The organism is Frigoribacterium sp. PhB107, assembly GCF_003751515.1.
Taxonomy (GTDB): domain Bacteria; phylum Actinomycetota; class Actinomycetes; order Actinomycetales; family Microbacteriaceae; genus Frigoribacterium.
This window is the reverse complement of the sequence record NZ_RJKU01000001.1, coordinates 917,933-975,280: the sequence shown is the minus strand read 5'-3', so window position 1 is coordinate 975,280 and position 57,348 is coordinate 917,933. Positions and strand designations below refer to the sequence as shown.

Below are 57,348 nucleotides of genomic sequence, written 5' to 3'. Positions count from 1 at the left end.
GATGGTCCCGCCCGCCGTCCACCTCGGCATCGAGATCTCGGTGCTGGCCGAGGCCGAGGGCAGTTCCGCCCGACTCGCCGCGACGCAGGTCGGCGACTACCACGACGCGGAGACGGTGCTGCGGTTCGCGAAGGACGTCCACGCCGTGACCTTCGACCACGAGCACGTCCCCCAGGACGTGCTGCGGGCTCTGGTCGACGCCGGCGTCGAGGTCCACCCGAGCCCCGAGGCGCTCTTCGTGGCCCAGGACAAGATCGTCATGCGCGAGCGCCTCACGGCGCTCGGGCTGCCGGTCCCCGCGTGGGCGACCGTCCGTGGTCGCGACGACCTGGCTGCGTTCCTCGCCGAGCACGGCGGGCGCGCGGTGGTGAAGACGCCGCGCGGCGGCTACGACGGCAAGGGCGTCCGGGTCGTGCGCTCGGCGGACGGGGCGGACGACTGGTTCGCGGCGCTCGGCGCGGCCGGCGCCTCCGACGCCCTGCTCGTGGAGGAGCTCGTCGAGTTCCGGCGGGAGCTCGCGCAGCTGGTCGCTCGTCGGCCCTCCGGCGAGATCGCCGCGTGGCCCCTCGTCGAGACGGTGCAGCGCGACGGAGTGTGTGCCGAGGTCACGGCGCCGGCCCCCGACGCCGACGACGCCCTGTCCGACGAGGCCCGACGGATCGCGACCGTCGTCGCCGAGCAGGTCGGCGTCACGGGCGTGCTGGCGGTCGAGCTCTTCGAGACGACCGACGGCCGGCTCCTGGTCAACGAGCTCGCGATGCGGCCCCACAACACCGGGCACTGGAGCATCGACGGCGCCGTCACGAGCCAGTTCGAGCAGCACCTCCGGGCCGTGCTCGACCTGCCCCTCGGCGACACGAGCCCGCACCGTGCCTGGAGCGTCATGGTCAACGTGCTCGGCGGCCCCGCCCAGGGCACGATGGCCGACCGGCTCCCGGCCCTGATGGCCGACCAGCCGGGGGCGAAGGTGCACGACTACGGCAAGGACCCTCGCCCCGGCCGCAAGGTCGGGCACGTCACGACGACCGGGTCGGACCTCGAGGACGCCCGGGGGAGGGCGCGCGCCGCTGTCCGTTTCTTCGAGGACTGACGGCTATCCTCTCCTTCGTGCCTGACCAGACGACCGACCCCGAGAACGCCCCGACGCCCGAGCGAGCGCCCACGGTGGCCATCGTCATGGGCTCGGACAGCGACTGGCCGACGATGCAGAGCGCCGCCGCGATCCTCACCGAGTTCGGCATCGCCCACGAGGTCGAGGTCGTCTCCGCCCACCGGACGCCGGAGAAGATGATCCGCTTCGGCCAGCAGGCCGCCGGTCGCGGCATCCGCGTGGTGATCGCGGGCGCAGGAGGCGCGGCCCACCTCCCGGGGATGCTCGCGTCGGTCACGACCCTCCCGGTCATCGGCGTGCCCGTGGCCCTCGCGAAGCTCGACGGCCTCGACTCCCTCCTCTCGATCGTCCAGATGCCGGCGGGCATCCCGGTGGCCACCGTGTCGATCGGCGGGGCCGCCAACGCCGGCCTCCTCGCCGCCCGCATCCTCGGCTCCGGCGACCCCGACCTGTCGGCGCGGCTCGCCGACTACGCGACGAGCCTGGGCGAGCTCGTCGAGGAGAAGAACGCCGCCCTGCAGCGATCGCTGTGAGCGCCGCCTCCCTGCCGGTCCGGCACCCCGACGTCTCGTCGTCCTCGTTCATGACGCGGAGGGCGTGGACGCTGGTGCTCCTCAACGTCCTGATCCCCGGCTCGGCCCAGGTGCTCGCGGGCAGCCGGAGGCTCGGTCGCTGGGGCCTGGCTTCCACCCTCGTGTCGTGGGCCGTGGTCTTGGTCACCGTGGCCCTCGCCCTGTTCTGGAGCACCCCTCTCCTCGAGGTCGCGACGAACGTCGTCGCCCTGACCGTCGTCCAGGTGTTCCTCGTGTACTACGCGGTGCTCTGGGTCGTCCTGACGCTCGACACGCTCAGGCTCGTGAGGATCATCCGTACGGCGCCCACGGCGCGCGGGTTCATCGCCGGCGTCATGGCGCTGCTGCTCGTCGCGACGGTGGGGCCGGTCGCCTGGGGCGCCTACCTGACGAGCGTCCAGCACGGCCTGCTGAACTCGCTCTTCACCTCGCAGGCCGCCGCGGCCGATCCCGTGAACGGGCGGTACAACATCCTGCTGCTCGGCGGGGACGCCGGAGCCGACCGCACCGGGCTCCGGCCCGACAGCATCTCCGTGGCGAGCATCGACGCCGAGACGGGGGCGACGACGATCGTGGGCATCCCCCGGAACCTCTACAACGCTCCGTTCTCCGAGGGGTCGCCGCTCTGGGGCGAGTTCCCCGACGGCTACAGCTGCGGGGACGACTGCCTGATCAGCTACCTCTACACCTACGGCGAGGAGCACCCGGAGCTCTACCCCGACGCCGAGTCGAAGGGCAGCAACCCCGGCATCGAGGCCATGCGCGACGCCGTCCAGGGGGTCACGGGCCTGACGCTCCAGTACTACGTGCTGATCGACATGCAGGGCTTCGTCGACCTGATCGACGCCCTCGGCGGGATCTCGGTGGACAACACCGAGGGGCGCCTGCCCATCAACGGCGGCGTCGACGCCGCCGGCAACCCGATCAACGTCGACGGGTGGATCGAGCCGGGGGAGCAGGTGCTCGACGGATACCACGCCCTCTGGTACGCGCGTGCCCGCCACGGCTCGGACGACTACCACCGGATGGCGCGACAGCGCGAGGTGCAGCAGGCGCTGCTGTCGCAGTTCCAGCCGGCCACCGTGCTGTCCAAGTTCCAGTCGGTCGCGTCGGCGGGGGTGCAGACCGTCGACACGGACATCCCCCAGGCCGCTCTCGGCGCGTTCGGCCAGCTGGCGCTCAAGGCCAAGGAGCAGCAGATCAGCGATCTCGAGATCGTGCCGCCGACCTACTCGAACGTCTACCCCGACTACGACGTCATCCGCGCCGACGTGGCGACGGCGACGGCTCCGGCGGTTCCCGCCGGCTAGGCCGCATCGGACCGTCGCCCGGCAGCTGGCGCCGGCGGGCCTGCCGACCCGCTCGAGTCACGGACGACCGTCCCGGTCGTGGTGCGCCGGGACGGTCGACGGGCCTCAGACGGCCTTGCAGCCGAGCAGGGCGTTCTCTCCGCCGGCGCTGTCGATGGCGTAGGCGCACACCGTCGAGCCCGGGGGAGCGACCACGGACGAGCTGAAGCCGTGCGCTCCTCCGTACGCAGGACGGAGGCGCGCGATGTCCGATCGCGGGACGCTGGCCGACACAGCCGTGCCGCGCTGGCCGACGTAGAGGTGGACCTCGACGGGCGCCGCGACGTCCGGGTCGATCGCCCAGCCGCTGGCGGTGACGCGGTCGCCGGAGCGGACAGCTGCGTCGAAAGCGCCGATCGGTCGTCCGCTGACGTCGACGGAGCGGCAGCCGAGCTGCGGGTTGACCTTCCCCGCGTCGTCGAGCGCGTAGGCGCAGACCGAGACAGGACCGGCGCCCGTCGCCGGGACGTCCACGCTGAAGCCGTGCTGCCCGCCGTACTCGGGGCGTGTCCGGGCGATGTCGCTGCGGTCGACGGAGGCCGTCGTGGCGCGCCCCGTGGCGCCGGCGTAGACGTGCACCGGGATCGACGACGCGGTGTCGGGGTCGAGGGCCCACCCGGTCGCCCGGACGCCCCCGGGGACGCGGTCGGCCGTGTCGAACGCCCCGACCGGCGTGCCGTCGACGGTCACGGACCGGCATCCCAGGAGGGCGTTGACGCCTCGTCCCGTGTTGATGCCGTAGGCGCACACGTCGTACTGGCCGGCGCCGAGCGCCAGCGTCGTCCGGAACCCGGTCGCCGCCGGTGCTCCCGGGACGCTCCGCTGCACGTCGGGTCGAGAGCGGTCTCCGAGCGTGTTGCCGAGGTAGCGACCGGAGCGGTTGTCGTAGAAGCGCACCTCTGTCGGCGCTGACGTGTCGGGGTCGGTGACCCAGCCGTCGACGACCGCTCCGCCCGGAGCGCGGGCGGCCACGTCCAGGGCGCCACGGGGGCTGCGTGCGCTGTCCGTGGTCATCGTGACGGCCGAGCGCGAGAACGCCAGGGCGCTGCCCCCGGCGGGGTGGTGCAGGACGACCTCGACCCGGTAGGCACCTGCGTCGCGACCTGCGAGGTCGAACGGCACCGAGTTCAGTCCCTGAGAGACGGACACCCCGGACGCGATGGTCTCGTAGGGCGTCCCGGGGGCCCCACGACCGACCTTGACGTCGGCGGTCGTGCCGGGCATCCAGGCGGTGTCGCGGAACGTCACGGTGGTCGACTCGACGGCGGTCGGGTCGGCGCGCAGGTGCAGGTTCTTCAGGTGCCACGTGTTGGCACCCCTGTCCTCGTTCGGGTCGAAGCGCAGGAACCGGACGGTCTGCCCGGCCCAGCCGAGACGGGGAGCTCCGGAGTCGGCGTCGAGGGGCGAGCCGGCGGTGAGGTCCACGGCGATCTTCCGGGCGTTCGGGCCCGAGTAGGTCAGGAGGTCGTCGCTCTCCTGCCAGGTGTCCGTGCCGTTGACGAGCCAGATGAGCCGGGCCATCTTGCCGCCGCCGTCCCTGTCCTCGAGCGAGTAGCCGCCGTCGTAGGTGAGCTCGAACGACAAGTTGTGGAACCGGTTCGCGTCGAACGGCGCGACCGGGAAGAGGACCTCAGGGTCGTTTCGTCCTGGTCCTGTGTTCGTCCCGGTGAGGCCCTGCGGACCGTAGCCCCGAACGAGGACGTTGCGGGAGCCGATCCCCCCGGCGTTCGCCTCGTTCGTGAGGTCCCACGGGCGACCCCGCTGGGCCGTCGCCAGGTCGAGGCCGTCGTCCGGCCCCGGGCTCTCGACGAGGGGACGGGGGAGGGCCTCGATGCGGTAGCCGGAGTAGTCGCCCGGGGGCAGGGACGCGTGCGCGGCGCCGGGCGCGTAGAGGCGCATCCAGTCCACGCTCACGTGCGTCGTCGCCTGGGACGAGGGGGACACGAGGGGGAGCATGCGCAGGCCGAAGATGTTCGACCCGCGCCACGGGATCTTCGCGCTCATGAGGGGCACGCCCTCGAGGGCCACGTCGTAGGTCTGGTCGCCGGGGACGAGGGGGAAGCTCACTCCTGTGGCGCAGCTGTTGAGCTGCTCCCGGCAGGTGAACCAGTAGAACGCTCCCGTGCCCCGGGTCGGCTGGTCCATCTTGAAGGAGAGCTTGGTGTAGCGCCTGGTGTCGACCTTGATGCTGGCGGCGTCCCGTCCGTAGGGGAGCGAACCGGCCGTGCTGATCACCGGGTGGTAGAAGTCGCCCGGCTTGAGGTCGAGCTGGAGACGTCCGCCGGAGATCGAGATCCCCTGCGTCCGTGCCTCGTCGGTGTTCTGGTCCTCGGCGTTCGAGAAGTCCCACGGGTCGGCGTACGCCTCGGAGGCGAAGTCGGGAGACTCGACCTCGACGGGCACGGCGGCACGGGCCGCATCCGCCGCGGGGGAGGCGGCAGGCACGAAGAACGCGACGACGAGGCTGGCCACGACGGCGACCGGGACCGCGCGGACGAGACGGGAGCGGCGTGTGCGGAACGCAGGAGCCTGGTGCATGGTTTCCCCCTCGGCGGGGTGATCGAGCCCGCCTGCGACCGACCCTAACTCGGGAGGCCGACAGGGGCCAGACCCGGGCGCGCTCGACGCACCCCCCGTGCGGGGCGAGCCGTAGCCGGTCGGGTCAGAGGTCGGCGTGCAGCTGCCACACCTTGTCGGCCGAGTCGCGCCAGCTGAACGCGCGGGCCCGGTCGAGGCCGGCGATGCCCAGGCGGGACGCCAGCTCGAGGTCGGTGACGACCTGGAACATGGCCTGGGCGAGCCGCTCGGCGTAGCCGTCGGGGTCCTCCCGCGGGACGACGACCGCACCGTCGGCCGCCACCTCGACGAGCGCGGGCGCGTCGGACACGATGGTGGGGGTGCCGAGGCTCATCGCCTCGACCACGGGGAGGCCGAAGCCCTCGGCGAGGCTCGGGAAGACGAAGGCGGAGGCACGCTGCAGGAGGACGGCGAGCTGGGCGTCCGAGACGAAGCCGAGGGTGCGGACACGGTCGGGCGAGAGGCCTGCCTCGGCGACCACGTCCGCGACGCGGACGTCGCCCCAGCCCTCAGGGCCCACCACGAGCAGGGGCACGTCGGGGGCGTCGGGATGAGCCATTGCGCGGATCAGGGGTGCGAGACCCTTCCGGGGCTCGATCGTCCCCACGCTGAGCACGTAGGAGTCGGGGAGGTCGAGCCCGTCCGCCACGGCGTCGGCGTCGGCCGGCACGCGGAGGTCGTCGCTGACGGCCCCGCCCACGACGCGCACGCGATCGCCGAAGGGGAAGAGGTCGAGCAGCTCGCTCGCGACGGCGTGCGTGGGCACCACCACGGCGTCGGCGTGCCGGAACGCCCGCTTCGTCATGGCCTTGTGCCAGCGCACCCCGCGGGGGGTGAGGGTCTCCGGGTGGGTCCACGGGACCGTGTCGTGGATGGTCACGACCGTCTGGTTGCCGGGGGCGAGGCCGCGGTCGTGCCGCCCCAGCGGAGCCAGCAGGCTTGTGGCGTGGACCATTCCCCGGCCGGGGAGCCCGGCGACGCCGGCCTGCCACGCCAGCGAGAGCTCACGGCGTCCCAGCGGGGACTTCGCCAGGCCGCTCAGGCCGGGGACGAGGTCGGTCAAGCGGTCGTACTCGGCCTGGGGGTGCGCCGCGACGACCCCCTGGACGTCGCAGCCCCGAGGGGCGGTGGCGACCAGCGCCCGCGACAGCTCGCTCGTGTAGCGGCCGATGCCGCCGGGGACCGGCGCCAGTATCTGGTCCATGACGACCCGGAGGGTCGTCATCGTCCGGTGGTGGCGACGTCGGAGAGCACGCCCTGGGCGGAGGCCTCGGCCAGGGCCTCCTGCCACGGGCGCATCGGGCTGAGCCCGGCCGCTGCCCACGCGTCGTGGCCGAGCACGCTGAACGCGGGTCGCGCCGCCGGCCGGACGAAGGCCGAGCTGTCCGTCGGCAGGACGCGCTCCGGGTCGAGTCCCGCGAGCCGGAAGGTCTCCTGAGCGAAGCCCTGCCAGCTCGTCGAGCCCGAGTTCGTGCCGTGGTAGATGCCAGCAGGGGCGTCGGAGTCGACGAGGGCGACGATCTGGCGGGCCAGGTCCATCGTCCAGGTGGGCTGCCCGACCTGGTCGGAGACCACCGAGAGGGTGTCCCGGGTCGACGCGAAGCTGAGCATGGTCTTCGGGAAGTTCGCCCCGTGGCGGCCGTAGAGCCAGGCCGTCCGCACGACGTACGTGCCCTCCGGGTGGGCCGCGAGGGCCGCCTCCTCGCCGACGGCCTTGGTGCGGCCGTAGGCGTTCAGCGGATCGCGGGGCTCGTCCTCGGCGTAGGGCTCCGTGGCGTCGCCCGCGAACACGTAGTCGGTCGAGACCGTGACGAAGGTCGCCCCGACGGAGGCGGCGGCCTCGGCGAGCAGGCCGACGGCGGTCCCGTTGACCGCCAGGGCCGCCTCCTCGTCGGTCTCGGCGGCGTCGACTGCCGTGTAGGCGGCGGCGTTGATCACGACGTCGTGGCCCTGGACGGCTGCGAACACGGCGTCGCGGTCGGTCACGTCGAGGTCGGCACGGCCGAGGAGGGTCACGTCGCGGCCGAAGAGGGCCTCGACGAGGTCGGACCCGAGCATTCCGCGCGCGCCGGTGACGAGGAACTTGGCGGGAGAAGCGGGGCTCATGCGAGGGCCGCGCGCTCCTTGAGGGGCTCCCACCACTGACGGTTGTCGCGGTACCACTGCACGACGTCGGCGAGTCCCTGGGCGAAGGGCACCTGGGGCTCGTAGCCGAGCTCGGAGCGGATCTTCGAGATGTCGACCGAGTAGCGGAGGTCGTGGCCGAGGCGGTCCTGCACGCGGTCGACGTACGACCAGTCCTTGCCGGTGGCCTCGAGGAGCATCTCGGTGAGTTCCTTGTTGGTGAGCTCGGTCCCGCCGCCGATGTTGTAGATCTCGCCCGCACGGCCGCCGACGAGGACCATGGCGATGCCCCGGGTGTGGTCGTCGACGTGCAGCCAGTCGCGGATGTTGTTCCCCTCGCCGTAGAGGGGCACGTGGACGTCGTCGATCAGGTTGGTGACGAAGAGGGGGATGACCTTCTCCGGGAAGTGGTACGGGCCGTAGTTGTTGCTGCAGCGCGTGATCGAGATGTTCATCCCGTGCGTGCGGTGGTAGCTGCGGGCGAGCAGGTCGCTGCCGGCCTTCGACGCGGAGTAGGGGGAGTTGGGCTCGAGCGGGCGGTCCTCGGCCCAGGACCCCTCGGCGATGGAGCCGTAGACCTCGTCGGTCGAGACGTGCACGAAACGCTTCAGGTCGTTGCGCAGCGCGGCGTCGAGCAGCTGCTGCGTGCCGAGCACGTTCGTCTCGACGAAGATGGACGCGTCTCGGACGGAGCGGTCGACGTGCGACTCGGCCGCGAAGTGGACGACGGCGTCGACGTCGGGGAAGAGCGTGTCGAGCAGGGCGCCGTCGCGGATGTCGCCCTGGACGAAGCGGAAGCGCGGCGACTCGGCCACCGAGATGAGGTTCTCGAGGTTGCCGGAGTAGGTCAGGGCGTCCAGCACCACGACCTCGGCCCCCTCCAGGCCCGGGTAGGCGTCTTCGAGGGTGCGGCGGACGAAGTTGGAGCCGATGAAGCCGGCTCCGCCGGTGACGAGGATTTTCACGGTGGTTCCTTGTGTGGTCGGTCGCTGGAGATGTCGGTCGAGCTTAGCGGAGGTCCGGGTTGTCCCCCAGGACCTCGTGCGTGTCCCCCGGCCGGGGGACTAGACCCCCGCGGCGACGCGTGCGACCGTTGGGCCGATGAACGACAGCCTCGAGGTGACCTCTGTGCCCTCTCCCGAGCGTGGCGTGGATCGTCGGAGCGTCCTGGCGCTGGTCGGGGCCGCCGGCCTCTCGGCCGGTCTCCTGGCGCCTGCCGGGTCCGCGTCGGCGGCGGTGACCCTCGCCGAGACCGCCGGCGACGTGTACACGATCGAACAGGCGCTCGCCGAGGCGCAGCAGAGCGCGTGGGGCGGGCACCAGAACGGGCGCGTCCCCGCCTCCGCCCTCACCGCGGTCCTCTCGTCCGTACAGGGCTCCGGGTACCTCCGGTCGGACGCCGCGCGGGACTACTTCTCCATGTCCTTGGCCTTCTCGTCCGCGATCGGCCGTCCCCTCGACATCACCGAGGGCTACCGCGACTACGCGCGGCAGCAGGAGTACTGGGATCGCTACCAGGCGGGGACCGGGAACCTGGCGGCCTTCCCGGGCACGTCCAACCACGGCTGGGGCATCTCCTGCGACTTCGGCGCGGGCGTGCAGACGGCGGGGACGCCGGCGAAGCGGTGGCTCGACGCGAACGGCCCTTCCTTCGGGTGGAGCCCGACGGGCAACGGCTTCTCCCGACCCGAGCCCTGGCACTTCGACTACGTCCGGCCCTGGGACGGCGCCGTGGCCGAGCAGCGTGGACTCGGCGTCGTCGTCATGCGGTGCTCGCAGACGCTGCCGGCGGTGGGCGCCGGGTACATCGCCGTAGCCGGCGTGCGCTACCTCCGCCACCTGACGTCGCTCGACATGGTCAACGCCTCCCGCGTCGTCGGGGTCCCCTACTACGAAGTCAGCTCGTCGACGTTCCTCAACGCCCTCGACGCCCTGTCCGTGCCGCGTTCCGCGGTGACGGGCGGCGCCGACTACTGGCGACGATGACCTCCTCCCGCTCCACGACCCGAACGAAGGACCCTCAATGCTGATCATCAGATGCTCGGAAGCGCTGTCCGGCACCGGCCCGGGGTTCACCTGCCTCGTGGGCGTGCGCACGCTCAAGCACCTCACGACCTCGGGCATGGTCAGCGCCATGCAGTCCCTCGGGGTGCCCTACCGCGACCTCAACCGGACGGCGTTCCTCAACGTGCTGAGCTCGCTCTCGATCCCCGAGTCCGCGGCCGTGGGCCTGGCCGACTGGTCCGGTCGCTGACGACATGCGGGTCCTGCCGCCTTCCCGATAGGGTCGAGAGGTGCAGATCCGCGAACTGAAGATCCCTGACAGCTACGAGGTCACGCCGAAGCAGTTCGGCGACGACCGCGGCGTGTTCCTCGAGTGGTACCGCTTCGACCGGCTCGCCGAGGCGGTGGGCCACCCCATCGACCTGAGGCAGGCGAACACGTCGGTCTCCAAGAGGGGAGTCGTCCGCGGCATCCACTTCGCCGACGTCCCTCGTGGCCAGGCGAAGTACGTGACCGCGACGCACGGCGCCGTGCTCGACTACGTCATCGACATCCGCGTCGGCTCGCCGACCTTCGGACAATGGGACTCAGTCCTGCTCGACGACGTCGACCGTCGGGCCATCTACCTCGCGGAGGGCCTCGGGCACGCCTTCGTGGCGCTCAGCGACGACGCGACGGTGAGCTACCTCGTGACGGACACGTTCAACGCCGAGCGAGAGCACGGCATCGACCCCCTCGATCCGGAGATCGGACTCGTCTTCCCGCCCGAGGCGGGCGAGGCGCTGCTCTCGCCGAAGGACACGGACGCGCCGGGCCTCTCCGAGGCGGCCGCCGCCGGCCTCCTCCCCACCTGGGACGACATGCGAGCGTTCTACGCCACCCTCGACACGAAGGAGAGCTGACCGTGAAGGGCATCATCCTCGCCGGGGGCTCCGGCACGCGCCTCTGGCCGATCACCAAGGGCATCTCCAAGCAGCTCATGCCGATCTACGACAAGCCGATGGTCTACTACCCCTTGTCGACGCTCATGATGGCGGGCATCAACGAGGTCCTCGTCATCACGACGCCCGAGTACAACGACCAGTTCCGTGCCCTCCTCGGCGACGGATCCCACCTCGGGATGCGCATCGAGTACGCCGTGCAGCCCTCGCCCGACGGCCTGGCCCAGGCCTTCGTGATCGGCGAGGAGTTCATCGGGGACGACAGCGTCGCTCTCGTGCTCGGCGACAACATCTTCCACGGGGTCGGCCTCGGGTCGAACCTGAAGAAGAACGCCGAGGTCGACGGCGCGACCATCTTCGCGTACCACGTGGCGGACCCGAAGGCCTACGGCGTGGTCGAGTTCGACGACGACTTCCGAGCCGTGTCGATCGAGGAGAAGCCGGCGGCGCCCAAGAGCAACTACGCCGTGCCCGGCCTGTACTTCTACGACAACAAGGTCGTCGAGATCGCCAAGACGATCGAGCCTAGTCCCCGTGGCGAGCTCGAGATCTCGACCGTCAACGAGCGCTACCTGGAGGCGGGCGAGCTGCAGGTGCAGGTCCTCGACCGCGGCACGGCCTGGCTCGACACCGGCACCTTCGAGTCGATGATGCAGGCCTCCGAGTACGTCCGCGTCATCGAGGACCGTCAGGGCCACAAGATCGGCTGCATCGAGGAGATCGCCTGGCGCAACGGCTGGATCGACGATGCGGCTCTCGCCGAGCTCGCCGCTCCCCTCGCCAAGAGCGGCTACGGGGTGTACCTCCGTCGGCTGCTCAGCGCGTAGGCGGTCGTGCTGCGTCGCCTGAGGAGCGGCCTCGTCGCGCTCCTCGGGGCGTCGCGAGCCTCCGAGGGCGGGCCGTCCCCGGCTGAGGTCGAGCGCTTCGTCGCGCTCCCGCTCGACCGCACCGTTCCGGTCACGGCTCCTCCCGGGCTCGTCGCCGACGTCGTCGACCTCGTGGTGACGCTCGACGTCGACGACGTCTCGGACCGGCCCGACGTGATCGCACGGCTGGGCGAGGTCGCGCAGGAGACGGGCTGGCACCTCATCGTGGTCGTCTACGAGGCTGAGGAGGCGGTCGGCAAGGTCCACGCGCCGCCGGTCGTCCCTCCCACCCTCCCGCTCCTCGAGGGGCGGGTGGCGCGTGGGTGGTCGACCGCCGTGGGCTGGGCGGTCCCGCACCTGCAGGGCACCCGTGCCGTCCTGCTCGACTCCACGGTCGTCGTGTCGGCCCCGCACCTCCGCCGTCTCGTCGACGAGCTCGGCGACGGCGACGGGGGGCCCGTGGTCGTGCAGGGCGTCCTGCGTCGGTTCGACGGCACGGTGGCGACCGCCGGTGCCCTCAGGCTCTCGCCGCTGGTCTCGCCGGCGTCGCTCCTGGAGGGGCACCCCGCCGAGGACTCCGAGCGGCTCGGCCTGGTCGACGTCTTCGCCGCGGACGCCCCGGTGCTCGCCGTCCGCTCCTCTGGCCTGACGGCGCCTCCGCCGACGACCGACATGCGACTCGCCGTCGCCGGGCTCTCCCGCGAGGTCGCGCGTCGGGCGGGTCCGCATGCTCGCGTCGTCTCTACGCCCTGCGGGCGCTCCTTCGAGACCAGGCCGCCGGTCCGCAGCCTCGACGCCGGTGCGCAGGACCTCCTGGTCGCCTGGCGGGCGCTCTCGGACGTCGACGGACCTCGAGCCCTGGCCCGTCTGGGATTCGAGGTCGCCGCGGACGTGCCGGTCTCGCCGGTCCCCCCGGGGGAGCACGCGGGGATCCGCGTGTCGCGCCCCCTCCTGCGCCGCTCCGTCGGCAGAGCCGCTCTCGTGCGCGAGCCGACGCCCCGTCTGCGCTGGTCGCTCAAGACGGCCGCGTGGCCGGGAGAACGGGGCGACGACTGGGGAGACACCCACTTCGCCCGCGATCTCGCGGGAGCGCTGACCGGCCTGGGCCAGGACGTCGTCGTCGACCGCCGTCTCTCGCACGCCAGGCCCGGGAGCGACGACCTCGACGACGTCTCGCTGGTGCTGCGCGGCCTCGACAGGACACCGCTCAGCCCGTCCGCGCTCAACGTCCTCTGGGTCATCAGCCATCCCGACCTCGTCAGCCCAGGCGAGCTGGGCTCGTTCGACCTTCGCTTCGCCGCCAGCGAGACCTGGGCCGGCCGTGTCTCGGGCGAGACCGGTCACGTCGTCGAGCCGCTGCTCCAGGCGACCGACCCGGGACGCTTCGCGCCGGGCCCGGTGGACGCGGAGCTGGTGTCCGACGTCCTCTTCGTGGGACGCACGCGCGGGGTCTTCCGGCCCGTCGTCCGGGACGCCGTCGCGGCCGGTCTCGACGTGTCCGTGTGGGGCGACGGCTGGAGCGGCCTCGTCCCGCCGGGCGTCGTCCGCGGCGAGTCCCTGCCGAACGAGCGGCTCCCCGCCGCGTACCGAAGCGCACGCGTCGTGCTCAACGACCACTGGGCCGACATGGCGCGTGAGGGGTTCGTCTCGAACCGCATCTTCGACGCGCTCGCCACCGGGGCCCCCGTGGTGTCCGACTCCGTGCCCGGGCTGTCGGACTCGCTCTGCGGACTCGTCCGGACGTACGAGACCCCGGACGACCTGCGGCGGATCGTCCTGGACATCGAACGGGAGCCCGAGGAAGCCCGCGCGGAGCGTGCCCGGTCGGTCGCCGAGCACCACTCCTTCGACGCGCGCGCTCGGCTGCTGCTCGACCGGGTGCTCGTCCGGCTCCGGACCGCCTGACGACGTCGCCCAGGCCTCCGCCGGCGGGCCTGCGCTCCGTCCTAGGGGCGGAGGGTGCCCTTCACGGCGCGGGCACGGTCACCCAGTGCGTCGGCCCAGCGGACCACCTTCCGGGCGCTCAGCTCGGCCACCTGACGCTCGCGGTCGTTGGCGAGGCCCTCGAGGGCGGCGATGCGATCCGACATCCGTCCGACCGTCGCCTCCAGGAGACGGACGTTCTCGGTCTGGGCTGCCTCGACGGCCTCCAGACGATCCACTGCGTCGTCCCGCTCGACGAGTCCGCGTCCCGCTCCCTGCAGGGCGTCGACCTCCGCGGGCGTGAGGAGCCGGTCCGTCGTCGACAGGTCGCGCCCGATGGAGGCGAGGAACCGGGGGAGGCTGTCGTCCCGGCCGAACGAGTCCGTCTCGGTCTGCCCGGGAGCCGTGCTGCGCAGCGACCAGTAGGCCTTGAGCGTCCCCGCCCGGAGACGACGGAAGTCGCGCATCCCGTGGTGGTTCGGGCTCGGCGTCACGTCGGGGTTCGACTCGTACGCGACCCCCGCGATCTCCACGCGGTGGGCGTACTGCTCCCAGGAGCGCCACGGGTAATGGAGGACCTCGAGGCCGAGCTCCTCCGGGGGCACGGCGCCCTGGGCGATCGTCACGAGGTGGTTGCCCTGCACGACCGAGACGTCGGGGTCGCCCACGTGGATCGCGTTGCCGCTGGGGTGGGAGATGAGGCCGATGGCGTGCAGCTCGGCGGCGTCGCGCTGGTCGCGCCAGACGAGGCGGTCCAGACCGCCGCCGGACTCCGCCAGCGGGCCGACCATGTTGACCACGGGAACGACGAACGCGCGCACGGCGGGGTCGAGGCGGCCGAAGACGTCGGCCAGCGTGAGGTCGCGGTCCCGCGGGATGAGGAACTCGTCGGCGTCGGCGTTGACGACCCAGTCCGCACCGTGGACGACGTGGGCGTCCCGGGCCATGGCCGTCACCGTCGCGCTCTGCTGCTTCCGGTGGACCGGGTCGTGACGGAGGTCGACGGTGACCGAGGAGGTGCGCGCGAATTCCTCGAGGAGCTCACGGGTCCCGTCCGTGGACCCGTTGTCGGTCACGACGAGGACGTCGACGCCTTGGGCGACGTGGTAGGCCAGCCACTCCGGCAGGATGTCGACCTCGTCGCGGATCATCAGGGTGAGGGCCAGGGTCATCGGGAGGGGTGCTTTCGGGTCGGGGGTGGTGGGAGGCAGGGGAGGCGGCCGCGTCGGGCGGTCACCTCACGGTCGAGGTGACCTCGCTCGTGCCCGGACGGCCAGGGCGACCCGGAGGACCGCTCGGAGCGGCCAGAGGTACCACCTGTCGTACTTGCCGGCGAGGAAGCGGTAGGCGCTCCGGTGGTGCACCAGCCGCATCTCCCGTGAGGAGTTCTGCGTCGAGTGCGCCCCGACGTGCATGACGCGTGCCGCCGGCTCGTAGACGCTCGTCCAGCCCGCGCGTCCCAGGCGATGGCCGAGGTCGACGTCCTCGAAGTACATGAAGAAACGGTCGTCGAACCCGCCCAGCGAGTCGAAGGCGGAGCGTCGGACCAGGAGGCACGCGCCGGAGAGCCACCCCGTGACACGTCGGACGTCGTGCTCGCCGTCTCGGTGGTACCCGCGGGTCCACGGGTTGCCCGGCCAGACGTTGGCGAAGAGGGCGTGCCCGAGGCCGGTGCGCAGGGAGGGGACTCGGCGCGCGGACGGGTAGACCGAGCCGTCGGGCTCGACGATCGCGGGGCCGACGGCTCCGATCGAGTCGTCCGACCCCGCGACGGACAGCAGGACGTCGAGGCTGCCCGGCTCCATGACGACGTCGGGATTGGAGACGAGAACCCAGCGGATCTCGGGCCCCAGCTGTCGGACGGCCTCGTTCACCGCGCCTCCGTAGCCGAGGTTGCGCCCGAGCTCGAGGAACTCGGCACCGTGGCTCCGCGTCGTCGCCGCGAGACGCACGACGTCGTCGGAGTCGTTGTCCGCGACGACGACCCGCAGGGGGACGTCCGTCCGTGTCGCGGCGGCCGTCGACGCGAGGAAGTCCTCGAGGTAGCGCCCCGAGTTGTAGCTGACGGTGACGATCGCGGTGTCCGCCGTGACGGCGTCCTCGCCCCGGGTCACGAGGCCCACACCGCCCGGTGCGCGTCCGCGCAGGCACGCCAGGTGAACTCCGCAGCGCGGCGGGTGCCTGCGGACGCCAGACGGCTCCGCTCGCGCGGGTCGTCGAGGAGGTCGCCCAGCGCGCGCTCGAGCGAGTCGGCATCCGGCTCGGCGTAGGCCGCGGCGTCGCCGGCGACCTCGGGGAGAGCCAGGCGTCTGGTGGTCAGCACGGTTCCCTCGCACGCCATCGCCTCGAGGACGGGGAGTCCGAAACCCTCTCCGGTGCTCGGGTAGACGACGACGTCGGACCCGCCGAGGAACGCGGCGAGCTCCTCGAGGGGGAGGTAGCCGAGATGGCGAAGGCTCGAGCCGGGCACGTCGCCGGCGGCACGGAGCAGTGCCGTCGCCTCGTCGTCCCAGCCGAGACCGCCGGCGACGAGGAGAGGCGCGACGTCCCCACGGGCTGATGACAGCCGCGCATGGGCCTCGACGAGCGCAGGCACGGACTTACGAGGCTCCACCGTCCCGAGGAAGGCGATCCACCGCTCGCCCTCGGGGATGCCGTGGGCGCGCCGGAAGCGTTGGACGTCTCCCTCGGAAGGCACGTGGAACACGCCGCGGTCGACGCCCAGGTGCGCGACGGCGGTCCGGTGGCCGCGGCGCACGAAGCGTTCGATCTCGTCCGCCGTGGCGGCGCTGGGCGCGACGGTGCGGAAGGCGAGGAGCCGTGCGAGGCGGGTCCAGGTGCGGAAGAAGGAGCGCTTGACACGACCGTGCGCTGCCGGATCGCTGAAGAAGGTCGCGTCGTGCAGGGTGACCACGCTCCGGCGCGCCCACAGGAGCGGGAACGTGTAGTGCGGGCTGTGGACGAGAGCCACCCCGAGCCGCCGGGCCAGGAGGGGGAGTCCGAGTTGCTCCCACACGAGGCGCCCAGGGCGAGAGACGGTGATCGACGGCGCGTCGAGGTAGCGGTGGCCGGGAGCGTTCGTCCGCAGCCATTCCCGGTCGGCGGACTTCACCACGACGGTGACGGGCGAGCCCGACTGGTCCAGCCCCTGGAGCAGGCCGGTGATGTACCGCGCCACGCCTCCTCGGTTCTCGGGGATGGACGTCGCGTCGACGAGGACGGGCACGGACAAGATCAGGCGCGGAGTTCGCGACCCGCGGTGGCGACGCGCGTCATGCCGGCGTGGCGGTCGTCGTCCGCCATGACGAAGCGTGCTGCCTCGCGCAGGATCGCGATGTGCTCACCGGTCTTCTTGGCCAGGAAGCAGTGGATGAAGTAGGGGCCGCCGCCGAACTGGAGGTCGTCGAGACGGTACTCCACCGTCGTCGTGCCGTGGAGGGGGCTGTGCACGAGACCGATCTTGCGGCTGTCGGTGCCGTAGACGAGGTGTCCGTGCTGGTTCTCGATCTTGAAGCCGGAGTTCCACTCCTCGAGCGGTGTCGTGTGCGAGACCGTCATGCGGATGACGAGGTCGTCACCCGGTCGGAGCTCCTCGCCGGGGGCGCGCCCGGGGGAGGCGATCTCCACCTTGTCGACGGAGCCGGGGGTCGCGTCCTCGTCGGGGTTCGCGGCCTCGGCCTCGGCGACGCGGCGTCCCTCGAGGATCTCGCGGAAGTTCTTGACCGCGTGGCGAGCCGACCCCTGGAACTTGACCTCGCCGTGGTGGAGGACCACGGCGCTGTCGCAGAGTTCCTGCACCTGGCCGAGGGAGTGGCTGACGAGCACGATCGTCCGACCCTGCTGCTGGAACTCGCGGATCTTGTCGAGGCACTTCTTCTGGAACTGCTCGTCGCCCACGGCGAGGACCTCGTCGACGAGCAGGACGTCGGGATCCGTGTGGATGGCCACCGCGAAGGCGAGGCGCACGTACATGCCGGACGAGTAGAACTTCACCTGGGTGTCGATGAAGTCGCCGATGCCGCTGAACAGCAGGATGTCGTCGAACTTCGCCTCGGCTTCCTCCTGCGTGATGCCCAGGATCGCCGCGTTGAGGTAGACGTTCTCGCGCCCCGTCAGGTCGGGGTGGAAACCCGCGCCGAGCTCGATCAGCGCCGCGAGACGACCGCGTCTGCTCACCTCGCCCGTCGTGGGCTCGAGGATCCCGCCGATCACCTTGAGCAGGGTCGACTTGCCCGATCCGTTGGGTCCGAGCAGCCCGATGGTGGTGCCGGCAGGGATGTCGAGGGTGACGTCCTTCAGGGCCCAGAAGTCCTCGCTGTGGCGCCGACCAGCTCGGCCGAGCGTCACGATGCGCTCCTTGAGGGAGTTGTCGCGGCGGATGACGAAGCGCTTGGACACGTTCTTGACGCTGACGACGGTGGGGGCGTCGGCGAAGTCGACGTCGTCGACCGCGAGGATGTTGTCGGTGCTCATGACTGGGGCCTTTCTCGGTGCACGACTCAGATCTCCTGCGCGAAGTTGCCCTGCAGGCGAGCGAACACTCGCTGGCAGAAGAACAGGGCGACGAGGCCGACGAGGATCGCGATGCCCATGCGCAGCATGAGGTGGTCGGGGTACTGCTCGGGCCCGCCCGCGGTCCAGAAGGCGCGGTGGAAGCCGAGGATCCCCAGGGTGATGGGGTTGTTGGTGTAGATCGGGAGGACCCACTCCCAGGGGCCGTCCGTGGCGCGCGAGAACACCATCTGCCACGAGTAGACGATGGGGGAGGCCCACATGAGGAGCATCATCAGCACCTCGACGAGGTAGGCCATGTCACGCAGGTACACGTTGAGGGCCGAGAGGAGGATGCCCAGGGCCGTTCCCCAGACGAGGATGACCAGCGTCGCGGGGAGGAAGAACATGAGGTTCTCGAAGGTGGGGAACGACCGGAACGCCAGCGTCGCGATCAGCAGGATGACCAGCTGGATCCCGAAGTTGAACAACGCCCCGCCGACGGCCGACAGCGGGTAGATCTCGCGGGGGACGTAGACCTTCTTCAGGAGACCGGCGTTGGCCACCACGGAGCCCGTGGCGCCGGAGACGATCTCGCTGAAGAGCCCGTAGAGGGTGAGCCCGGCGAAGATGTAGATCGCGAACTCGGGGATGGCTCGCGCCGATCCCAGGATCTGGCCGAGGATGAGCCAGTAGATGCCGAGCTGGACGAGGGGCCTGATGAGGGTCCACGCGAAGCCGAGTGCACTGTCCTTGTAGCGCGACTTGAGGTCGCGTCGGATCAGGAGGTCGAGCAGCTGTCGCTGCTGGAACACCTCTCGGACCGAGCCCCAGGTCCCGCCGGCGGGGCGTCCGGCCGGGATCATCGGCTCGTCGCGGAGTCGCGCGAACCTCTCGCTGACGGTGCTGCTCATGGTCATACCTCGCTTGTCGGAGAACAGGGAACTATACCTCGCTGATCTTCGGGGATCAGCGAGGCGCGAACGGTCATCGGCCGTTCTTGCTGTCCCGGATGGTGTTCAGGCGGGTGACGACCTTGCCGCGGAGCTCTCCGACGCCCCCGGAGGTGAGGTAGTGACGGGCCAGGAGGACGTCCCGCCGGACACCGTGACGGCTGTTGGCGATCTCGTGGAACCGCTGCTCCGGGGACTTCTCGATCGAGGGCACGACGACGCCGCCGGAGTGACGGCCTGCATCGGCCGCGACGTGGGCCCGGTCCGGCGCGACGTGCGGGTCGTGGCAGAACTGGATGAGCGGAGCGAGGGCCTTCTCCCAGGTGAAGTCGGCGGCGACCCGGGCGACGTTCTCCTTGGCCGCGGCGATGGCTTCCTCGTCGAAGAGCATGGACTCGAGGGCGTCGGCGAGGCCGTCGACGTCGCGCTCGGTCACGGCCACCCCCAGCCCCTCAGCAGCCACGAGGTCGCCGAAGCTGTCGCCCCGGGTCGTGACGATGGGGAGGTTCGCCCACATGTAGTCGAGGATCCGGGTGCGGAACGAGAACGTGGTCTCGACGTGGTCGAAGTGCGTGCTCACGCCCGCGTCGGCCTCGAGCAGGTAGTTCTGCCGGTCGTCCAGCGCGACCCAGTTCTCGTTGAAGAAGACGTTCTTGCCGGTGAGGCCGAGCTGCTCGGAGATCTCACGGGTCTTCGAGACGATGGCCATCTCGGGCACGTCCGGGTTCGGGTGGGCCACGCCCAGGAAGAACAGGCGCACGTTGGGGCGCCGCTCGGCGAGCACGCCGATGGCCCTCACCAGGGTCGGGGTGTCGAACCAGTTGTAGATGCCGCCGCCCCAGATGACGACCTTGTCGTCGTCGCCGATGCCGGGGACCACACCGCGGATCGCCTTGCGGGTGTGCTGCGGCGGCGTGCTGTCCATGCCGAAGGGAGCGATGGAGATGAGGTCCCGCAGGTTCTCGTCGGCGGCGTAGGTGTCCGGGTTGATGCGTCCGACCGCGGCGAGCTGGCCCATCCAGAACAGGCGCTGCCGCTCCGAGGCGCAGAGGAAGTAGTCGCCCCGCTGGAGCTGCTCGTTGACGACCTCGGTCGTGACCAGGACCTGGTTGCGCCACGCGGCGTCGCCCATCTCCCGGCCCTGCTCGAGCTGCTCGAGGTGCATGGGATCGTACAGGTCGACGACCATGACCTTGTTGGACTTCTGCAGGGTGAGGAAGTGCCGGAGGGCGAAGCCCTGGAAGAAGATGACGTCGGCCCACTCCTCGTGGACCTTCATGGCTCGTTCGTCCTGCAGCCGGACCCGCTCGACCTCGAAGGTCTCGGACGCACGGTTCGCGACGTTCCAGGTCACGAGCCGGACGTCGTTGTGCTCGGCCAGCGCCTCCGAGATCTTCCAGGCGCGCATGCCCGGCCCGGCCATCTTCTCGCCGAGCGCGTCGCCGGTGATGACGAGGACCCGCTTGCGCATCATCGGGCGGTTGACCCCGAACGCGTCCTGGATCTTCGTGAAGCCCTCGAGGAAGTAGTCGTCGCCGAAGAGGGGGTGGAAGATGTTGCCGAAGAGGCGGAACACCTCTTTGTCGGTCTTGACCCGGCGGGACTGGATCTCGTCCCGGCGCTTCTTCAGCTTGGGGAGGTCAGCGACGAACTGGTCGAGGGCGAACAGGCCCGCGACGGTGTCCTTGTGCACGGGCGTCGTCTCGTCGTGCTCGTCGGCGGCGCCGGTGAAGCGACGGAGGTCGTAGGACTCCGAGTCGAGCTTCCCCTTCGCGACGGCACGCCGGGCGAGCAGGGCGAACGCGGCCGGGAGGAGGGTGCCGAGGCTGTCCTCGGAGAGGTTCTTGTAGAGCATGTGGAGCGCGTTGCGCTCGAGGAGGTACATCTCGCGGTGCTCACCGAAGCTCTTCATCGAGCCGTGGTGCTTGTGGTAGACGATCGAGTCGGGAGCGAAGCGCACGCGGTACCCGTAGAGGTTCAGGCGCCACCCGAGGTCGACGTCGTCGTAGAACATGAACATGTCCTCGTCGAAGCCGCCGATGTCGAGGAAGAGCGCGCGTCGCACGAACAAGGCGGACCCCGTGCCGAACAGCAGGTCGCGCTGCTCGTCGAAGCGTCCGTCGTCCTGCTCGTTGGTGTGGTTCTTGTAGCCCATGCCGAACCACGACAGGCCCGACTCGACGAAGTCGATCGCCTTGCCGTCCCAGTCGAGCACCTTGCTCGCCACCGCGCCGATGCGGGGGCTGGCGGAGAACGCGGCGATGCCCTCCCGGATCCAGTCGCGGTGGGGCTTCGCGTCGTTGTTGAGGAACGCGACGAAGTCGCCGGTCGCGGTCCGGGCACCGAGGTTGCTGCCGCCGGTGAAGCCGAGGTTCTCGTCCGACACGACCAGCTTGACGTTCGCCTGGTCGCCCAGGGCGGCCCGGAGACGAGCCTCGCTGTCGTCTCCCGAGCCGTTCTCGACCACGACGATCTCGAGCTGCTTCGCGGGCCAGTCGACCTCGTTGAGCTGAGCGACGCACTCGAGCGTGTCGTCGGTGCCTCGGTAGTTGATGATGACGACTGAGACGGTGCCGGTGGTGGTGACGGTCAAGACGTGTGCTCCCAAGTGATCGGCCGGTCGGGGTGCCCGAGGGCAGCCCCAACTATAACCATGTCGATCCCGGCACCCGGGGCTGACAGGATGGTCGCGTGCGAGCGAGCGTTGTCATCATCGACTGGAGGCGCCCGGAGCTGACGCGCCGGTGCCTCTCCTCCCTGGCGGAGCAGAGCGAGACCGAGTCCGTCGACCTCGTCCTGGTCGTCAACGAGGCCGACGATGCGCAGGTCGCCGCGTACCGCCGGGAGTTCCCCGCGGTGGTCGTCGTGCCCTTGACCACGAACACGGGATTCGCCGGCGGGGTCCAGGCCGGCGTCGAGGCGTCGACGGGTGACGTCGTCGTCCTGCTCAACAACGACGCCGTGGCCGGGCCCGACTTCCTCGCACGAGGCCTGCGGACGCTGACGGAGGCGGGGCGGGGCACGGCGGCGGTGGCCGCGCGCGTCGAGCTCGAGGGGGCGTTCGTCCCTGCGGGTACGAGTGGGGGTGCCGAGGCGCACGTCCTGACGGCGAGGGACGGCCGTCGCTGGGCCCGGAGCGACACCCGGGGAGCGGTCCGCCTCCTCAACGGAGAGGGCGTCGCGGTCGACGCGTGGGGCAACGGCTTCGACCGGGGCTGGCTCGAGCCCGTCGCGTCCGATCCGGGCTGGCCGGAACCGCTCTTCGGCTTCTCCGGCGGCGCCTGCTTCGTGCGGCGGGACGCCCTCGACCAGGTGGGCGGCTTCGACACCTCGCTCTTCATGTACTACGAGGACCTCGACGTGTCCTGGCGGCTCAGGCTCGCAGGATGGGACGTCGTCGCCGAGCCGCTCGCCGTCGCCGTCCACCGGCACGCGGGGAGCTCGAGCAGCGGGAGCGCGCTCATCAAGTACCAGAGCATGCGGAACCGCGTCGCCGTGGTGCTGCGCAACGGGTCAGCGGGCATGGTCCTCCGTGTGCTGGTCCGGGCGGCCGCCCGGGCCGCCCTGGACCTGGCGCCGCTCGGTCCCTCTCACCTCACGCGGGGGCAGTGGGCCCGCCTGGCGGGCCAGCTGCCTCGGCTCGTCTCGACGGCCCTCGCCCACCGTCGACGGGACGGAGCGACGCGGGCCGACCGCCTCCGGGTCGAGCGGTGCTGCCTCGCCCGGTGACCCCCGAGAAGGGGATGCACCCCGGGAGCGTCGTCGCCTAGGCTCCTCGAGGGTCTGCCGACGCTCCGGGTCACCTCCGGCGCCATCGGCGACGCACGACCGTGCGGCCAGACCCGTCGACGCCACAGGGAGGCGCCTCGTGAGAAGACTCACCGCACTCGTCACATCGGCGGCCCTGGCCGCCTCCGTCCTCGTCGGGGTCGGCCTGGCCGCTGCTCCAGAACCCGCGCAGGCTCTGTCGGGGGCGGACTTCGATCCCGGCTACATCGTGTCCGACCAGGTCTTCTTCAACGGCGGCGCCATGAACGAGGGGCAGATCCAGCAGTTCCTCGACGCCCAGATCGGTTCCTGCACGAACACGAACTGCATGAACGTCAAGCGGACGGACACGGCCACGCGGGGTGCGGACGCCATGTGCGGCACGTACCAGGGCGCCGGCTCCGAGTCCGTCGCGCGCATCATCGCCAAGGTCGGCGCTGCGTGCGGCATCAACCCCCAGGTCCTCCTCGTCACGCTGCAGAAGGAGCAGGGCCTCATCTCCGGCTCCGCCGCCCGGGGTCCCTCGGACGCGCGCGTCGAGAGGGCGATGGGCTACGCCTGCCCCGACTCCGCGAACGGCGGCTGCGACCCCACCTACGCCGGCGTGTACAACCAGATCTACCGTGCCGCGTGGCAGTTCAAGCGCTACGCGAACCCGGCGGGCACGAGCAACTACTTCCAGCAGTACGCTCCGGGCGCCGACCGGACCATCCAGTACAACCCGTCGGCCGCCTGCGGCTCCAAGACGGTCTTCGTCCGGAACCAGGCGACCGCGAACCTCTACTACTACACGCCGTACACGCCCAACGCGGCGGCGCTGGCGAACCTGAGCGGCACCGGCGACGCCTGCTCCGCCTACGGAAACCGGAACTTCTGGGTGTACTTCAACTCGTGGTTCGGCTCGCCCACGGGCACGGTCGTCACCGCCACCGGCAACGTCGAGGCGGTCACCGCCGGCGTGGGCACGGTGAGCGTGTCCGGGTGGGCCCTCGACCGGACGACGAGCGCCTCCATCCCGGTGCACGTGTACGTCGGCGCGGTCGGCACCCCCGTGACTGCGGCCTTCGACCGGCCTGACGTCGCGGCCACGTTCCCCGGCTCGGGGAGCCGTCACGGGTTCTCGGTCACGCTCCCGGCCTCGCCGGGACCCCAGCAGGTCTGCGTCTACGCCATCGGCAACGGCGTGGGCAACACGCCTCAGCTCGGCTGTCGGACGGTCGACGTCCGTGACCCGTCTCCGGTCGGGACCGTCGAGGCGGTCAGGGCGGCGCCCGGCGGCCTCGAGGTCAGCGGCTGGGCCTTCGACTGGAACACGACCGCGAGCATCCCGGTGCACGTGTACGTGGACGGGGTCGGCCGTGCGCTCGTCGCCGACCGGTCCCGTGCCGACGTGGCACGCGCCTACCCCGGTCAGGGAGCGGCCCACGGCTACTCGGCCTCGTTCGTGGCCGGGCCCGGCGACCACCAGGTCTGCATCTACGGCATCAACACGGGTGCGGGTCAGAACCGGTTGTTCGAGTGCCGGACCGTGACGGTCATGGCGGGCTCGCCCGTCGGCGCCTTCGACGCCGCGCAGGCGAGCGACGGGCGCATCACCGCCTCGGGATGGGCCCTCGACCCCGACACGCGCGACGCCGTGGACGTCCACGTCTACGTGGACGGCGTGGGCCGCGCGGTCAAGGCCGACGTGCCGCGCAGCGACATCGGACGCATCCACCCGGGCTACGGTGCCGCCCACGGGTGGTCCTCCCAGGTGGCTGCGGCCCCGGGACGGCACGAGGTCTGCGCCTATGCCATCAACGTCGGAGCCGGGGCCACCACCGTGCTCGGGTGCAAGACCGTGGTCGTGCAGAACAGGCCGCCGGTCGGCGCGGTCGACGTCGTGCGGGCGACCTCGTCCGGCGTCGCGGTCTCGGGCTGGGCGCTCGACCCCGACGAGCCCGCCACCTCGATGGCCGTCCACGTCTACGTCGGCGCTCGCGGCACGGCCCTGACCGCGAACACGTCGCGCTCGGACATCGCCCGGATCTTCCCCGGTGCCGGTGCAGCGCACGGCTTCGAGGCCGTCGTCGCGGCCCCCTCCGGAGTCCAGGACGTCTGCGTCTACGCCATCGACACCCGGGGCGGCGTCAACCCGCAGCTCACTTGCCGGACCGTCACCGTCCCCTGATCGCAGCGTGGCGCCCTCGCGGCGGGCAGCCTCGGCTCCCGTCCGCGAGGGCGCGCCACGGCGGCCTCCGCTCCCTGCCTGCGCCCCTCGCCTAGGCTCTAGGGGGACGCGGAGCTCTTCTCGTCCCCTCCCCGGATGCCCGTCGTCGATCGCCTGCGCGCAGGCCACGGACCGCGCCCGGGACGAGCACGACCCCGAAGAGGACCACCCATGAGACCCACGAGCAACCGCCCCGCCGTGGCGGGCTCCGCCCGCCGCTGGCTCGCCGTCTTCCTGGCCGCCCTGATCGGGTTCGGCTGCGTGAGCGCCCTCTGGGCGGTCACCACCCCGCTGAGCGCGAGCCCCGACGAGCCGGCGCACCTGATCAAGGCCGCGTCGGTCGTCCGCGGGGAGCTCCTGGGCGACGTGACGGACGGGCTGCCGCAGATCCGCGACGTCGACGTGCCCGCCGGCGTCGCCTACTCGGCGGAGGCCGACTGCGCCAGGTTCCAGCCCGAGGTCACCGCGGACTGTGCTCCCGGGTTCCCGAGCGATGCGGACGCCATCGTCGAGGAGCCCACCAGCGCGGGTCTCTACAACCCCGTCTACTACGTGCTCGTGGGATGGCCGACCCTCGTCCTGGACGGCAGCAAGGCCTCGCTCTACGCGATGCGCCTGGTCAGCGCCCTCGTGTGCTCTGTGTTCTTCGCCGCGGCCGTCGCCTCGCTGTCACGGCTGCCGCGTCCGGTGCTCCCGGTGCTCGCGGCCTTCGGGGCGTTGACGCCGACGACGTACTTCCTGAGCGGCGTCGTCAACCCGAACGCCTTCGAGGTGGCGACCGCGGCCGCCTTCGCCGCGACGCTCGTCTCGGGCCTCCTCGCCGGACGCCCGGTGGGCTGGGGTCAGGGCCTCCTGCTCGCCCTCTCCGGCGGACTGCTCGTGCACGCACGAGGGCTCTCCCCGCTCTGGCTGGCCGTGATCGTCGTCGTCGCCGCCGTGCTCGTCGGCTGGCGTGCCTTCTGGGAGCACGTCCGACGGCCTCAGGTCCTCGCCGCGGTCGTCGCCGTGGCCGTCTCGTCCGTCCTCGCCGTCATCTGGACCCTCAAGTCCGGGTCCCTGGGCGCGGTGGGCCTCTACCCGGGTGCGGGCACGAGCTTCCAGGGCGGACTGGTCCGCATGCTCGAGAGGACGTTCGACTTCGGGCAGGAGCTCATCGGCAAGTTCGGCTGGCTCGACACCCCGGTGCCGTCGTACGTGGTCTTCGCCTACTTCGTCGGGGTGGGGGGGCTCGTGCTCGCCGCCGTGCTCGTCCCGACCTCCGGCCGGGTCAAGGCTGCCGTGCTGCTCTCGCTCGCGAGCTACGTCCTCATCCCCGCGCTGGTGCAGGCGGCGTCCGTGACGCGGTCCGGCTACGTCTGGCAGGGCCGTTACAACCTGCCGGTCTACGTGCTCCTCGTCCTGGTGGCCGCGGTGGCGCTCGCCCCGTCGTTCGACCGTCTCTCCTCGACCCTGCGTCGACGCGTCGTCCTGCTCGTCGTCGTCGTGCACTCCGCGGCGGCCTTCGTCGCGTTGATGACCTTCCTGCGCAGGAACGCGGTCGGTCTCTCCGCCTCCTGGGTCGCCCTCCTCGAGACGCCGGCGTGGCGCCCCCCGGTGCTGTCCACCTCCGTGTGGACGGGGCTCATCGCGGCGGGCTGCCTCGTGCTCGGCGTCGCGTTCCTCGTCGTCCTCGCAATGAGCCGGCGCCAGGCCGTCCTCTCGTCGGGTGGGGACGGGGCCGGCGACGCGGGCGACGTCGAGGATCCCGAGCTGGTGAACGAGCAGGGTGAGCTCCACGAGCCCGTGGGGGAGGCCAGGGGCCGTCGACGGACGAGACCGGACAGTCCGTCCGGACAGGACCCCGTCGGGACCCGTCCGTGACGGGCCTCGCGGCCAGGTTCGCGGACTTCCGGAGCGGGCGGCTGTACGGGCCGTTCGTGTACCTCGTCGTCGGCGGCCTCGCGTTCGTCGTCGACCTCGGCCTGCTGATCGTCGGCCGGGACGTCCTCGGGTGGCCCCTCGGGGTGGCCGGGGCGGTCGCCTTCTGGGCCGGTCTGCTGGTCAGCTACGCCCTCCAGCGGTTCCTGACCTTCCGGTCGCACCGCTCCTCCTGGCACTCGCTCTGGAAGTACGGGGTGCTCGTCCTCGTGAACTCCCTGGCCACGATCGCCGTCATCGAGCTCTTCGACCGGCTGGGCCCGGGATACGTCGTGGGCAAGTTCGTGTCGACGGCGATGACGACGACGTGGAACTACGCGGCGTACAAGTTCTGGGTCTTCGCGGACGGCTCCCGCTCGCGTGGGGCCGACGAGGCGACCACGGTGGACGAGGACGAGGACGCGCCACCCGCCCGTTGACACGTCCCCGACCGACAGGCGTCGACCTCGACGCCGGTCAGGGGAGGTCGGGGCGACCGTCGTGAGTCCGGGACCCGGCGTCCTGGGCCTTCTCGAGGTCGTGCAGCCGCAGGTCGTTCATGGCTGATTCCTCGGCGAGGCTCCGCACCTTGTCCTCGAGGTCGGTGAGCTCCGCGCTGAACTGGACGCAGACCAGGAAGATGATCACGATGCTGGCGAAGAAGGCGAGGTTCGCCGGCTGCTCGACGCCGACCAGGTCGGCCGCCCACGCCGTCAGCTGTGGGAAGACGCTGATGACGAGCGCGCCGACACCGGCGACCAGCCACCAGACGGCGTGCCGTTCCCGGAGCCGTCGACGACGCAGCCTCTCGACGACGACGCCGACGGCGAGCAGGCTGGCCGCGATGCTGAAGACGTAGCTGGTGACGTTCACGCGGCGGCCACCTCTCGGGCGGTCGCGTTGATCGGGCGGATCAGGGCCACGACGAGGGCGAGCCCGGCCCTCGCGAGGTACAGGGCTGCCTTCGCCGGGTTGTGCGACGCCACGCCGCCCGCTCGTGGCCGCATCGACACGGGCACCTGCTTGATCGACAGCCCGTGTCGGGCCGCGATGACCAGGGACTCCACCGTGTCGCCGAGGTACTCGGCCGGGTAGTTCTCGGCGAAGAGCTCGACGGCCCGGGGCCCCGCGCCCCGGTAGCCCGACGTGGTGTCCGTCAACGGCGTCCTGGCGATGCGGCTGAGGCTGACGCTGAGGAACTGCATGGCCCACCTCCGCGGCCCCCGCACCTCGTAGTCGCCCTCCCCGGCGAAGCGCGCGCCGATGACGACGTCGTGCTCCGCCAGCTCGTCGAGCAGGCGGGGCACGCTGGTCGGGTTGTGCTGTCCGTCCGAGTCGATCTGCACGACGTTGTGGAAACCGTGTCGCAGGGCGTACCGGAACCCGGCTCGCATCGCGCCGCCGACGCCGAGGTTGAAGGGCAGCTCGAGGACGCGCGCACCCGCACGGTCGGCCATCTCGACCGTGCGGTCCTTGGACCCGTCGCTGACGACCAGGCACGCCACGCCCGGGAGGGCGGCGAGCACCTCACGGACGACGTCGCCGACGGCCTCTTCTTCGTTGTAGGCGGGCATGACGATGAGGGTCTGCTCGAGGGCGGTGGGCATTGCTCAATCGTAGCCGGGCAGGTCCGCGGCGAGCGGACGGCGGCGCGCGAGTCCGGGGAGCGGGAGCCGCAGCGCGGCGGGCCGGGGAGGGAGGGTGCAGGTAGGTATGATCTGCGGGTCCTGGTCGCGCGTGCCGCGCTCGCCCCTCGCTGCTCGACCGAGCCGAGGCCCAGGCCCGGGCCACACGGCCACCCGCGACGAGGAGAACGAGTGCACGCCCCAGCCCAGCCGAGACGACCCGGACGACGAGCCCGCACCCGGACGGACGCCGAGGTCCTCGGTCGCGTCGGCCGGGCCGGTCCGGTGGCCCTGTTCGTCGTCGCGTTCCTCGTCTTCTTCGGCACGGCGGCGCTCTGGGCCCTGAGCACGCCGATCGGCGCCAGCCCGGACGAGCCGTCCCACATCATCAAGGCGGCGTCGACGGTCCGGGGGCAGCTCATCGGCGCTCCGGGCGCACGCCCCCAGGACAAGATCGTCCAGGTCCCGGAGACGGTGGCGGGCAGCGCCAACACCATCTGCATGTCGCACGCCTCGGAGGTCACCGCCGACTGCCTCCTCCCGTTCGGGTCGGACACGAAGCTCGTCGCGGCGACGACGACGGCGGGGCTCTACAACCCGGTCTACTACGTGCTCGTGGGATGGCCTTCCCTGCTCGAGCTGGGCAAGGGGCAGATATTCCTCATGAGGCTCGCGAGCGCGGCCGCCTGCGCGTTCTTCCTCGCCGCCGCGGTGACCGCCCTCGCGCGCCTTCCCCGCCCCGTGCTCCCCGTCCTGGCCGTGTTCGCCGTCTCTACCCCGATGACCTACTTCCTGATGGGGTCCGTGAACCCCAACGCGCTCGAGATCGCGACCACCGCCTCCTTCGCCTCCTCTCTCTTGGTCGTGACCAGCACGACTCCCGGCCGACGGGCGTCGTGGTGGCTGGCGGCCTCGCTCGCGGCGTCCGGCGGGCTGCTCGTCCACACCCGGGGGCTCTCCCCGCTCTGGCTCGGCGTCGCGGTCCTCGTCGTGGCGATCGCGGTCGGGGTCCCGCGCTTCGTCTCGCGGGTCGTGCGCCCTCCCGTCCTGCTGAGCGTCCTCGTCGTCACGGCCTCGACGGTCCCGGCCGTCCTGTGGACGCTGCGGTCGGGCTCCCTGGACGCCGTGGGAGTGTACGGCGGCGCCGGGACGACGCCCGCGGACGGCTTCGTGCACGTGCTCGAGACGACGACCGACTACTCGGCGCAGGCGATCGGCAACTTCGGGTGGCTGGACACGCCTGCCCCCGGGTACGTGGTGTTCCTGTACTCGGTGCTGCTCGGGCTCGTCGTCGCGGCCGCCCTGTTCCTCCGCGACTCGGTGCGACGACGCGTCGCTGTCGGGACGGCGGCGCTCGCCGTCCTCGTCCTGCCTGCCGCCGTCCAGGCGTCGAGCGTCGCCGAGTCGGGCTACATCTGGCAGGGGCGCTACACGATGCCCGCCGTCGTCGTGCTCGTGGTCGTCGCCGCGTGGGCCGTGGGCGACGCCCTGCCGGTCCGCAGGCGCGCGGAGGACGTCCGCCGTTTCGCGACCTGCGTCCTCGTCGTGATCGGGGCCGCGCAGCTGGCGTGCTTGCTGACGTCGCTCCGTCGCTACAGCGCCGGGCTCTCGGCTCCCTGGCCGCGTGTCTTCTCCGAGCCGGCGTGGCACCCGCCTCTGCTCGGCACGGTCGGCTGGGCCGTGCTCCTCCTCGCGTGCGTCGCCGTGGCGACCGTCGCCGCGCGGTGGCTCGTCCTCGCCGCGGGTGCCGACAGCCCGCGGGGCGACGGCTCCGTGTCCGACACCGCGGATGCCGACGGTCCGAGCGCGAGCGCGAGCGCGAGCACGAGCGCCGTCACGGACGCACCCGTGCCGGCTGACGCCGCAGCCGCCCCCGGCCCCGTCGCAACGGACCGGCCCTAGTCTTGACGACGGTCCACAGGAAGGCACCCATGAACACGCACACCGGCGCAGGCGCCCTCGTCGTCCTCCCCACCTACGACGAGGTCGAGAACCTCCCGATCATCCTCGGGCGCCTCTTCGCGGCCGTGCCCGAGATCGACGTGCTCGTCGTCGACGACGGCAGCCCCGACGGCACGGGCGAGCTGGCGGAGCGCATGGCCGCCGCCGACGCACGCGTCCACGTCGCGCACCGCACCGGCAAGCTCGGCCTCGGCTCGGCGTACGTCAAGGGGTTCCGCTGGGGCCTGGAGCGCGGCTACGACTTCGTCATCGAGATGGACGCCGACGGCTCGCACCCGCCGGAGGCGCTGCCCGAGATGATCTCGCAGGTCACGGGCGACGCCCCGTGGACCCCGAGCCTGGCGATCGGCAGCCGGTGGGTCCCGGGCGGCTCCGTGGTGAACTGGCCCGTCTCCCGCCAGCTGCTGAGCCGCGGGGGCAACCTGTACGCGCGGCTCGCCCTCGGCCTCCGTCTCAAGGACGTGACCGCGGGCTTCCGCGTCTACACCCGAGACGCCCTCGCAGCCATGGACCTCGCGGGGATCGACTCCAAGGGCTACTGCTTCCAGGTCGACATGACGCTCCGCACGCTCGACGGCGGCGGCCGTGTGGTGGAGGTGCCCATCGAGTTCCGCGAACGCGAGCTGGGCGAGTCCAAGATGAGCCAGGCCATCGTGGTCGAGGCCATGGCCCGCGTCACCGTGTGGGGCGTGCAGCGGCGCCTCGCCACCCTGCTCGGGCGTCGTCCCGGCCCCGGCTGGGTCGTCGAGGGCTGACGGCCGGGCCCCGACGGCGCACCGCCGCCTACCGGTCGGTCGGGTCGGCGCGTCCCGGGAGCTGGGGCAGGCGGGAGCGCCACGACCGCTTGCGGGCGGCGATCGTCGCGATCGCGACGAACAGCATGAGCGTCCCCTCGAAGAGCACGAAGCTCTCGGCGAGGGCGGTGACCCCGATCAGCACCAGCACGAGAGCCGGCCAGACGTACGCGACGATCGGGTGGCCGGAGGCGGTCGCCCAGCTCCGCACGAGCGCGAGGGCTCCTGAGACGACCAGCAGCAGCACGCCCACGAGGCCGAGCTGCAGCCAGATGTCGAAGAAGGCGTTGAGGGCCGTCGCGTAGGGGCGGCCGTCCGGCGCCAGGACGGTCGAGAAGGGGAAGATCTCGGCCGGCCACTGGCCCACGAAGCCCCACCCGGTGATGTCGTGCACGCTGGCGAGGCTCCGGACGCGCGCCCAGAGCAACGACCGTGCGCTCAGGTCGGAGGCGCCGTCGACGCTCGCGAGCAGCGAGTCGCGGAGGGCCCAGGAGACCGCGCCGCCGACGACGACCACGACGGCCAGCACGCTCTGCAGCAGGGGACGCCGGTGCTCGGGCGCCTTGCGCAGGGCGCGGAGGGCGAGGCCGGCCACGACGAGGACCACGACCGCCAGCGCAGCCACGGGCGAGCGCGCGAACACCAGGGTCACGGCGGCCAGCACGGCGGACGCGGCGGCGTGCGACCGGGGGACCGACCGGGTCAGGAACTCGACCACGAAGGTGACGAGGGCGAGCGCCGCCAGGAAGCCGAGGTAGTTGCGCGTGCCGGCGAGGCCCTGGATCGGCCCGCCGAGCGCCAGGTCGCCGCGGATCCCGAGGAAGCGGATCGGCTGGTCGATCAGCAACCCGGCGAACACCTCGAGCGACATGGAGGCGACGAGGACGATGCGCAGCGCGTCGCCGACGGCTCGCACCACCTGGACCAGGTCCCGCCCCAGCGCCAGGTAGAGGCCGAGGGCCCCGAACCCTGCGGCGTAGGCGACGCCTCCCACGGTGACCCACGTGTACTCGCTCCAGAGCACGCTGATCGCCATGAAGCCGAAGAGCGCGATGAGCGACACCGGCAGGATGCCGTGCCACTCGACGTGGTGCCGGCCGCCGAACAGCGACAGCGCCGCGAGCACGAGCAGCGTCGCGAGCACGGCGACTGCGCCCGGCCAGCCCATCACCGAGCGGATGGCCTGCGTCGAGAACGCGAAGAGCACGATCGCCACCGAGAGCGCCTGGGAGAAGTGGCCGCCGGCGGAGAAGCCGACCCAGGCCGAGAGGTACCGCCGCAGGGGGTCGCGACGTCGCGGGCCGAGCCCGTCGATCACCGGTCGCGGTCCGTCCAGCCGTAGGCGTCCCGTCGCGTGACCACGACGACGACCACGAAGATCGCCCAGCCCCACTCGACGATCAGCCGCGACTCGGTGAGGCCGTGCACGAGGAGGAGGGTCAGCAGCAGCACGGGCAGCAGGTCGAGCGCGGACCACGCCGCCTCGCGTGCCACGCCGAGGACGCGGCGGTCCGTCGCCCAGGACCACGCCCGGAGCAGCACGCCGACGACGACGAGCAGGAAGAGCACGAGGCCGACCCAGCCGAGCTGGAACCAGACGTCGAGGTACGCGTCGTGCGCCTGCAGGTACACGACGCCGTTGCGCTCGGCGAGGTCGATGAACGGCTCCGAGATGGGGATCCAGTAGCTGACCCAGCCCCAGCCGACGACAGGGTGCTGCACGCCGAGGTCGAGCACGGCGGACCAGATGTCGGTGCGGCCGGTGAGGTCGCCGCTCCGGCCGGCGAGGGCGAGCAGGGGCTGGCGCGCCAGCAGGAGGAGCCCCGCCGCGAGCACGGCCAGGACCGCGGCGGCGCCGTAGACCCGCCCGCGCCTCTCGACGGGCGTCGCCCGCAGCCTCGTCACGAGGAGCAGCACCAGGGCGACGGCGACGGCGCAGACGACCGTGGTGGCCGATCGCGTGAGCAGGAGCGCGACGACGGCCGCGGCGATGCCGACCCGGCCGGCGTTCTTCGTCACCTGGCCGGCGGAGAGCTGCACGGCCGTCACCACCAGGGCGAGGAGGGCGAACACGGCGAGGATGTTGCTGTTGCCCTGGAGACCCTGGATGCGGCCGCCCGTGAACAGCTCTGCCCGCGACCAGAAGAACGCGTCGGGGACGCCGCCCGAGCAGTCGAGGTAGACCGGGCACACGGGCCGGCGCACGAACACCCCGACGACGAGCTCGAAGAGCAGCGAGGCCCCGACGTGCAGCCGCAGCGCGCGGCCCAGGGCGACGACGATCGACGGCCAGGGCAGCGTCGAGGTGACGGCGACGGCCCCGAGGGTCGTCGCCAGCGTCGCGACGATGCCGATGGCGGAGGCGGCGGGGTACTGCGACCACGCCAGCGAGACGACGGCGAAGGCCAACCAGAGCACGAGGAGGCGCGGCAGCGTCCGCACCCGCGGCGGGTGCCGCACGACGACGACCGCCGCGGCGATCACCATGACGCCGCAGACCACGCCCCAGCCCCAGAAGCTGGTCGCGTTGCGCAGCACGTCGCCGCCCAGGAGGACGAGGAAGACGAGCGTGGCGAAGAGCGTGCGGGCACGCTCGGGAGGCGCCGGCGCGGCACGGCGAACGAGGAGCGTCGTCGTCATGCGGACCAGGCTAGACGACGGCGCCCCCGTGCCGGGCCGGTGCTCAGACGAACGCGGCCTGGCCGGTGATGCTCCGGCCGACGATGAGCGTGTTCATCTCGCGGGTGCCCTCGTAGCTGTAGAGGGCCTCGGCGTCGGCGAAGTGGCGCGCGACGTCGTAGTCGAGCACGATCCCGTTGCCGCCCAGCACCTCTCGGGCGTGCGCCACCGTCTCGCGCATCCTGGCGGTCGTGTAGGCCTTGGCGAGCGAGGCGTGCTCGTCGCGCTGCTTCCCGTCGTCGAGCATCTGCGACACGCGGACGACCATCCCGAGGGAGGCGGTGATGTTGCCGATGCACTTGACCAGCAGGTCCTGGACGAGCTGGTGCGCGGCGATCGGCTTGCCGAACTGGACGCGCTCGCCGGCGTAGGCCAGGGCCGCCTCGTAGGCACCGATCGAGTTGCCGACCGCGGCCCAGGCGACCTCGGCCCGCGTGAGCCGCAGCACGGAGGCGGTGTCGCGGAAGGAGTTCGCCTGCTGGAGGCGCAGGCTCTCGGGCACCCGGACGCCGTCGAGCACGATGTCGGCGTTCTGCACGATGCGGAGGCTCTGCTTGTCCTCGATCTTGGTCGCCGTGTAGCCGGGGGTCGAGGTCGGCACGATGAAGCCCTTGACCTGGCCGTCCTCGGCGCTCTTGGCCCAGATGATCGTGAGGTCGCTGAAGGTCGCGTTGCCGATCCAGCGCTTCGAGCCGTTCAGCACCCAGTCGTCGCCGTCCCGGGTCGCGACCGTGCGGAGGCCCTGCGCCGAGTCGGAGCCCGAGAGCGGCTCGGTGAGGCCGAAGGCCCCCACGAGCTCACCGCTCGCCATCCTCGGCAGCCACTCGGCCCGCTGCTCGGGGGACCCACCGACGCTGATCGACCCCATCGCCAGGCCGTTCTGGACGCCGACGAAGGTCGCGACCGACGCGTCGACCCTGGCCAGCTCGAGCGCGACCCAGCCGCGGAACACGGCCGAGTTCTCGAACGGACGGGTCTCCTCCCAGGGGAGGGCGAAGATGCCGAGGTCGGCGAGCCCCTTGACGATCCTCGTCGGGAACTCCGCCCGGGCCCAGTGGTCGTTGACGATCGGCTTCACCTCCGTCTCGAGGTAGTGCCGCAGGTCGGCCAGCACCGACTTCTCGCGGTCGGTGAGCAGGTCTTCGTACCCGTAGAAGTCGCTGGCGAGCGAGGTGAACGAGGTGAGGGTCGATGTGGACATCAGGTGGCTCCGTTGCTCCGTGTCGTGGTGGTGACGACGACGCCCGCGCGCCGCCGTCCCGGGTGAGACGCGGCGAGCTTAGGCAGGCAGCTCGGCAGCGGCAAAGAGCTTGGTAGTTTTGGCCAAGGCCTCCCGGCCGGCGTGCTCGGCCCTTTGTAGAGGGGACCCAAGCGCGGCCGCACGGTCGCCGCGCACGCCGCCCGACGGGCACGACCCACGACACGCTCGGAGAACCATGTTCCTCGCCATCACGAACACCCCGCGCGACTACGCGTGGGGCTCCCGCACCGCGATCTCCGAGCTGCTCGGGCGCCGCCCGTCCGGCAGGCCGGAGGCGGAGCTGTGGCTGGGGGCGCACCCGGGCTCGCCGAGCATCGTGGTGAATCCGGCCGTCGTGGACGGCGCGGACACCCTGGCCGACTGGTTCGCTGCCGAGCCGGCCCGGGCGCTCGGCCGGGACCGCACCGAGCTGCCGTTCCTGCTGAAGGTGCTCGCCGCCGACCAGCCGCTGTCGATCCAGGCGCACCCGACGCCCGAGCAGGCCGAGGAGGGCTTCGCCCGCGAGGAGGCGGCAAGCGTCCCCCTGGACGCACCGCACCGCAACTACAAGGACCGGTTCCCGAAGCCCGAGGTCATCGTCGCCCTCAGCGAGCGCTTCGACGCGCTCTGCGGCTTCCGCGACCCGGCCGAGACCCTCGCCGACATCGACCTGATCGACGCGGGCACCGGTCGTCTCTCGGCGCTCCGCGGCAGTGTCGCGGCGTCGCTCGAGTCGACGCTGGCCTGGCTCTTCGACGGCTCGGACGAGTCGCGACGGGTCGTCGGGGCGGTGGCCGAGCTGGCGAGGGCGGTCGCCGCCCCGAGCCCGAGCACCGCGACCGTCGTCGAGCTCGACCGCCTCTACCCGGGCGATCCCGGCGTCGTCGTGTCGCTGCTGCTCAACCGGGTCTCGCTCCGGGCCGGCGAGGCGCTGTTCCTGCCGGCGGGCAACGTCCACGCCTACCTCGGCGGGCTCGGCATCGAGCTGATGGCGCCGTCCGACAACGTGCTGCGCGGCGGCCTCACCCCCAAGCACGTCGACGTGCCCGAGCTGCTGCGGGTGCTCGAGTTCTCCCCGTTGCCCGTCCCGTGGCTCCGCCCCGTCGAGGTGGCCCGCGGGGTCGAGCGCTTCGCCCCCGAGGGCACCGGCTTCGCGCTGCTGCGGGTCGCCGCAGGAGGCGCGGGTGCGGTCGTCGAGATCGGCGGGCCGAGCATCCTGCTCGTCACCGACGGCGAGGTCGACGTCAAGGGACAGGACGGCACCATCCACCTCGCCCGGGGCGAGTCCGCCTTCGTGACCCCCGACGAGGTCCGCCTCGCGGTCAGCGGCGGCGGCCTGCTGTGGGTGGCGACGCCCGCCTGACCCGCGCCGCAGGGGCGGCTGTGCTGCGGACCGGGGGGCGCCTCCTCGCCTCGCTAGGCTGACTCCATGTCATGGTTGGTCACCGGCGGTGCCGGGTACATCGGGTCCCACGTCGTCCGCGAGCTCACGGGGGCGGGCATGGACGCCGTCGTCCTCGACGACCTCTCGTCCGGCCTCGAGGCGTTCGTGCCGAGCGACGTGCCGTTCGTCCGTGCCAGCATCCTCGACCGTGACGCGGTGGCCTCAGCACTCGCGGACCACGGCGTCACCGGGGTCGTCCACGTGGCGGGCTACAAGTACGCCGGCGTCTCAGTGCAGCGCCCGCTGCACACCTACGAGCAGAACGTGACCGGCACGCAGGTGCTGCTCGGCGCCATGGCCGACGCCGGGGTCGACCGGGTCGTCTTCTCGTCCAGCGCCGCGGTCTACGGCACCCCGCCGACGGACGTGGTCACGGAGGACACACCCAAGGCCCCCGCCTCGCCCTACGGCGAGAGCAAGCTGATCGGCGAGTGGCTGCTCCGCGACCAGGCGACCGCCGTCGGCCTCCGGCACACGAGCCTCCGCTACTTCAACGTCGTCGGCTCGGGCTCGCCGGAGTTGTGGGACGCCAGCCCGCACAACCTGTTCCCGCTCGTCTTCGACGCGCTCGCCGCGGGGCGCGCGCCTCGGATCAACGGCGACGACTACGACACGCCCGACGGCACCTGCGTCCGCGACTACGTGCACGTCGCCGACCTCGCCGTCTCGCACGTCGCCGCGGCGCGTCGTCTCGACGCGGGCGAGCCCGTCGAGGCCGCCTACAACCTGGGGTCCGGAGGAGGGGTGTCGGTCGCCGAGATCATGGACGCCATGCGCGAGGGCACCGGGATCGACTTCGCGCCGGAGGTCGGCCCGCGTCGCCCCGGCGACCCCGACCGCATCGTTGCCGACGGAGCCCTGGCGGCCCGCGACCTCGACTGGGAGATGCGCCACACGCTGCTCGAGATGGTGACCAGCGCCTGGGACGCGGCGCCGCGTCCCTGACCGGACGACCGCCTCCTCGGCGGCCGTGTCGGCGCTCGCCGGGTCCCGGTCCGACACGCCGGAGCCCGGTTGACCCTCGATGAGGGGTGCAGGGTTTATGGGGTCCGACTTGACGTGGCCGAACTACACCGGTGTAATTGGCACATCGCGGCCGTCCAGGGAGCGAGCGACACGAGGGGAGATGTGCCATGGCGATCGACGAGAGCCGTGACGACCGAGACCTCGTCGCACCGGTCCGAGCGGGCGTGCCCGACGACTGGCACGTCGACCCGGTGCTGCTGGGCCTCCCCGGCGTCCGTCGGTCCGGCGACGAGGACGAGGCCCAGCTGTCCTGGCAGGTCGACTCGCTCTGCGCCCAGACCGACCCCGAGGCGTTCTTCCCCGAGAAGGGCGGCTCGACCCGCGACGCGAAGAAGATCTGCGCCTCGTGCGACGTGCGCGCCCAGTGCCTCGAGTACGCGCTGCAGAACGACGAGCGCTTCGGCATCTGGGGCGGCCTGTCCGAGCGTGAGCGCCGCAAGCTCCGCAAGCGGGCCTGACCCGCAGCCCCGACGCCCCACGGCGCCCGCCCCTCGGGGGACGGGCGCCGTCGTCGGTCCAGGGCTCGGGCGGCCAGCGCCCGCCGCGGTCCGGCGGACGTCGTCATCGGCTCCTCACAGGTAGGGAGGGACCGGCGCGGCGCGTCGGAGGCGAGGGGCACCCGACCTAGGCTGCTCAGGTCATGCAGCCGAGAGTCACAGCGATCCTCGTCGCCCCTGGTGGAGCGACCTACCTCGACCGAACCCTCGACGCGCTGTCGCGGCAGACCCGCCCGCCGGAGTCCCTCGTCGTGGTCGACGCGGGGGGCAAGGACAGCGAGGCCGGGCGCCTCTCGCTCAGCGGGGCGGCACAGCTGACCAGCGTGCCCGCCGCCACGACCTTCGTCCAGGCGCTCGCGCAGGGCGTGCGCGTCTCGGGGCCGGGCGACTCTCCCCGCGACGGGGCCGTCGACCCGGACGAGTGGCTGTGGTTCCTGGGGCACGACAACGTGCCCGGACCCGAGGCGCTGGACCGCCTCCTGTCCCAGGTCGAGGTGTCGCCCTCGGTCGCGGTCGCCGGGCCGAAGCTGATGCGGCTCGACGACCCGACCGTCATCGCCGAGTTCGGCGAGACGATGACTCGCTACGGCGCGTCGATGCCGCTCGTCGAGAGCCAGCTCGACCAGGGGCAGCACGACCACCACGAGGACGTCCTGGGCGTGGCGGCCGCGGGCATGCTCGTCCGCCGCAGCGTGTGGACGGCCCTCGGCGGCTTCGACCCCGGCCTCCCGCACGTCGACGCCGCCCTCGACCTCTCCGTCCGCGCCCGCCTCGCGGGGCACCGCGTCGTGCTCGTGCCCGACGCGCGGGTGTCCAGCGCCGGTCAGCCGGAGGACTTCGGGCAGGCCCCCGGGGGGCACGCCCGCGCCGCCCGCCTCCACCGCGCCGCCCAGCTGCACCGCCGGCTCGTCTACTCGCCCCCGGCCGCGCTGCCGCTGCACTGGCTCTCGCTCGTGCCCCTCGCCTTCGTCCGGTCCGTCTGGCACCTGCTCACCAAGAACCCCGGGGCGGTCCCGGGGGAGTTCGCCACCGCCCTGACGGCCGCGTTCGGCGGTTCTCGGGTGCTGCCCGCGCGGAGGGCGCTCGCACGCACACGGACGACCAGCTGGTCGTCCGTGGAGCCGCTGCGCGCCTCCTTCAACCTGATCCGCGAGAGGCGCGTCAGCGACCGTGACGCCCTCGTGGCGCACGGCGAGGACGCGTCGGACCCCCGGGCGAGCTTCATCGGGTCGGGCGGCCTCTGGGTCGTGCTGGTCGCCGCCGTCGTGGGCGTCGTGGCGTTCCTCGAGTTCCTGCCGCAGCCGGCCCTGACCGGCGGGGGCCTCCTGCCGCTCAGCACCTCGGTCGCCGAGCTCTGGGACAACGTCGGGTGGGGGCGCCACGAGATCGGCACCGGGTTCGTCGGCCCGAGCGACCCGTTCACCGCGGTGCTCGCCGTCCTGGGCTCGATCACGTTCTGGTCGCCCTCCACCGCCGTGCTCGTGCTCTGGCTCGTCGCGCTGCCGGCCTCGGCCCTCGGCGCGTGGTTCGCCGCCCGTCGGGTCACGAGCCGGGCGTGGACGCCCGCCGTCGTCGCCGCGGTCTACGCGCTCTCGTCCCCCCTCCTGTCCGGCCTGCAGTCGGGCCACATCGGCGCGGTCGTGGCGCACGTCGCGCTGCCGTTCCTGATCTGGGCGCTCATCGGGTCGGCCCGGTCCTGGGCCGCCGGGGCGACCGCCTCCCTGCTCTTCGCGCTCGTCGCGGCGTCCGCCCCGTCGTTGTGGCCCGCCCTCGTCGTCATCTGGCTCGGCTCCCTCGCGACCCGGCCCCGGGGCATCCACCGGATGCTCGCCGTCCCGCTGCCCGCCGTGGTGCTCTTCGTGCCGCTCGCCGTCGCGCAGATCTCGCGTGGCACCTGGTGGGGGCTCGTCGCCGACCCGGGCGTCCCCGCACGGATCGATCCCGCGTCCCCGTGGCAGCTGCTCGTCGCCTCGCCCGAGACCGGCCTGAACGGCTGGACGACCCTGCTCGCCGGGCTCGGCGTGAGCGGCTCGACCGCGGCCGTCGTCGTCGCGGCGGCCTTCGTCCCGCTGGCCCTCCTCGCCGTCGCCGCGCCCTTCGTCGGCCAGGCGCGGCGTGCCGTGCCTGCCCTGTCGCTCGCCCTGCTCGGGTTCGTCACGGCGGTCGCCGCGACCCACGTCTCGATCTCGGGCGTCGGCAGCGAGACGACCTCGGTCTGGGCCGGGAGCGGGCTGAGCCTGTACCTGCTGGGCCTCGTCGGCGCCGCCGCGGTCACCCTCGACCGGCTGCCGCGCGTGGCGCCCACGGCGGGCGTCGTCGTCGCCGCGGTGACCGTGGCGTCCGTGTTCCCGCTCGTCGTCGCCGCCTACCTCGGCACCGGCGACGTCCGCCCCAGCTCGGGCCGCATCCTGTCGGCGTACGTCACGGCCGAGGCCGAGGCGTCGCCCGAGGTGGGCACCCTGGTGCTCACGCCGCAGCCGGACGGGTCCCTCGCCGTGTCGCTCGAGCACGGCCAGGGCGCGACCCTCGACGACCAGTCGACCCTCGACGCGACGGCGCAGCGCCTGACGTCGACCAACGAGGACCTCACGGTGCTCGCGGGCAACCTCGTGAGCATCAGCGGCTTCGACCCGGCCGACGACCTCGACCAGCTCGGGGTCGGCTTCGTCCTCCTCGGCGAGGCCGCCGACGGCGACGACGAGGCGCAGGCCCTCGAGCGCCGGGCGAGCGAGGCGCTCGACGGGACCGCGGCGTTCCAGCCGGTCGGCGAGACCACGAACGGCCTGCTCTGGCGCTGGGTCGACGCCTCGGGCGCCGCTCCGGACCGCGACGACGCCGGGCCGCTCCGCCCCGTCGTCCTGATCAGCTGGGCCCTCGTGTTCGGCTCCGCGCTGCTGCTGGCCGTGCCGACGACGCCGCGCCGCCGACGCTCCCGGGCCGGCGTGCCCGAGTCGGAGCAGCCTGCCACCACCTTCGACGAGGAGAGAGATGACTGAGCGACGGATCATCGCGCGCACCCGACGCGTCGGGCTCGGCGCGGCCGGCCTCGCCGTCGCGGCCGTGGTCGTCGGCGCCGCGGGCGTCCTGCCGCTGCCGACGCTGCAGACCGCGCCCGCCGGGCAGCTGGTCGCCCCGGTGGCGGTCGACCAGCAGCGCGTCTGCGCGGGAGGGCTGCTCCAGCTCTCGGACGACGAGGGCCAGCAGGCCACGACCGCCAGCTCGGTCGGTCGGGCGCAGGTCGCGTCCGCCTCCAGCTCGGGCGACGACGACAGCACCGCCCTCGCCGGGGCGGACGGGAGCGACTCCGACCCGGTGCTGTGGACGACGCCCGTGGAGGGAGACGACGTCCCGCTCGTCGCGGCCGCCCAGAGCCAGTCCGTCTCCGAGGGCGAGCTCGTGGGCTTCGCAGCCGCCCCGTGCACCGAGCCGACGAGCTCGACCTGGCTCGTCGGGGGCTCGACCGAGACCGGTCGCGTGTCGCTCGTCGTGCTCGTCAACCCCACGGACGTCAACGCGACCGTCGACCTCGGCATCGCCGCGGAGAACGGCCGCGTGCAGGGCCCCGGGATCGACGGCATCGTCGTCGCCCCCCGCAGCCAGAAGGTCGTCCCGCTCTCCGGCTTCGCGACGGGCCTCGTCTCGCCCGTCGTCCACGTCCAGAGCCGGGGCGGCCGCATCGTCTCCTCGATGCAGCAGAGCGTCGTGCGCACCCTCGACCCGGGCGGTGTCGACATCGTCAGCGGTGCGGCCTCGCCCGCCCGCCAGGTGGTCGTCCCCGGGATCGTGGTCCGCGACTCCGCGGCGCTCGAGGGCGCGCTCACCGAGCCGTCCTCGGCCGACCTGCAGAGCGTCGTCCGGGTCTACGTCCCCGGCGACGAGGCGGCGCAGGTCTCGATCACGCTCGCCACGGCCGACGGCACGGGCGCGACGTTCCAGACGCGGGTCGAGGCCGGGCGCGTCACCGACGTGCCGGTCGACGGCCTCGCGGACGGCACCTGGACCGCCACCCTGGTGTCGCAGGTGCCCGTCGTGGCCGGTGCCCGCACCTCCACGATCTCGCCCGAGGGCGCGGTCGACCTCGCCTGGGCCGCCGCGGCCCCGGCGCTGCGCGGCGAGACGCTCGTGCAGGTGCCTCAGGGCGAGGGCCCGACGCTGTCGATCGCGAACACCGGCACGGAGGCGGCCACGGCGGTCGTCGAGATCGACGACGCGGAGCAGCAGGTGACGGTCCCGGCGGACAGCACCGTCGACGTGGCGGTGTCCGGCGGCGACGTCCTGACCCTGCGCGACGCCGACGGGCTGCGGGCCGCGGTGAGCTGGTCGGCGGCCGGAGCCGTCGCGTCGTGGCCCGTCACCTCGGCCTTCCCGGCGTCGACCCCGGTGGTCGTCTACCCGTAGGTCAGCGGTCGCGCCAGCGGTCGGGGGAGAGGTCCCACGGGTCCTTGCCGAGGAGGTCGCCCACGGCCTGCAGCACCCAGCCCTCGACGAGGACGCGGTGCTGCCACTCGTCGTCCACCTGCCGGTGCGACTCGGGCACGTGCGACAGGCGCTCGATGGGCAGCCGGTAGACGACCACGCTGCGGGCGGCCCGGTCGACGCGCCAGCGCTCGACGCGGGACGGGTCGGGGGCGGCAGGCAGGCCGGCGACCTCGAAGGTCACGTCGGCGAGGTCGTCGGGCCACAGCTCGCGCAGGTGGTCCGCGGTCTCGGCGACGAGGTCGTCGAAGAGCTCGACCCTCGTGCGCAGGAACGGCAGGTGCGGGCCGGCGGCTGAGGAACGGAGGCCACGGCCGTGTCGGTCCCGACGACGCGAGCGGTCGGTGACGCGGACTCGACGTGGCCTCGGCATCTCGCCATCGTAGTCCGGCGGTATCGTGGCGGTCCATGGAGCCACGACCCTGCAGCAAGGTCACCTGCCACGACGAGGCGGTGTCGACCCTCACCTACGTGTACGCGGACTCCCTGGTCGTCGTCGGCCCCCTGAGCGACCGGGTGGAGCCGCACGGGTACGACCTGTGCGCCCGACACGCGTCGTCCCTGTCCGTCCCCCAGGGCTGGCAGGTGCTGCGCCGGGTAGTTTTGGGCCATGACCACTGAAGACACCGTCGACCTCTCCGCCTTCGTCAAGACCTACGACGTGCGCGGGCTGGTCGGGAGCCAGCTCACCGACGACGTCGTCGAGGCGTTCGGGGCCGCCTTCGCGGACGAGGTGGGCGCGGCGGGGAGCGAGCTCGTGGTCGGCCACGACATGCGCGACTCCTCGCCCTCGTTCGCGGCGGCCTTCGCCCGCGGCGCCCTGGCCCGGGGCGCGGATGTCGTCGCCCTCGGGCTCTGCTCGACCGACGAGTCCTACTTCGCCTCGGGCTCGCTCGACGCACCGGCGGCGATGTTCACCGCGAGCCACAACCCCGCGACCTACAACGGCATCAAGATGAGCCGGGCAGGCGCCCAGGGGATCAGCCTCGACACGGGCCTGTCCTCGATCCGCGACCGGGCCGCCGCCTACCTCGCCGACGGCGTCTCGTCCGTCGAGGCGCCCGGGTCGCTCCGCGAGCACGACGCGCTGCCGGGCTACGCGGCCCACCTGCGCGGGCTCGTCGACCTGGCCGGCGTCCGGCCCCTGAAGGTGGTCGTCGACGCGGGCAACGGGATGGGCGGCCTGACCGTCCCCGCGGTCCTCGGCGCTGCCGCCGGGCTCCCGGCCCTCCCCCTCGAGATCGTCCCGCTGTACTTCGAGCTCGACGGCACGTTCCCGAACCACGAGGCGAACCCGCTCGAGCCGGCCAACCTCGTCGACCTCCAGGCCGCGGTCGTCGCCCACGGCGCAGACCTGGGCCTCGCCTTCGACGGCGACGCCGACCGATGCTTCGTCGTCGACGAGAAGGGCGACGCGGTCACCCCGTCCGCCGTCGCGGCGATCGTCGCGGTGCGCGAGATCGCCCGGGTCCGGGCGGCCGAGCCGGACGCCTCCATCTCGGTCATCCACAACCTGATCACCTCGCGCGCCGTGCCCGAGGCGATCGTCGCCTCCGGGGCGGTGCCCGTCCGCACCCGGGTCGGGCACTCGCTCATCAAGGACGAGATGCGCACGACCGGCGCGATCTTCGGCGGCGAGCACTCCGCGCACTACTACTTCCGCGACTTCTGGGGCGCCGACAACGGCATGCTCGCCGCCATGCACGTGCTGGCCGAGCTGGGGCACCAGGACGAGCCCTTGTCGACGCTGACCGACCGCTACACGCCGTACTCGGCCAGCGGCGAGATCAACTCGACCGTCACCGACGTGCCCGCCGCCTACACCCGCGTCGTCGAGGCGTTCACCGGCCGGGGCGACTTCGACGAGCTCGACGGCCTCACCGTGTCGGGGTCGTCGGCGGACGGCGGCTTCTGGTGGTTCAACGTCCGCCCCTCGAACACCGAGCCGCTGCTCCGCCTGAACGCCGAGGCGGCGACGCGCTCGGGCATGGAGGCGGTGCGCGACGAGGTCCTGGCGCTGATCCGGGCATCGTGACGACCGACCCGAGCACCGCGTCGCCGGGATCTCCCGGCTACAGCGGCTCCAAGCAGCAGATCGTCACGCGCCTCCGCCGAGCCGAGGGCCAGGTCCGCGGCATCCAGCGGATGGTCGAGGACGACGTCTACTGCATCGACGTCCTCACGCAGGTGAGCGCGGCCACGAAGGCGCTCGAGACGGTGGCCCTCCAGCTGCTCGAGGACCACCTCGCGCACTGCGTCGCCGAGGCGGCTCGAGAGGGCGGGGCGGTGGCCGACGCGAAGATCGCGGAGGCGTCGGCCGCGATCGCCCGCCTCGTGCGTTCCTGAGCCGGGCGACGTCCCGACTCGTCGACCCGTTCCTGGGCGACACACGGGGCAGGGTGGGCGAGAATGGTCCCATGCCCACTGACACGACCACGCTGCCCTACAAGGTCGCCGACCTGTCCCTCGCCGAGGCCGGTCGACACCAGCTCCGGCTCGCCGAGAACGAGATGCCCGGCCTCATGGCCCTCCGCGAGGAGTTCGGACCGACGCAGCCGCTCGCCGGCGCCCGCATCGCCGGCTCGCTGCACATGACCGTGCAGACCGCCGTGCTGATCGAGACCCTCACCGCCCTCGGCGCGCAGGTCCGCTGGGCCAGCTGCAACATCTTCTCCACGCAGGACGAGGCGGCGGCCGCGATCGTCGTCGGCCCGACCGGCACCCCCGAGCAGCCGGCGGGCGTGCCCGTCTTCGCCTGGAAGGGCGAGACGCTCGACGAGTACTGGTGGTGCACCTCCCAGATCTTCGACTGGTCGGCCGAGGCTGCCGAGGCAGGTGCCTCGTTCGCCGGCCCGAACATGATCCTCGACGACGGCGGCGACGCCACGATGCTCGTGCACAAGGGCCGCGAGTACGAGCTGGCCGGCGCCGTGCCCGACGACGCCCCCGGCGACAGCCACGAGTGGCGGGTGATCCTCGAGGTCCTGCGCGGCTCGCTGGCCGAGTCGACGGACCGCTGGACGACCATCGGCGCCGAGCTGCAGGGCGTCACGGAAGAGACCACGACGGGCGTGCACCGCCTGTACGAGCTCGCCCGTGCCGGCGAGCTGCTCTTCCCCGCCATCAACGTGAACGACTCCGTCACGAAGTCGAAGTTCGACAACAAGTACGGCATCCGCCACTCGCTGCCCGACGGGCTGATGCGGGCGACCGACGTGCTCATCGGCGGCAAGGTCGCCTTCGTCGCCGGCTACGGCGACGTCGGCAAGGGCGCTGCGGAGGCGCTGCGCGGCCAGGGTGCCCGCGTCATCGTCAGCGAGGTGGACCCGATCAACGCCCTCCAGGCCGCGATGGACGGCTACCAGGTCGCCCGTCTGGAGTCCGTCGTCGAGACCGTCGACATCCTCGTCACGGGCACCGGCAACCTCGACGTCGTGACCGTCGACCACCTCCTCGCGCTCAAGCACCTCGCGATCGTGGCGAACGTCGGCCACTTCGACAACGAGATCGACATGGCCGGGCTCGAGTCGCTCGCCGGCGCCGAGCGCGTCGAGATCAAGCCCCAGGTGCACGAGTGGCGCCTCCCCACGGGGCGCAGCGTGCTCGTGCTCAGCGAGGGCCGCCTGATGAACCTCGGCAACGCGACCGGCCACCCCTCGTTCGTGATGAGCAACTCCTTCACGAACCAGGTCCTCGCGCAGATCGAGCTCTGGGCTCACCGCGAGAACTACGAGACCGAGGTCTACGTGCTGCCCAAGCACCTCGACGAGAAGGTGGCGCGGCTGCACCTCGACGCGCTCGGCGTCGAGCTGACCACCCTCACCGACGCGCAGGCGAAGTACATCGGCGTCAGCGTCGACGGGCCCTACAAGGTCGACCACTACCGCTACTGAGGCAGGTGCGCGAACGCCCCCGAGCCGTCGTCGAGACGGGGCGGGGGCGTTCGTGCGTCCGGGGCCGGTCGTGCGCGCAGGGCCGTCCGTGCCCCGGGGCGGGCGGTACGCGCGGGGACGTGCGTGCCGGGGCAGGTCGTGGGCTCAGCGCCGCGGGAACCCGTGCACCGTCCCCGTGAGGGCCGGCTCGAGCCGGTCGAGCAATGCTGCCTCGCGCCCCAGGGCGACGCCCTCGCGCTCTCGCCGGAGGGCGGACACGGCGGCGAGCAGCGACTCCGGGTCCGTCGCGGGCAGGGGCGTGACGAACGGCGAGAGCTCGTCGGCGAGGGACTCGGCGATGCGCCGACGGCTGTCGGGACGGAGCGCCGGGGCCTGTTGCAGGAACGACGACACACGCCGGGCCAGGGGATCGGGGAGGCGCGCCACGTCGGCCACGCCGGCCCAGCCGACGAGGTGCGGCGGCACCTGGACCACGACCCGCCCCATGCGGGGCGCCCGTTCGTTGCGGCTGTAGGTGCCGGCCATCAGGTCGCCGAGACGGCGCGACGACCGGTTGAGGAGGGCGACCACCACGGCCAGTCCGCCTGTCGTCATCACGATCTCGAGCATGCCGACGAGCGACCGGGTGAGCGCGTGCCGGAGGCCGATGGCGCCTCCGTCGGTCCGGACGATCCTCGCGCCCGTCGCCAGCTTGCCGAGCGACCGCCCGTGCGACGCCGTCTCGACCACGGTCGGCAGGCCGATCAGGCAGACGACGATCGACGCGACCATGAGGGCCTGCGCCGTCGCGTCGTCCACGGCGCCGCGGTCGTTGAGCGAGACGACGAGCAGCACCAGGCCGACGAGCACGACGACGTACGTGAGGTAGTCGATCAGCGCACCGGCGACGCGGAGGACGAAGCCGGTGGGGCGGCGGTCGAGGCCGACCGCCTCGCCGGTGACGAGCTGGTCGTCGGCACCGTCGAAGAAGTCGACCTGGTCGGCACGCAGGGTCGGCGCCGACCGCGGGGAACGCCCCGCGCGCGTGCGTCGCGGCCTCGGCCGGGGCGTCGGCGGCTGGTGCGTCGTCGGGTCGGACATGCCTAGTATCTAAGCAGAATGGATCTCGACGCCTACGCCGCCGCCCACGGTCACGAGTGGACCGAACTCGAGGCCCTGGCGCGCCGTCGGCGCCTCACCGGCCCGGAGGCCGACGAGCTGATCCGGCTGTACCAGTCGGGGGCTGCCGAGCTGTCGGCGCTGCAGACGGCCGCGGGCCCGTCCGTCGTCGCCGACAGGCTGTCACTGACCCTGTCGCGCGCGCGGCTCCGGTTCACGGGCGCCGGCCGGAACCTCGCCTCGCAGGTGCCGACCTTCTTCGTGGCCCAGCTGCCTGCCGCCCTCTGGCGGGTTCGCTGGCTGTCGATCGCGGTGCTGCTCGTCACGGTCGTCGTGGCGACGTCGTTCGCGGTCTGGGCGGCCGGGTCACCCGCGGTGCTCGCGTCGTTCGGCTCGGAGGAGTTCCGTCGCCAGTTCGCGACCGAGGACTTCGTGAACTACTACTCGGAGAGCGCGCCCTCTTCGTTCACCGGTCAGGTCTGGACGAACAACGCGTTCATCGCCGCCCAGTGCGTCGCGTTCGGGATCACCGGCGTCTGGGTGCCCTACGTCGTGCTGAACAACGCCATGAACGTGGGCATCTCGGCGGGCCTGATGGCCGAGCAGGGGCGCCTCGAGTACTTCTTCCTGTACATCCTCCCGCACGGCCAGCTCGAGCTGTACAGCATCTTCGTCGCCGGCGGTGCGGGGCTGATGATCTTCTGGTCGTGGGTCGCCCCCGGCGCCCGCACCCGGGGGCAGGCGCTCGCCCAGGACGGCCGCGCGCTCGTCACCGTCGCCGTGGGGCTCATGCTGGCCCTGCTCGTGTCGGGTGTGATCGAGGGGTTCGTCACTCGCCAGGACTGGCCGTGGCCCATCAAGATCGGCATCGGCACGGTCGCCCTGGCCGGGTTCCTCGCGTACCAGTGGGTTCTCGGCGGGCGCGCGCACCGCGCCGGCCAGACCGGCGACCTCGACGAGTTCGAGGCCGGGGCGACGGAGCTCGTCGCCGGCTGACGGCGAGTGGACGCTGCTGTGCCGGCTGACGGCGAGCGGGGGCTGCTGTGCCGGCTGACGGCGAGCGGGGGCTGCTGTGCCGGCTGACGGCGAGCGGAGGCCGCTGTGCCGGCTGAGCGCGACGACCCGGGCCCGGGGCCCGGCCAGGTCGCCAGGACTCAGGAACTCGGGCGCACCGGGTTCTGAGTCGTGCACGATCCAGGACCCTGCCTCCCCCCGTCGCGCGGATCAGGACCGACGTTGCTGAACGAGGAGGGGCGGCGCGGGTCAGAGGCGGCCGGCGGCCTTGTAGGCGAGGTACCGGTCGGCCAGCGCCGGCGGCAGGTCGGCGGGCGAGCCCGACACGACGTCGGCCCCCACCTGGCCGAGGGCGGCGGCGACGCGGGCGACGTCGAGCCGGGCACGCTCCGCGGCGGCGGCGCGGTAGACCTCGTCGCGGTTCGTCCTCGTGACGGCTGCGGCGGCGAGGTCGGGATCGGTGACCGACGCCACGACGACCAGGTGCCGCCAGCTCAGCTGCGGCACGGCGGCGAGCAGGCTGCGCGCCGAGCCGGGGGAGTCGACGGGCGTGACGAGCACGACGAGCGAGCGCTGGGTGGTCACGGAGCGCACGAGGGCAGGCACGGTCGACCAGTCGGTCTCGACGAGCTCGGGCTCGATCGGGGCCATCGTCTCGACCATGGTCGACAGCAGGGCGGCTCCGGTCGCGCCCTGCACGCGTCCCCGCACGCGTCGGTCGACGACGACGAGGTCGACGTGGTCGCCGGCGCGGGACGCGAGCGCGCCGAGCAGCAGGGCGGACTCGAACGCGGTGTCGAGCCGCGGCTCGTCGTCGATGCGCGCAGCCGAGGTGCGGCCGCTGTCGACCACGATCACCACGCGTCGGTCGCGCTCGGGGCGCCACGTGCGGACGACCAGGTCGCTGCGGCGCGCCGTCGCCCGCCAGTCGATCGAGCGGACGTCGTCGCCGCGGACGTACTCGCGCAGGCTGTCGAACTCGGTGCCCTGGCCCCGGATCATGACGCTCGTGCGCCCGTCCAGCTCGCGGAGGCGGGCGAGACGGGAGGGCAGGTGGCGACGGGACGAGAAGCGGGGGAGCACGCGGACGGTGCCGGGGACGGCGTGCCCGGCCTGGCGACCCGCGAGGCGCAGCGGTCCGATCGACCGGACCGTCACCTCCTCGGCTCGCCGTTCGCCCCGGCGGAACGGGGTGAGCGTCGTCGTGGCGCGCCAGGCACGACCGGGCCGGACGACGAGCGCACGGCGCGTGACAGCGGCGCCGGCCGACGGCTGCCAGGCGTCGCGGACGACGCCGCGCAGCGTGCGGCGGCCTTCGTTGACGACGACCAGCTCGGCCGAGGTCGCCTCGCCGAGGCGCACGGGGCCGGGCAGCTCGCGACGGATCCGCAGGAGGCGCGGCGAGGCGGCCAGCGCGACGTCCAGCGCCCCGAGGGCGAGCACGAGCACGAGCCAGCCCACGAGCGCCCAGGCGCTCCCCGTCGCCACGATCGGCACGACGCCGAGCGCGACGAGCGCGACGAACCATCCGGTGACGGCCATGATCAGATCGGGACCCGCACCTGCTGCAGCACCGAGCGCAGCACGGCGTCGGCGTCGACGCCCTCGAGCTCGGCCTCCGGTCGCAGCTGCAGGCGGTGGCGCAGCACGGGCAGGGCCATGGCCTGCACGTGGTCGGGCGTGATGCGGTCGAACCCGGTCAGCCAGGCCCAGGCCTTGCTCGCCGACAGCAGGGCGGTCGAGCCGCGGGGGCTGACGCCGATCTTGACGGACGCGCTCTCGCGGGTGGCACGGGCCAGGTCGACGACGTACGCGAGCACGTCGGGCGAGGCGCCGACCAGGCCGACCTCGGCCTGCGCCTGCGCGAGCTCGGCCGGCCCGAGCACGGGCGTCACGCCCGCGGCGCGCAGGTCGCGCGGCGAGAAGCCGGCGGCGTGGCGCGTGAGCACCTCGACCTCGGCGTCGCGGGGCGGCAGGTCGAGAGTCAGCTTCATGAGGAACCGGTCGAGCTGCGCTTCGGGCAGCGTGTAGGTGCCCTCGTACTCGACCGGGTTCATCGTCGCGGCGACGAGGAACGGCTGGGGGAGCGGACGCGAGACGCCGTCGACCGACACCTGCCGCTCCTCCATGGCCTCGAGCAGCGCCGACTGCGTCTTGGGGGGCGTCCGGTTGATCTCGTCGGCCAGCAGGATGTTGGTGAAGACGGGACCGGGCCGGAACTCGAACTCGCCGGCCTTGGCGTCGTAGACGAGCGAGCCGGTGATGTCGCCGGGCATCAGGTCGGGGGTGAACTGCACTCGGTTCGTCTCGAGCGAGGTGGCGTGGCTGAGGGCGCGGACGAGCAGCGTCTTGGCGACGCCGGGGACGCCCTCGAGCAGGGCGTGGCCCTGGGCGAGCAGGGTGACGATCAGGCCGGTGACGGCGCCGTCCTGGGCGACGACGGCCTTGCCGACCTCGGTGCGCACGCGGGCGAAGGTCTGCTGGAGTTCGGTGGTCATGCGGCGGTTCTCCCGGTGGTGGTCGCAGGGCGAGGGGCGGTGGAGGCGGTCAGGAGCGAGGTCGGCCCGGGGCAGTCCGGCCCGGGCCAGTCCGGCGAGGGGCCGGCCGGCAGACGAGGAGGCGCGGCGCCGGTCACGAGGGAGCCGCCGCCCTGGCCGTCGCCCGCTCGAGGTCGAGCAGGCTGTCGCTCAGGCGCACGAGCTCGGCGTCGTCGGCAGGGTCGGCGTCGACGAGCACGTGCCGGAGCCCACGGGGATCGGCCCCGACCAGGCCGGCGACCCGGTCGATCACCTCGTCCACCGACGACGTGGACGAGAGGCCCGTCAGGCGGGCGAGGCGGCCGAGCGACCCGATGCGCAGCTGGTCGAGGGCGTGCCGTCGCTGGCCGGAGCGCTCGTAGAGCCTCGCCCGCCCCTCAGTCGTCTCGGACGCGCGGACGACGACGGGCATGCGCTCGACCACGAGGGGTCCGAGCCGGCGACCCCGCCAGACCATCGCGGCGACCGCGGTCGCGGTGAGCAGGAGCAGCACGGGCGTGACCCAGCTCGGCGTGAGCGTCGCGAGGGTGCCGGCGCCCTCGGGCACGTCGTCGACGCCGGGGAGGTACCAGACGAGCTGGTCGGACTGCCCGAGGACGGCGAGGGCGTAGGCGGCGTCGTCCGCGCCCGCCGTGGCGATCGTGCCGTTCGTGAAGGCGGTCGTCGTGCCGACGACCGTGACGCGGCGGTCGCCGTCGTCGAGCACGACGAGCCCGGAGCCGTCCGTGTCGGGATCGCGGACGCAGGTCGTCACGTCGACGCCCGCACCGGGGTCGACGCCCGCGGCTGAGTACGCGAGGCCGGCGGCGTGGACTCGCTCGACCTGCGACAGCTCGGGCACGTCGCAGCCCAGGTCACGGACCCCGTCGGCGACCTCGGCGACCGCGGAGACGCCGGGAGCGACCGCGTCCAGCGCCGCGGCACCCGGGGCGAGGAGGACGAGCGAGCTCGCGGCGTCGCCGAGCTCGCTCCACTGGTCGGCGACGAGGTACGAGCCCGCGTCGTCGACGACCACGGTGGTGTCCGGACGCGCGGCGGCCTGTCGTGCCTGGTCGAGCGACGACACGACACGGACGGACACGCCCTGGTCGCGGAGGACCTCGACGAGCGCCTTCGTCCCGGACGGCGCGGGGTTCTCGGGGCCGAGCGCCCGGCCGCCCGTCGCGCCCGACCCGCTGAGGAGCACCGCCGCGACGGCGCCGAGCAGCGCGAGGACGGCCAGCGCGACCCAGGGCCGCGCCCGACGCGCGGAGGCACGCACCGTCGGCGTCGTCGCCGTCACGAGGCGGCCACGGGGGCGAGTCGCTCGAGCTCGAGGTCGAGCGCGCTGATCTCGCGCCAGGCGGTCTCGGAGCCTGGCCGGTCGAGGTAGCGCACGCCGTCGAAGCTGTCGGCGGCCGACGCCAGGCGGTCGGCGAGGCCGGGGAACACCTGCCCCGCCCGGGCGCCGACCGCGCGGGCGGTCGTGCCGGGCGTCGTCGAGAGGACGTCGCGCTCGACGAGGCCGCGCGCCAGCGCACGGAACGACTCGGTGACGGCGAGCACGAGGTCGCCTGCGGCCGCCGCCTCGGCCGCGGCCCGGCGGAGGCGGTCCGCGTCCCGGTCGTCGCCCTCGCCGAAGAGCTCGGGTCCGCGCGTCGAGCGCCGGTTCAGCCGGGGGACCCCGTAGACGGCGAGCACCACCACGAGGACGACGACCACGACGACGAGCAGGACCACGAGGGCCACGGCGGGCGCCCCCTCGACCCCGCCGAAGCGGATGCCGTTCAGCCAGTTCCAGAAGGCGTCGGCGGCACGGTCGAGCCAGGTGGGCTGGGCCGCGACGTAGTCGCGACCCGTCAGCTCGCGCAGCAGCAGCCGGCGCGCCTCGTCGGGGTCGGGGTCGAGAGGGGCGGCGGCCAGCACGGTCGTCGTCGGCGTCACTGCAGAGGTGCCCCGCCCTGGCCGTCGGGGCCGTGCTGCCGGCCCTGCTGCTGCGGGTGGTGGGCGGGGAACTGCTGCCCGGGCTGCTGCTGCGCAGGGGAGCGCCACGGGTCGGGCAGGTCGACCTGGCCGCGGCCGCGGGCCTCGACGTGGCGCACCAGCTCGAGGTCGAGCCCCTCGGTCCGCATCCGACGGTCGACGTAGACGAGGCCGACGGAGGCGGCCTGGACGACGGAGCCGATGGCCGTCACGACGGCGCTGACCGCGATGGTGAGGACGTACGCGACGGCCGCGACCGCGATCGCGCTGCCGTCCACGTCGCCGGTGGGCGAGATGAGGCTGCCGAACACGCCGAACAGCAGCGAGAACGGCGCCGTGACGACCTGCGTCGCGATCTGGATCATCACGAAGACGAGCGCGACGACGCCGAAGGTGCGCCAGAACGAGCTGCGGACGAGCGACCACGACCGGGCGACGGCCGCACGCAGGGGCATCCGCTCGAGCATGAGGGCGCTCGGCACGAGGCTCAGCTTGATGGTGAGCCAGACGCCGAGCACCAGCAGGCCGAGGCCGAGGAGCACGCCCACCCCGATGCCGACGCCGATGCTCGGACCCGTGCCGACGACGACGCCGATCGCCACGACGCCGACCACGAGGCCGGCGGCGACCAGGTACGCGAGCGTGAGCAGGGCCGACCAGCCCGTCAGCGCGCCGATCCGCCCGCGGGCCAGGGTCCAGAGGCCGCCCAGCCGGAGGCGCTCGCCGAGCAGCTGACGAGAGGTCTCGAGCACGAAGAGCCCCTGCAGCAGGGCGCTGACGACCACCGTGAGCAGCACGGGGACGAGCGTCGCGAGCACGACGGTGGCGACGGCCCCCGCCGCCACCGCGTCGCGGTCCTCGGGCAGGGCCGACTCGACGCGGGAGAACGCGAAGAAGGCACTGCCCCCGGCGGCGCCCACGGTCACCACGAGCAGCACGACCTGCGCGAGCAGGGCGGTGCCGAAGGTGGTGCGCGGGTTGCGCCGGAACACCTGGAACGACGCGGAGAGGATCTCGCCGAAGGTGAAGGGACGGAGCGGCAGCAGACCCGGACGAGGAGGCGGCGTCCACGCACCGGGACCGCCCTGCGGCTGCGGCGCGGCCTGCTGTCCGGACGCGGGCGGCTGCTGTCCGTAGGCGGGCGGCTGCTGCCCGTAGGCCGGCGACTGCTGCCCCGCGTCGGCGGCCGGAGCCGACGGAGGAGCGGGAGGCGCGGACGGGACCCGCTCGCCCCAGCGGGGTGCGTCCTGCGCCCCGGGGGCCGCCCAGTCGTTCGGATCGGTCATGGCTTCCCCCGGTGGTCCGCGCTCGAGGTCGTCCTCGCTCGTGGGCCCATGTTTCCACAGGCGCGGCGGGCGTGCCAGCCGACCTGCGCCTCCTTCGCCGCCGATCCGCGCCTCCTGCACTAATCTGGGTCGACGTGCCGCGACCCGAGCGGCCCAGCCGAAGACGGAGACCATGACCCCGCGCATCCTGGTGGTGGACGACGACCCCGCGCTCGCCGAGATGATCGGCATCGTGCTCCGGGCCGACGAGTTCGAGCCGCACTTCTGCGCCGACGGCGACGGGGCGCTCGCCGCGTTCCGCGACGCCTCGCCCGACCTGGTGCTGCTCGACCTGATGCTGCCGGGCAAGGACGGCCTCGAGGTGTGCCGGGCGATCCGGGCCGAGAGCGGCGTGCCGATCATCATGCTCACGGCGAAGGGCGACACGGTCGACGTGGTCCGGGGGCTCGAGAGCGGGGCCGACGACTACGTCGTCAAGCCCTTCAACCCGAAAGAACTCGTGGCGCGGATCAGGACGCGCCTGCGTCCCCCGACCGAGCCCACCAACGACGTGCTCACGGTCGGCGACCTTCGACTGGACGTGGCGGCTCACGAGGTGCGTCGCGGCGACGCCGTCATCGCCCTGACTCCCCTCGAGTTCGAGCTGTTGCTGGCCCTCGCGTCCAAGCCGCAGCAGGTCTTCACCCGCGAGATGCTCCTGGAGCAGGTCTGGGGCTACCACTACAAGGCCGACACGCGACTGGTCAACGTCCACGTGCAGCGGCTGCGGGCGAAGGTCGAGCACGACCCGGACGCGCCGCGCATCGTCACGACCGTCCGCGGCGTCGGCTACCGCGCCGGCGGCGGGGCCTAGCAGCCCGTCGTGGCCGGGCAGGGCGAGGGCACGGGCGCGGGCTGGCGGGGCTCCGTCGTCGGTGCGCTCGGCCCCGGTGCCTGGTGGCGACGCCGGGCCGCCTGGCGGGACGTCGGCCCCCACCTCCTCTCGGCGTGGCGCCGGTCGCTCGAGTTCCGCACGGTCGCCCTCACCGTCGTGCTCGCCGGGGTCGGCGCCTCGATCATTGCCACGTCCATCTCGGTCAGCATCAGCGCGAACCTGTACGACCAGCGCCGGGACCAGGTGCAGTCCGAGTCCCAGCGCGCGACGATCCTCGCCCAGTCGATCTTCGACTCGGCGACGGCCACGGAGGACGCCGACCAGGTCGAGCTCGACTCCCTGCAGAACGAGGCCCAGAGCACCATCCTCGGCTCGACGTCGAGCCCGGGCGGCACGAGCATCGCGATCCTGAGGACGCCGGGGCAGTCCACCGCACAGACCGTGCAGGACATCGCGAGCCCCGACTTCCCCGGCGCCGAGCTGACGCCGGAGCTCCGCGAGCGCGTGGCCTCCGACACCGGCGCGCTCTCGATGCAGCCCGTGGCCCTGCCCCGGGCCGACGGAGGGTCCGTGCCCGGCATCGTCGTCGGCAGCACCCTCCAGGTCCCGACGGCGGGCCAGTACGAGCTCTACCTCGTCTACGACCTGAGCGACGCCGCGACGACGCTGGCGCTGATGCAGCGCACCCTCGCGCTCGGCTCGCTCGCGCTCGTCGTCCTGATCGGCGTCATCACCTACGTCGTCGCCCGGACGGTCGTCCGCCCCGTGCGCGTCGCGGCCGAGACGAGCCAGGCCATCGCGGCGGGCGACCTCGACCAGCGCATCCCCGAGAAGGGCCAGGACGTCATCGCCACCCTGGGGCGCTCGTTCAACGGCATGGCGGACGGGATGCAACGGCAGATCTCGCAGCTGGCCGAGCTGTCGCGGGTGCAGCAGCGGTTCGTCAGCGACGTGTCGCACGAGCTGCGCACCCCGCTCACGACGATCCGCCTCGCCGGCGACGTGCTCTACGACCAGCGCGGCTCGTTCACCCCGTCCACGGCGCGCACGGCCGAGCTGCTGCACACGCAGGTCGACCGCTTCGAGCTGCTGCTGGCCGACCTGCTCGAGATCTCGCGCTTCGACGCGGGCGCGGTCGAGCTCGACGTCGAGAGCACCACCGTCGCCACGCTCGTCGAGGACGGCGTGGCCGAGTTCGAGCCGCTGGCCGCCGAGGCCGGCAGCGTGGTCGTCATCGACGCGCGGGGCGGCTACCTCGAGGCCGAGGTCGATCCGCGGCGGCTGCGCCGCATCCTGCGCAACCTGCTCGGCAACGCGATCGAGCACGGTGAGGGCGGGCCGATCGAGGTCGAGGTCGACAGCGACGCCGAGTCCGTCGCCGTCGCCGTGCGCGACCACGGGGTCGGGATGCGCCAGGGCGACGTCGAGCGGGTGTTCGACCGCTTCTGGCGGGCCGACCCGTCCCGTCGCCGGACGATCGGCGGCACCGGCCTCGGGCTCGCCATCAGCCTGGAGGACGCCGTCCTGCACGGCGGGCGCCTCGAGGTGTGGTCGAGGCTGGGCGAGGGCAGCCGCTTCGTCGTGACGCTGCCGCGCGTGGCGGGCGCGGCCACCACCTCCTCGCCCCTGGCCGTGGTGCCGCGCGACGCGGACGACCTGGCCGGCCACGACTCGGAGCCCTGGGCGGGCGCGTTCCCCGAGGCGACGGCGACCCGACCGGCCCCGGACGGCGACGAGGAGGTGCGCCGTGCGAGGACGTGACCGCCTGCGCGCCCTCGTGGCCGGCGTCGTCCTCGTGGCGACGGTGCTCGCGGGCTGCGCCTCCATCCCCGACAGCGGCCCGGTGCAGGAGGGCGACCCCATCACGGCCGACGTCCCCAGCGACGTCGTGTACACGCCGAAGGGCCCGGTGGCCGACAGCTCGCAGGAGCGCATCCTCCGGGACTTCATCTCGGCGGGCACGGGCCCGCAGGACAACTACGCGGTCGCGCGCGAGTACCTCTCGGCCGGCTTCGCCGACGCCTGGGACGCGCGCGCGAGCGTCACCGTCCGGCCGGGCGGCGGCGCCACGACGCGCGTCGGCGAGGACGAGCTCGAGTACGCGTTCACGGCGACGGCCACCCTCGACGGCGGCGGCCACTACGTCCCTGCCACCAC

Annotated in this window: 49 protein-coding genes (2 of these 49 only partly in view); 27 read left to right on the top strand and 22 right to left on the bottom strand. The window is 72.7% G+C overall.

The window, feature by feature from the left end:
- From EDF18_RS04385 to EDF18_RS04375, 3 genes are all read left to right on the top strand, one after another.
- Positions 1 to 1,090, top strand: the 3' portion of a protein-coding gene (locus EDF18_RS04385; RefSeq protein WP_123546545.1) for a 5-(carboxyamino)imidazole ribonucleotide synthase. The gene continues 47 nt to the left of window position 1, outside the view; only the last 1,090 of its 1,137 coding nucleotides appear in the window; its start codon lies off the left edge, out of view; it ends in the stop codon at positions 1,088 to 1,090.
- 86 nt (positions 1,091 to 1,176) lie between these two features.
- On the top strand, positions 1,177 to 1,644 hold the full coding sequence (purE, locus tag EDF18_RS04380; protein ID WP_123547286.1) for a 5-(carboxyamino)imidazole ribonucleotide mutase: 468 nt from the start codon (positions 1,177 to 1,179) through the stop codon (positions 1,642 to 1,644).
- The gene (locus EDF18_RS04375; RefSeq protein WP_233568973.1) at positions 1,641 to 2,993 is read left to right on the top strand and encodes an LCP family protein; all 1,353 of its coding nucleotides are present in this window, start codon (positions 1,641 to 1,643) and stop codon (positions 2,991 to 2,993) included. The genes purE and EDF18_RS04375 overlap by 4 nt, the downstream gene beginning before the upstream one ends.
- Positions 2,994 to 3,098: 105 nt before the next feature.
- Here EDF18_RS04375 and EDF18_RS04370 read toward each other — a convergent pair whose 3' ends face one another.
- The 4 genes from EDF18_RS04370 to rfbB all read right to left on the bottom strand — a co-directional run bounded on the left by EDF18_RS04370 (position 3,099) and on the right by rfbB (position 8,698).
- Positions 3,099 to 5,570, bottom strand: coding sequence for a hypothetical protein (locus EDF18_RS04370; RefSeq protein WP_123546544.1), 2,472 nt, complete (start codon positions 5,568 to 5,570; stop codon positions 3,099 to 3,101).
- A 124-nt stretch (positions 5,571 to 5,694) separates the two neighbouring features.
- Complete coding sequence (locus EDF18_RS04365; RefSeq protein ID WP_123546543.1) at positions 5,695 to 6,834, bottom strand: glycosyltransferase family 1 protein; 1,140 nt, start codon at positions 6,832 to 6,834, stop codon at positions 5,695 to 5,697.
- Entirely contained in the window at positions 6,831 to 7,715 is an 885-nt protein-coding gene (rfbD, locus tag EDF18_RS04360; RefSeq protein ID WP_123546542.1) for a dTDP-4-dehydrorhamnose reductase, read from the bottom strand. The genes EDF18_RS04365 and rfbD overlap by 4 nt, the downstream gene beginning before the upstream one ends.
- Complete coding sequence (gene rfbB, locus EDF18_RS04355; protein WP_123546541.1) at positions 7,712 to 8,698, bottom strand: dTDP-glucose 4,6-dehydratase; 987 nt, start codon at positions 8,696 to 8,698, stop codon at positions 7,712 to 7,714. The genes rfbD and rfbB overlap by 4 nt, the downstream gene beginning before the upstream one ends.
- A gap of 136 nt (positions 8,699 to 8,834) precedes the next feature.
- Between rfbB and EDF18_RS04350 the strand changes: the two genes are divergently transcribed.
- From EDF18_RS04350 to EDF18_RS04330, 5 genes are read left to right on the top strand one after another with little or no spacing between them, the layout of a single operon-like run.
- Positions 8,835 to 9,719, top strand: coding sequence for a D-alanyl-D-alanine carboxypeptidase family protein (locus EDF18_RS04350; RefSeq protein WP_123546540.1), 885 nt, complete (start codon positions 8,835 to 8,837; stop codon positions 9,717 to 9,719).
- Positions 9,720 to 9,756: 37 nt separating this feature from the next.
- On the top strand, positions 9,757 to 9,987 hold the full coding sequence (locus EDF18_RS04345; RefSeq protein ID WP_123546539.1) for a hypothetical protein: 231 nt from the start codon (positions 9,757 to 9,759) through the stop codon (positions 9,985 to 9,987).
- A gap of 40 nt (positions 9,988 to 10,027) precedes the next feature.
- Positions 10,028 to 10,639: a dTDP-4-dehydrorhamnose 3,5-epimerase family protein gene (locus tag EDF18_RS04340; RefSeq protein WP_123546538.1), complete on the top strand. Its 612-nt coding sequence runs from the start codon at positions 10,028 to 10,030 to the stop codon at positions 10,637 to 10,639.
- A gap of 2 nt (positions 10,640 to 10,641) precedes the next feature.
- The gene (gene rfbA / locus EDF18_RS04335; RefSeq protein ID WP_123546537.1) at positions 10,642 to 11,505 is read left to right on the top strand and encodes a glucose-1-phosphate thymidylyltransferase RfbA; all 864 of its coding nucleotides are present in this window, start codon (positions 10,642 to 10,644) and stop codon (positions 11,503 to 11,505) included.
- 6 nt (positions 11,506 to 11,511) lie between these two features.
- Positions 11,512 to 13,449 (top strand): glycosyltransferase, encoded by a 1,938-nt coding sequence (locus EDF18_RS04330; protein WP_123546536.1) that lies wholly within the window; start codon positions 11,512 to 11,514, stop codon positions 13,447 to 13,449.
- A gap of 41 nt (positions 13,450 to 13,490) precedes the next feature.
- On the opposite strand, the gene EDF18_RS04325 is transcribed toward EDF18_RS04330, so the two are convergent.
- The 6 genes from EDF18_RS04325 to EDF18_RS04300 all read right to left on the bottom strand — a co-directional run bounded on the left by EDF18_RS04325 (position 13,491) and on the right by EDF18_RS04300 (position 21,504).
- Entirely contained in the window at positions 13,491 to 14,639 is a 1,149-nt protein-coding gene (locus EDF18_RS04325; protein ID WP_123546535.1) for a glycosyltransferase family 2 protein, read from the bottom strand.
- A gap of 66 nt (positions 14,640 to 14,705) precedes the next feature.
- A complete protein-coding gene (locus tag EDF18_RS04320) occupies positions 14,706 to 15,581 on the bottom strand; it encodes a glycosyltransferase family 2 protein (RefSeq protein WP_199732320.1) in 876 nt (291 codons plus the stop codon).
- Positions 15,578 to 16,693: a glycosyltransferase family 1 protein gene (locus EDF18_RS04315; protein WP_199732319.1), complete on the bottom strand. Its 1,116-nt coding sequence runs from the start codon at positions 16,691 to 16,693 to the stop codon at positions 15,578 to 15,580. Before EDF18_RS04315 ends, EDF18_RS04320 begins: the two co-directional genes overlap by 4 nt.
- Positions 16,694 to 16,701: 8 nt before the next feature.
- Positions 16,702 to 17,940 carry an ABC transporter ATP-binding protein gene (locus EDF18_RS04310; protein WP_123546532.1) on the bottom strand — a complete coding sequence of 413 codons (1,239 nt, stop codon included), beginning with the start codon at positions 17,938 to 17,940 and terminating at the stop codon, positions 16,702 to 16,704.
- A 26-nt stretch (positions 17,941 to 17,966) separates the two neighbouring features.
- Positions 17,967 to 18,872, bottom strand: coding sequence for an ABC transporter permease (locus EDF18_RS04305; protein WP_123547284.1), 906 nt, complete (start codon positions 18,870 to 18,872; stop codon positions 17,967 to 17,969).
- A gap of 73 nt (positions 18,873 to 18,945) precedes the next feature.
- Complete coding sequence (locus EDF18_RS04300; RefSeq protein ID WP_123546531.1) at positions 18,946 to 21,504, bottom strand: glycosyltransferase; 2,559 nt, start codon at positions 21,502 to 21,504, stop codon at positions 18,946 to 18,948.
- A 98-nt stretch (positions 21,505 to 21,602) separates the two neighbouring features.
- On the opposite strand from EDF18_RS04300, the gene EDF18_RS04295 reads away from it, so the two are divergent.
- The 4 genes from EDF18_RS04295 to EDF18_RS04280 all read left to right on the top strand — a co-directional run bounded on the left by EDF18_RS04295 (position 21,603) and on the right by EDF18_RS04280 (position 27,224).
- On the top strand, positions 21,603 to 22,640 hold the full coding sequence (locus EDF18_RS04295) for a glycosyltransferase family 2 protein (RefSeq protein ID WP_123546530.1): 1,038 nt from the start codon (positions 21,603 to 21,605) through the stop codon (positions 22,638 to 22,640).
- A gap of 139 nt (positions 22,641 to 22,779) precedes the next feature.
- On the top strand, positions 22,780 to 24,849 hold the full coding sequence (locus EDF18_RS04290) for a hypothetical protein (protein ID WP_148050034.1): 2,070 nt from the start codon (positions 22,780 to 22,782) through the stop codon (positions 24,847 to 24,849).
- 210 nt (positions 24,850 to 25,059) lie between these two features.
- Entirely contained in the window at positions 25,060 to 26,748 is a 1,689-nt protein-coding gene (locus tag EDF18_RS04285; protein WP_123546528.1) for a DUF2142 domain-containing protein, read from the top strand.
- A complete protein-coding gene (locus tag EDF18_RS04280; RefSeq protein ID WP_123546527.1) occupies positions 26,745 to 27,224 on the top strand; it encodes a GtrA family protein in 480 nt (159 codons plus the stop codon). The genes EDF18_RS04285 and EDF18_RS04280 overlap by 4 nt, the downstream gene beginning before the upstream one ends.
- Before the next feature lie 37 nt (positions 27,225 to 27,261).
- Here the strand turns inward: EDF18_RS04280 and EDF18_RS04275 are convergent, their stop codons facing one another.
- Positions 27,262 to 27,657, bottom strand: a complete 396-nt coding sequence (locus tag EDF18_RS04275; protein ID WP_123546526.1) for a DUF2304 domain-containing protein — start codon at positions 27,655 to 27,657, stop codon at positions 27,262 to 27,264.
- Positions 27,654 to 28,391, bottom strand: a complete 738-nt coding sequence (locus EDF18_RS04270; RefSeq protein ID WP_123547283.1) for a glycosyltransferase family 2 protein — start codon at positions 28,389 to 28,391, stop codon at positions 27,654 to 27,656. Before EDF18_RS04270 ends, EDF18_RS04275 begins: the two co-directional genes overlap by 4 nt.
- A gap of 210 nt (positions 28,392 to 28,601) precedes the next feature.
- Here EDF18_RS04270 and EDF18_RS04265 point away from each other — a divergent pair, with 210 nt between their 5' ends.
- On the top strand, positions 28,602 to 30,311 hold the full coding sequence (locus tag EDF18_RS04265; RefSeq protein ID WP_158614606.1) for a DUF2142 domain-containing protein: 1,710 nt from the start codon (positions 28,602 to 28,604) through the stop codon (positions 30,309 to 30,311).
- 29 nt (positions 30,312 to 30,340) lie between these two features.
- Positions 30,341 to 31,126: a polyprenol monophosphomannose synthase gene (locus tag EDF18_RS04260; protein WP_123546524.1), complete on the top strand. Its 786-nt coding sequence runs from the start codon at positions 30,341 to 30,343 to the stop codon at positions 31,124 to 31,126.
- A 28-nt stretch (positions 31,127 to 31,154) separates the two neighbouring features.
- On the opposite strand, the gene EDF18_RS04255 is transcribed toward EDF18_RS04260, so the two are convergent.
- The 3 genes from EDF18_RS04255 to EDF18_RS04245 are packed head-to-tail and all read right to left on the bottom strand — an operon-like array spanning position 31,155 to position 35,045.
- The gene (locus EDF18_RS04255) at positions 31,155 to 32,483 is read right to left on the bottom strand and encodes an O-antigen ligase family protein (RefSeq protein ID WP_123546523.1); all 1,329 of its coding nucleotides are present in this window, start codon (positions 32,481 to 32,483) and stop codon (positions 31,155 to 31,157) included.
- On the bottom strand, positions 32,480 to 33,805 hold the full coding sequence (locus EDF18_RS04250) for an O-antigen ligase family protein (RefSeq protein WP_123546522.1): 1,326 nt from the start codon (positions 33,803 to 33,805) through the stop codon (positions 32,480 to 32,482). Before EDF18_RS04250 ends, EDF18_RS04255 begins: the two co-directional genes overlap by 4 nt.
- Positions 33,806 to 33,848: 43 nt before the next feature.
- Positions 33,849 to 35,045 (bottom strand): acyl-CoA dehydrogenase family protein, encoded by a 1,197-nt coding sequence (locus tag EDF18_RS04245; protein ID WP_123546521.1) that lies wholly within the window; start codon positions 35,043 to 35,045, stop codon positions 33,849 to 33,851.
- A 235-nt stretch (positions 35,046 to 35,280) separates the two neighbouring features.
- Between EDF18_RS04245 and manA the strand changes: the two genes are divergently transcribed.
- The 5 genes from manA to EDF18_RS04220 all read left to right on the top strand — a co-directional run bounded on the left by manA (position 35,281) and on the right by EDF18_RS04220 (position 42,449).
- Entirely contained in the window at positions 35,281 to 36,447 is a 1,167-nt protein-coding gene (gene manA, locus EDF18_RS04240; protein WP_123546520.1) for a mannose-6-phosphate isomerase, class I, read from the top strand.
- Positions 36,448 to 36,513: 66 nt separating this feature from the next.
- Positions 36,514 to 37,473 (top strand): UDP-glucose 4-epimerase GalE, encoded by a 960-nt coding sequence (gene galE / locus EDF18_RS04235; protein ID WP_123546519.1) that lies wholly within the window; start codon positions 36,514 to 36,516, stop codon positions 37,471 to 37,473.
- A gap of 188 nt (positions 37,474 to 37,661) precedes the next feature.
- Complete coding sequence (locus EDF18_RS04230) at positions 37,662 to 38,012, top strand: WhiB family transcriptional regulator (protein WP_123546518.1); 351 nt, start codon at positions 37,662 to 37,664, stop codon at positions 38,010 to 38,012.
- Between the two features lie 182 nt (positions 38,013 to 38,194).
- Entirely contained in the window at positions 38,195 to 41,047 is a 2,853-nt protein-coding gene (locus tag EDF18_RS04225; protein WP_123546517.1) for a glycosyltransferase, read from the top strand.
- The gene (locus EDF18_RS04220) at positions 41,040 to 42,449 is read left to right on the top strand and encodes a DUF5719 family protein (protein WP_123546516.1); all 1,410 of its coding nucleotides are present in this window, start codon (positions 41,040 to 41,042) and stop codon (positions 42,447 to 42,449) included. Before EDF18_RS04225 ends, EDF18_RS04220 begins: the two co-directional genes overlap by 8 nt.
- 1 nt (position 42,450) lies before the next feature.
- Here EDF18_RS04220 and EDF18_RS04215 read toward each other — a convergent pair whose 3' ends face one another.
- Positions 42,451 to 42,900, bottom strand: coding sequence for a hypothetical protein (locus tag EDF18_RS04215; RefSeq protein ID WP_123546515.1), 450 nt, complete (start codon positions 42,898 to 42,900; stop codon positions 42,451 to 42,453).
- A 35-nt stretch (positions 42,901 to 42,935) separates the two neighbouring features.
- On the opposite strand from EDF18_RS04215, the gene EDF18_RS04210 reads away from it, so the two are divergent.
- The 4 genes from EDF18_RS04210 (at position 42,936) to ahcY (ending at position 46,420) form a co-directional block, all read left to right on the top strand.
- Positions 42,936 to 43,148, top strand: a complete 213-nt coding sequence (locus EDF18_RS04210; protein ID WP_123546514.1) for a DUF3499 family protein — start codon at positions 42,936 to 42,938, stop codon at positions 43,146 to 43,148.
- Positions 43,138 to 44,562, top strand: coding sequence for a phosphomannomutase/phosphoglucomutase (locus tag EDF18_RS04205; RefSeq protein WP_123546513.1), 1,425 nt, complete (start codon positions 43,138 to 43,140; stop codon positions 44,560 to 44,562). Before EDF18_RS04210 ends, EDF18_RS04205 begins: the two co-directional genes overlap by 11 nt.
- 59 nt (positions 44,563 to 44,621) lie before the next feature.
- Positions 44,622 to 44,873, top strand: a complete 252-nt coding sequence (locus tag EDF18_RS04200) for a metal-sensitive transcriptional regulator (RefSeq protein WP_233569053.1) — start codon at positions 44,622 to 44,624, stop codon at positions 44,871 to 44,873.
- Between the two features lie 71 nt (positions 44,874 to 44,944).
- Positions 44,945 to 46,420, top strand: coding sequence for an adenosylhomocysteinase (gene ahcY / locus EDF18_RS04195; protein WP_123546512.1), 1,476 nt, complete (start codon positions 44,945 to 44,947; stop codon positions 46,418 to 46,420).
- Positions 46,421 to 46,564: 144 nt separating this feature from the next.
- Here ahcY and EDF18_RS04190 read toward each other — a convergent pair whose 3' ends face one another.
- Positions 46,565 to 47,500, bottom strand: a complete 936-nt coding sequence (locus tag EDF18_RS04190; protein WP_123546511.1) for an RDD family protein — start codon at positions 47,498 to 47,500, stop codon at positions 46,565 to 46,567.
- An 18-nt stretch (positions 47,501 to 47,518) separates the two neighbouring features.
- Here EDF18_RS04190 and EDF18_RS04185 point away from each other — a divergent pair, with 18 nt between their 5' ends.
- Positions 47,519 to 48,514 carry a stage II sporulation protein M gene (locus EDF18_RS04185; protein WP_123546510.1) on the top strand — a complete coding sequence of 332 codons (996 nt, stop codon included), beginning with the start codon at positions 47,519 to 47,521 and terminating at the stop codon, positions 48,512 to 48,514.
- 267 nt (positions 48,515 to 48,781) lie between these two features.
- On the opposite strand, the gene EDF18_RS04180 is transcribed toward EDF18_RS04185, so the two are convergent.
- The 5 genes from EDF18_RS04180 to EDF18_RS04160 form a co-directional block, all read right to left on the bottom strand.
- Positions 48,782 to 50,074 carry a DUF58 domain-containing protein gene (locus EDF18_RS04180; protein WP_123546509.1) on the bottom strand — a complete coding sequence of 431 codons (1,293 nt, stop codon included), beginning with the start codon at positions 50,072 to 50,074 and terminating at the stop codon, positions 48,782 to 48,784.
- Between the two features lie 2 nt (positions 50,075 to 50,076).
- Positions 50,077 to 51,030 carry a MoxR family ATPase gene (locus EDF18_RS04175; RefSeq protein ID WP_123546508.1) on the bottom strand — a complete coding sequence of 318 codons (954 nt, stop codon included), beginning with the start codon at positions 51,028 to 51,030 and terminating at the stop codon, positions 50,077 to 50,079.
- A gap of 133 nt (positions 51,031 to 51,163) precedes the next feature.
- The gene (locus EDF18_RS04170) at positions 51,164 to 52,351 is read right to left on the bottom strand and encodes a DUF4350 domain-containing protein (RefSeq protein ID WP_123546507.1); all 1,188 of its coding nucleotides are present in this window, start codon (positions 52,349 to 52,351) and stop codon (positions 51,164 to 51,166) included.
- Positions 52,348 to 52,992 carry a DUF4129 domain-containing protein gene (locus tag EDF18_RS04165; RefSeq protein ID WP_123546506.1) on the bottom strand — a complete coding sequence of 215 codons (645 nt, stop codon included), beginning with the start codon at positions 52,990 to 52,992 and terminating at the stop codon, positions 52,348 to 52,350. The genes EDF18_RS04170 and EDF18_RS04165 overlap by 4 nt, the downstream gene beginning before the upstream one ends.
- Positions 52,989 to 54,317, bottom strand: coding sequence for a hypothetical protein (locus EDF18_RS04160; RefSeq protein WP_123546505.1), 1,329 nt, complete (start codon positions 54,315 to 54,317; stop codon positions 52,989 to 52,991). The genes EDF18_RS04165 and EDF18_RS04160 overlap by 4 nt, the downstream gene beginning before the upstream one ends.
- Before the next feature lie 172 nt (positions 54,318 to 54,489).
- On the opposite strand from EDF18_RS04160, the gene mtrA reads away from it, so the two are divergent.
- The 3 genes in view from mtrA to EDF18_RS04145 are tightly spaced (at most 9 nt apart) and all read left to right on the top strand, a layout consistent with a single transcriptional unit that may run on beyond the window.
- A complete protein-coding gene (mtrA, locus tag EDF18_RS04155; RefSeq protein WP_123546504.1) occupies positions 54,490 to 55,170 on the top strand; it encodes an MtrAB system response regulator MtrA in 681 nt (226 codons plus the stop codon).
- Positions 55,171 to 55,179: 9 nt separating this feature from the next.
- Positions 55,180 to 56,952: an MtrAB system histidine kinase MtrB gene (mtrB, locus tag EDF18_RS04150; protein WP_123546503.1), complete on the top strand. Its 1,773-nt coding sequence runs from the start codon at positions 55,180 to 55,182 to the stop codon at positions 56,950 to 56,952.
- On the top strand, positions 56,939 to 57,348 hold the start of the coding sequence (locus EDF18_RS04145; RefSeq protein ID WP_123546502.1) for an LpqB family beta-propeller domain-containing protein. It continues 1,273 nt past the right edge of the window; only the first 410 of its 1,683 coding nucleotides appear in the window; its start codon is at positions 56,939 to 56,941; its stop codon lies off the right edge, out of view. Before mtrB ends, EDF18_RS04145 begins: the two co-directional genes overlap by 14 nt.

Coding starts and splice junctions, on each gene's coding strand:
- purE (WP_123547286.1), top strand. CDS start 1,177: ATGGGCTCGGACAGCGACTGGCCGACGATGCAGAGCGCCGCCGCGATC.
- EDF18_RS04370 (WP_123546544.1), bottom strand. CDS start 5,570: ATGCACCAGGCTCCTGCGTTCCGCACACGCCGCTCCCGTCTCGTCCGC.
- EDF18_RS04365 (WP_123546543.1), bottom strand. CDS start 6,834: ATGACGACCCTCCGGGTCGTCATGGACCAGATACTGGCGCCGGTCCCC.
- rfbD (WP_123546542.1), bottom strand. CDS start 7,715: ATGAGCCCCGCTTCTCCCGCCAAGTTCCTCGTCACCGGCGCGCGCGGA.
- EDF18_RS04350 (WP_123546540.1), top strand. CDS start 8,835: ATGAACGACAGCCTCGAGGTGACCTCTGTGCCCTCTCCCGAGCGTGGC.
- EDF18_RS04345 (WP_123546539.1), top strand. CDS start 9,757: ATGCTGATCATCAGATGCTCGGAAGCGCTGTCCGGCACCGGCCCGGGG.
- EDF18_RS04325 (WP_123546535.1), bottom strand. CDS start 14,639: ATGACCCTGGCCCTCACCCTGATGATCCGCGACGAGGTCGACATCCTG.
- EDF18_RS04310 (WP_123546532.1), bottom strand. CDS start 17,940: ATGAGCACCGACAACATCCTCGCGGTCGACGACGTCGACTTCGCCGAC.
- EDF18_RS04305 (WP_123547284.1), bottom strand. CDS start 18,872: ATGAGCAGCACCGTCAGCGAGAGGTTCGCGCGACTCCGCGACGAGCCG.
- EDF18_RS04285 (WP_123546528.1), top strand. CDS start 25,060: ATGAGACCCACGAGCAACCGCCCCGCCGTGGCGGGCTCCGCCCGCCGC.
- EDF18_RS04270 (WP_123547283.1), bottom strand. CDS start 28,391: ATGCCCACCGCCCTCGAGCAGACCCTCATCGTCATGCCCGCCTACAAC.
- EDF18_RS04260 (WP_123546524.1), top strand. CDS start 30,341: ATGAACACGCACACCGGCGCAGGCGCCCTCGTCGTCCTCCCCACCTAC.
- EDF18_RS04250 (WP_123546522.1), bottom strand. CDS start 33,805: ATGACGACGACGCTCCTCGTTCGCCGTGCCGCGCCGGCGCCTCCCGAG.
- EDF18_RS04245 (WP_123546521.1), bottom strand. CDS start 35,045: ATGTCCACATCGACCCTCACCTCGTTCACCTCGCTCGCCAGCGACTTC.
- manA (WP_123546520.1), top strand. CDS start 35,281: ATGTTCCTCGCCATCACGAACACCCCGCGCGACTACGCGTGGGGCTCC.
- galE (WP_123546519.1), top strand. CDS start 36,514: ATGTCATGGTTGGTCACCGGCGGTGCCGGGTACATCGGGTCCCACGTC.
- EDF18_RS04230 (WP_123546518.1), top strand. CDS start 37,662: ATGGCGATCGACGAGAGCCGTGACGACCGAGACCTCGTCGCACCGGTC.
- EDF18_RS04225 (WP_123546517.1), top strand. CDS start 38,195: ATGCAGCCGAGAGTCACAGCGATCCTCGTCGCCCCTGGTGGAGCGACC.
- EDF18_RS04220 (WP_123546516.1), top strand. CDS start 41,040: ATGACTGAGCGACGGATCATCGCGCGCACCCGACGCGTCGGGCTCGGC.
- EDF18_RS04215 (WP_123546515.1), bottom strand. CDS start 42,900: ATGCCGAGGCCACGTCGAGTCCGCGTCACCGACCGCTCGCGTCGTCGG.
- EDF18_RS04210 (WP_123546514.1), top strand. CDS start 42,936: ATGGAGCCACGACCCTGCAGCAAGGTCACCTGCCACGACGAGGCGGTG.
- EDF18_RS04205 (WP_123546513.1), top strand. CDS start 43,138: ATGACCACTGAAGACACCGTCGACCTCTCCGCCTTCGTCAAGACCTAC.
- ahcY (WP_123546512.1), top strand. CDS start 44,945: ATGCCCACTGACACGACCACGCTGCCCTACAAGGTCGCCGACCTGTCC.
- EDF18_RS04190 (WP_123546511.1), bottom strand. CDS start 47,500: ATGTCCGACCCGACGACGCACCAGCCGCCGACGCCCCGGCCGAGGCCG.
- EDF18_RS04185 (WP_123546510.1), top strand. CDS start 47,519: ATGGATCTCGACGCCTACGCCGCCGCCCACGGTCACGAGTGGACCGAA.
- EDF18_RS04180 (WP_123546509.1), bottom strand. CDS start 50,074: ATGGCCGTCACCGGATGGTTCGTCGCGCTCGTCGCGCTCGGCGTCGTG.
- EDF18_RS04175 (WP_123546508.1), bottom strand. CDS start 51,030: ATGACCACCGAACTCCAGCAGACCTTCGCCCGCGTGCGCACCGAGGTC.
- EDF18_RS04160 (WP_123546505.1), bottom strand. CDS start 54,317: ATGACCGATCCGAACGACTGGGCGGCCCCCGGGGCGCAGGACGCACCC.
- mtrA (WP_123546504.1), top strand. CDS start 54,490: ATGACCCCGCGCATCCTGGTGGTGGACGACGACCCCGCGCTCGCCGAG.